Genomic DNA, 55,602 nt, shown 5'->3' with positions numbered 1-55,602 from the left:
TCCAACAAGGAAAAGGCGCAAGGGGCCAGCGGCTATCTGGTAAGCCATAGCCGCACGCCCTATCTTTTTGGACCCGATGGTCAGCCCGTGGCGCTGGTGCCGGTGGATGATCCGGGGACGGCGGATAAGCAGGAAGGCACGGCGGACGATGTGCGCGCTTTCCTGGAAAAATGGGTCAAGTAACGGTTTGAACTTCTGGGAAAAGCCTCTCGACAAGCTGGACCGCGTGGAGTGGGAAGCGCTGTGCGATGGCTGCGGCAAATGCTGCCTGCACAAGGCGGAGGATGAGGATACCGGGCGCGTCTATCCGACCAACGTCGCCTGCCGATTGCTCGACCGGCATAGCGGGCAGTGCAGCAATTACAGCGAACGGCGGCGGTTCGTGCCCGATTGCGTTCGGCTGACCCCGCAGAAGGTGAAGACGATCAGCTGGCTTCCGCGGACCTGCGCCTATCGGCTGCGGGGTGAGGGCAAGCCGTTGCCGTCCTGGCACTATCTGATCAGCGGCGATCGCGAGGCGGTGCATCGCGCGAAGGAGTCGGTGCGCGGCTGGACGATTGCCGAGGCGGACGCGGGCGATTGGGAAAATCATCTTGTCGACCGGGAACTCTGACAACAGCATCACTATCGACGGCATTGCCGTTCCGGTTCGAATCCGCCGTTCGGCGCGGGCGAAGGCCTACCGCCTGTCACTGGATCATGCGCGCGGGGAGTTGCGGCTGTCGCTGCCGATGCGGGCCAATCTCAACCGCGCGCTCGGATGGGCGCAGGGGCATGAGGGCTGGGTGCGGTCGCAGATGGCGGCGCGGCCCGCGCTGGTGCGGTTGGAGGATGGGATCTGCTTTCCGCTGGAAGGGCGGGAGGTGCGGATCTGCTGGATGGCGGATGCGTCGCGTACCGTGCGGATCGAGGGCGACCGGCTGATGCTGGGAGGCGTGCGCGAGTTGGTCGGGCCGCGTGTGCTACGCTGGCTGAAGACGCGGGCGAGGGCTGTGCTGGAAGAGGAGAGCCATGCGATGGCGGGCGATCATGATTTGATCGTGGCTTCGGTTGGCATCGGCGATCCGCGTAGCCGCTGGGCTAGCTGTGCGTCGAGCGGGGCGATCCGCTATAGCTGGCGGCTGATCCTGTGTCCGCCGCATGTCCGGCGGGCGACGGTGGCGCATGAACTCGCTCATTTGCTGCACATGGATCACAGCCCGGCATTTCATGCGGCCCATGCGCGAATATTGGGGGAGGACCCCAAGCCTGCTCGCGCCTGGTTAAGGGAGCATGGGGCGGGATTGCATCGCTATATGATTTAGGGTGCGGCGTCACCCGCCGGGCACTCATGCGCGGCATCAGGTTGATGGGCGAGACCGCAGTCGCGGCAGATGACATGATTGCCGGGGGCGAGGCCGTGGCCGACCGATACCCGCTCGTCAAAGACGTAGCAGTCGCCCTGCCAGCGGCTCTGGTCTTCCGGCATTTCCTCCAGATAACGCAGGATGCCGCCGCGCAAATGATAGACATGCTCAAAGCCGCGCGACCGTACCAGCGCGGTCGATTTTTCGCAGCGGATGCCGCCGGTGCAGAACATGGCGATGCGGGGTTCGCGCCCTTCCTCCCGCAGCTGCTCAGCGAAGCGATCGAACCAAGCGGGAAATTCGCGGAAGGATCGGGTGCCGGGATCGATCGCGCGGTCGAAACTGCCGACGGCGACTTCATAGGCATTGCGCGTGTCGATGACGATCGTGTCGGGATCGGCGATCAGCGCATTCCATTCAGACGGGTCGAGATAGCGCCCGGCTTGGGAGGCGGGGTCGAGATCGCCTGCGCCCAGGGTCACGATCTCCGCCTTCACCTTGACCTTCATGCGGGCGAAGGGCGCTTCGTCCGCCGTGGCGAATTTTACGTCCAGATCGGCGCAGCCCGGAAGGGTGCGGATATGGGAGAGGAGGGCGTCGATTGCCTGCTCGCTGCCCGCGACCGTGCCGTTGATGCCTTCGCGCGCGAGGATCAGCGTGCCGCATGTGCCAAGCTGCGCGCAGAGATCGCGCAGCTGTGCTGCCAGCGCTTCTGGATCGGCGAAGCTAGCGAAGCGGTAGAGCGCGGCGATGGTGAAAGGCGGAGCCATGGCGTGCGCCATAGCGACTTCACGGCCCTCTTGAAAGGGCGGGCGCGAGCGCGCATAGGCGGGCCATGGTTCCCTTTTCGTTCGCGGGTCACGAGTTTCTGGCTTTGCCTGAAGCGGCGCTGTTCTGGCCCGCGCGGTCGGCGTTGCTGGTGGCGGACCTGCATTTCGAGAAGGCGAGCTGGTTCAGCCGTTTCGGCCAGTTCCTGCCGCCGCATGATAGTCAGGCGACGCTGGACGTGATCGAGGCGCTGGTGGCGCGGACGGGGGCAAAGGCCGTCTGGTCGCTGGGTGACAGCTTTCACGACGCCGATGGGGCGGCGCGGTTGCCATCCAAGGCGCGTGAGCGGCTGGAGGCGCTGACGGCGCGGCTCGATTGGCTGTGGATCACCGGCAATCACGATGCAGGCATGAATGGGACGCCGGGCGGGCGGCGCCTGGTGGAGGCCGAGGTCGATGGCATCTGGCTGCGGCATGAGGCTGATCCGGTCGATCCGCGGCCTGAGATTTCGGGGCATTTTCACCCGAAGCTGCGGCTGTCGGTGCGGGGGCGAAGGGTGTCGCGGCGCTGCTTTGTGGGATCATCATCCAAGTTGATCCTGCCAGCCTTGGGCGCGCTCACCGGTGGACTGGATGCAAGCCATAGAGAAATCCGCCGCGCGGTGGGTCCCGGCGCCATGGCGATGGTGCCGGTCGCGGACAGGATGCTGCGCTTTCCGCTTGGCTAGAAACGCTACGGAAACCCCGCGTTAAGCTGTTGCTGCTAAGACACAGAAGCCGGTAATAAGGTCAAACGCCGGACGCAAAGGGTTGGAAAGGCTCGGTTGCCTTGCCTTCAGTCTGCTGTGTCCGCATAATCGCACTCCTAAAATCGACATGAGAAAATCATGCGCTGAAGGAGAGGAAAGGGTCCCATGAACAAGAAAAATCTCTGGCTGTTGTCCGCTGGCATGATAGCGCTGGCCGGGTCGGTGTCCCATGCCCAGGCGCAGGAAGCACAACCGCAGAACGGCGTGGCGGACGATGATGGCATCATCATCGTCACCGCGACGCGCCGCCCCAGCCCTCTGTCCGACGTGCCCATCGCGGTATCGGCTGTTTCCGCACAGGCAATGCAGAATAGCGGCGCGAGCGACATCCGGGCGCTCAACCAGCTGGCGCCATCGCTGCTGGTGTCATCGACCGGGTCGGAAGCCAATGCGTCCGCCCGTGTTCGCGGCATCGGCACGGTGGGTGACAATCCGGGCCTTGAAAGCTCGGTCGCGCTGTTCATCGATGGCGTCTACCGTTCCCGCACGGGTGCGGGGCTTAACGAACTTGGCGAGATCGAGCGGGTCGAAGTGCTACGCGGACCGCAAGGGACGCTGTTTGGGCGAAACGCTTCGGCGGGTATGATCAACGTCATCAGCAAGGCGCCCGAATTCAAACTGGGCGGCAAGGCCGAGGTCACTTACGGCAATTATGATTATTGGCGGCTGGCGGGGCGTATCACCGGGCCGGTTTCCGACAAGCTGGCGCTAAGCCTGGATGGCGTGTGGTCGAAGCGGGACGGCTTTTACGACCTGGTGGACACGAGCGGCAACAAGGTTGGCGAAACCAACGATCGCGATCGCTATTTCGTGCGCGGACAGGCGCTGTTCGAGCCCAATGATGCGCTGTCGATCCGATTGATCGGCGATTATACCAACCGCGATGAAAGCTGCTGCGGCGCGGCCTATATCGAAACGCGCGAGCGGCGGCCGGTCGCCGGTGGCGGCTACAGCACCGCGCCGTTCAACCGCATCGCGGCGATCCTTGCCGGACAGGGCAGCGTGTTTGCGGCCGATCCCTATGACCGCGAACTGACGATCACGCCCGGGCGCGACTATGTCAGCAAGGTCAAGGATTGGGGTCTGTCGGGTGAGGTCAATTATGATCTGGGCGGCGCAAAGCTGACCAGCATCACCGCCTATCGCGACTATAAGAGCCAGGATTATGGCGATTATGATTATAGCGGGGCGGACCTGCTGTATCGCGATCCCAACACCTACCGTCAGTTCCGCACCTTTACCCAGGAATTGCGCGCGCAGGGTTCGGCCTTTGGCGAGGTGCTCGACTGGTTGGTCGGCGGTTATTATGCGCATGAGAAGCTGACGCTGGAGGACAATATTGTCTTCGGCGACGACTATGGCCGCTTTGCTGCGTGCCGACTGATGGCGGGCGCAGGGGTCAACAGCAACCTGACGGCGCAGCAGTTGGCAGCGTGTGGCAGCGGTCTGGCGACACAGGCGCTGATCACCGGGACGCAGGCGCAGCTTAATGCTGGTTTGACGCCCGCTATCGGAGCAGGCGCTGCGGGCGCGCTTTCAACTGGCTTGGGGGACGGGCTGCGCGCCTTGGCGGCGATTCCCGGCGGCACCGGCGATGTTGCCTCGCTCTATCACCAGAAGAGCGAGAATTGGGCGCTATTCACCCACAACATCATCCACATCACCAAGCAGCTCGATCTGACCCTGGGCCTGCGCTACACGCATGAGAGCAAGCGTTTCTCGGCAGATTTCAACAATAATAATGGGACCTGCGCCGCGTTGCAGACGCGCAATCCGGGAGCGCTGAACGATCTGTTCGAGATCGCTACCACGCCTGCGCTGGGGAGCGCAGCCGCGTTGGCGCAGGGCATCCTGACGCTGGGTTGTCTGGGCAACGGTTCGACCGGGCTGAATGCGCTGAACCTCAATGACAAGACCAGCAATGGCGAGTTTTCCGGCACGGCCGTGCTGTCGTGGAAGCCTTTGGATGAGATGCTGGTTTATGGCAGCTATTCGAAGGGCTATAAGGCGGGCGGTTATAATCTTGATCGCTTCCAGCTGGGATCGACCGGGCTCAACCCGGTTCCCGCTGTCTTTTCGCCACGTAGCAATGCGGATGTGACCAGCCTGCGCTTCGCTGCGGAGAAGGTCGATGCGTTCGAAGTGGGCCTGAAATATAGCCAGCCCAAGTGGAGCGTGAACATCGCGGCGTTCCGGCAAGAGTTCAAGAATTTCCAGCTAAACACCTTCAACGGCACCAGCTTCGTGGTCCAGAATATCAATGGCTGCGACGGATCGCTTTCGGCGGGCCGCACATGCGACAGCGGCGATGTGGGGCCGGGGCTGATCAGCCAAGGCGTCGAGCTGGAATTGGCGGCGGCGCCGGTGCGCAACGTCCGCGTGTCGGGCGGGTTGACCTATGCGCGGGCGAAGTTTGCCAACCGGCTGGTGGGCAGCAGCGATGGGTCAGTGCCGCTTGATCCGGCGCTGTTCCTGCTGCCGGGATCGATTAACAGTCAGGCGCCCGAGGTGGTTACCACGGTCAGCGCTTCCTGGACGCCGGAGATCGGCTCTACCGGGCTGTCGGCGCTGTTCTACATCGACGGGCGCATGACCAGCGACTTTAACACCGGGTCGGACCTGTTCCCCGAAAAGCGGCAGGATGGCTATGCGGTGTTCAACGCGCGTGTCGGCATCCGCGGGCCGCAGCAGCGCTGGGCGGTGGAATTCTGGGGCCAGAATATCTTCAACCAGGATTATACCCAGGTGGCCTTCAGCAGCCCGTTGCAATCGAGCAGCCCGTCAACATCGACGACCGGCCAGTTTGCTCTGGGCGCGCCGATGGCAAACCAGCTGATCTCGGCCTATCTGGCCGAACCCCGCACCTACGGCATCACGCTTCGCGGGAGTTTCTGATCATACCTCTCCCGCTCGTCGGAACAGGGCGGGCGGGAGAGGGTCTTTCTCCGAACAAGGCGGTGCCCACGCGAATGTGGGTTGCGCCCAGCATGATGGCGGTTTCGAAATCGCCTGACATGCCCATGGAAAGCTGATCGAGGCCCTCATCGCGGGCGATCTTTGCCAGTAACGCGAAATAGGGCGCGGGTTCTACGTCTGCGGGCGGCACGCACATCAGGCCTGTGACCGGGACATCGGCGTCGCGTGCAGCGCGGATCAGGGACGGGGTTTCCGCGATCGGACAGCCGCCCTTCTGCTCTTCCGCGCCGATATTGACCTGAATGAAACAGGGGACGCGCTTGCCCGCTGCGTCCATCGCCTTGGCTAGGGCGGTGAGCAAGGATGGGCGATCAAGCGAATGGATGGCGTCGAAAAGGGCGACGGCGTCGGCGGCCTTGTTGGATTGAAGCTGGCCGACGAGGTGCAGGGCGATGTCCGGCGTTTGCTCGCGGAGGGCAGGCCATTTGGCTTGCGCTTCCTGAACCCGGTTCTCGCCAAAGACGCGCTGCCCGGCGGCGATCAGCGGCTGGATGGCGGCAGCATCCTGTGTCTTGGACACAGCGATGAGGGTGATGTCATCGGCGGTGCGGCCAGTGAGGCGAGCGGCGCGGCCCATGGTTTCGCGCACGGCGTTCAGGCGGTTCGCGGCTTCGATGCTGTCGGTCGTCATGGGGGCTGCTATAGGCGAGGGCGATGACAGGTCGCTACGCTAAAAATATGCCCTCCATCTGGTTGGTGACGGATGAGCGCGTTCCGTCCGCAGTGCTGCTGGCAAGTGCCGCGCGGTTGCCGAAAGGTCGGGGGGGAATCCTGTTCCGGCACTATCGCACGGGGCCGCGTGAACGGCGGGCGCTATTCGATCGGGTGACGGAGGTCGCACGGCGACGGCGGCTGATGCTGTTGCTGGCGGGATCGGCGCGGGAGGCAGCGGCCTGGGGCACTGATGGCTGGCACGGGCGAGGGGCCGGGTGGGCTGCACGGCCTTTGTTGCGCAGCTTGGCCGTTCATAATGCGCGGGAGTTGCGGGCAGCCGAGCGGGCGGGGGCGGATCTTATCTTCCTGTCGCCGCTGTTCGCCACGCGGTCGCATCCGGGGGGAAGAGTGCTGGGACGGGTGGGATTCGCGGCGTTGGCGCATAGGGCGGGGATGCCGGTGGTTGCCTTGGGGGGCGTTTGCGCGGGGCATCGGCGGATGTTGAAAGGACTGGGTGCTTTGGGGTGGGCGGCGATTGATGGTCTGACGGGGGGATCGGTGGTGGGGTGATGGCGGCTGAATGCATTCGCGAGTTGGCCTGCCCTACCGTAAACTTACCTGGTTAGCGGGCCTACGCGCTCCACCAGCGCGGCCAAGAATTTGCCGGGTTCTTCGAACATTGGAAGATGAGCAGACCGTTCGAACCACACCAATTCCTTGAGTGGGGCATCCAAGTCTGCAAGCCATTGTTCCGCGATATGGGGAGAACTCACCCGATCATGGCGTCCGAGGAATAGCAGGACGGGAACCTTAATATGCTTCACGCCCGAAAAGCTAATCACCGCTAATTGCGGCCACACGCGAGGCATCGTGAACGAAAAGCCTGCTCCGATGGCTTGACCGTCAGCAGTGCTGTGCGCTGGCGAAAGCAGGAAGGAATGTGCGTGAAAGTTCGTATCCTCTCTGTAGGCAGCAAAGCCACCAAAGCTGCGGACCCACTTCCGCTCGACTCTGGTTTTTTCGAGATCAAGGCCGTGTTCTTCCGGATATGGTGAAATTGCATTCAATTCTGATAACGCGTCGGCGTTATTGGTTCTGGCAGCTTCGGACAAAGTCCAAGCGTATCCTTCCCGCTCGTTTTTCAGGAAATCTATCACCTGTGCCACGCCGACATAAGCGTGGACGAGATCTGGTCGCTTTATTGCAACGGCAAGTCCGACGGCAGACCCCCAACTATGGCCAACGATGATGACCTTCGGCTTCTCATAGCGGGCACAGAGTAGCTCGATGAGTTCAATTGCATCGTCGCAATAACGTTCAAACGTCAATGTCGGGCCAAGCGCCTCCGGCTCATTGAGCGGAAAGGAAAGACCGGCGCCCCGCTGATCCCATTGGGCTACCGTGAAAAAATCCTCCCAGGGCCGTTGGTATGTCCAGGCAATTGGAAGCTCAGTTGATGCCGGCCCGCCATGAATGAACAGAATCACGGGATTCGCGGCGTCAGTGCCCCGGATGGCGACAAACTGGCGGGCGCCACCCAACTCGAAATCGACCTTGAGGTCGATTGCGGTGGGCATAGACAAACGTTGCATCTCACCAAGGAGAGAGCGTCCAGCAGCATAAGGATCATTATCACTCAAAGCTGTACCTCTCATCACCACGTCATTTGAGCAAGCGTGCCAGCGAAGCGGACAGGCCGCAATCAGGCACAAAGGATCATCCTGCAAATGGCGCGGGCGCTCGGCCCAGCCTCACAAGATCCCAGCGTCCGCTGGGATGATGAAGGAGCGGCAATAGCTATCTGTGGAAGCAGTTACGGTCGAGCCACCTAAATGGCCTTAACCCGGATAGCGATTTACAGAATCCGGGTATCAGTTCACCAAGATCAGAACTTGAACACGGTGCCCAGATAGACGGCCTGATTATCCTGCCGCTCGTCGGTCATCGGGGTCAGGCGTCCGATCACGCTGTTGTTGTAGCGCAGGCCAGCGGTGACGTTCAGGTTGCGCGTCAGCGAGTAGGAGCTGGCGAGGTCCAGCGAATAATCCTTGTCCGCATTTGGGTTGCGCACGGCCGTGCCCGGATCGCGGCGGCTTTCGATCATCACCTTGGTGCTGAAACGGTTCTTGGCTTCCTGATCCAGCGAGAAATTCTTTGCGCCAGCCATCTGCTCGATCGAAACCGGGTCCAGTTCCTTGCGGCCCACAGCTTCCGGCAGCGCGAATTTGCGCCAGTTATGCGCATTGTTCAGGCTGAAGGCGACGGGGGCGATGCCGACCGGGTCGATCGTGCGGCTGACCGTGACGCGATCGTTGAGATCGGCGGCACGGACCATCACCGTCACTGAACGCTGCCCGCTGAGCGAGCCGCTGGTGGGTGTGAAGCGGAAATTCTGACGTCCCGCCGACGCTGCGATCCGGGCATAGGCGGCAGCAAGGCGCGGGTCCTTGGTCGTCGGCGTGAAGGAGGAAATGCTGCCCAGAGCACCAAGCGACACCGGCACGGCGGCGCGTAGTCGAGCAAGATCGGTTGCGGCGCCAATAGCGGGAGACAGCATAAAGCCAGCGACGGCGACTGCCGCGCTTGCCAATGCCAAATATCCCCTATTCATGCGCATAACGCGAATCTCTTCCCCACCGACTTATTTTCAAAACTTATACACCCGTCGAGCCGCGATGGGTAGTACGACATGACCTTTTTGTCCGGGCTGTTGCACGGAACACACAGAGTCCAAAACGCGGCTGGCGGCCAAGCGTTGCAACTGCTGCCACGGCCCCCTTGCCCATTGCGACGGCTTCTCTATAGAAGCGGGGCGTTTTTCTTCAATATGGGACATGCCCTGATGGTCCGCCGCCTACCCGCTTCTGTTTCCGCCGGTCTGCTGCTGACCGCGCTTTTGCCGCTCGCTGCCTGCGGCGGCGGGGCCAAGGAACGTCCCAAGGCCGATCTGGCCGCGTCCAAGGTGACGACGATCGGCGTCAACAGCTATCTGTGGCGCGCGACGCTGGACACGCTGTCCTTCATGCCGATGGTGCAGACAGATTCCAACGGTGGCGTGATCGTGACGGACTGGTACGCCAATCCGAACACGCCCAATGAACGGATGAAGTTGACCGTGTCGATCCTGGACCAGGACCTGCGCGCCGACGCGCTGCGCGTCGCGGCCAGCCGTCAGGTCAATCAGGGCGGCCAGTGGGTCGATGCTCCGGTGCAGGCAGCGACGGTCCAGAAGCTGGAAGAGATCATCCTGACCAAGGCGCGCGACCTGCGCCGCATGGCGATCGCAGGCTAAGCCCTTCCTTTCATCCAATTTCTTGAACAACAAAGGGGCTGGGCTTGGAAGAGCTCAGCCCGCATGCATTTTGGGGACGTGAACAGATGCAAAGGCGCTTCAACCCGCTTGAGGCCGATGCCCGCTGGCAGGCCGTTTGGGACGAGAAGCAGACGTTCAAGGCGTCGGATACGAGCGACAAGCCGCGTTCCTATGTGCTGGAGATGTTCCCCTATCCGTCCGGGCGCATCCATATCGGCCATGTCCGCAACTATTCGATGGGCGACGTGTTGGCGCGGTTCCGGCGGATGACCGGGCATGAAGTGCTGCATCCGATGGGTTGGGACGCGTTTGGCATGCCGGCCGAAAATGCCGCGATGGAAAAGAAGGTGCATCCGGGCGACTGGACCCGCTCCAATATCGCGACGATGCGGGCGCAGCTGAAGAAGCTGGGCTTTGCGCTGGATTGGAGCCGCGAACTCGCCACCTGTGAGCCGGACTATTATGGGCAGGAGCAGGCGCTGTTCCTCGACATGCTGGAAGCGGGACTGGTTTACCGGAAGGAAAGCGCGGTCAATTGGGACCCGGTCGATATGACCGTGCTGGCCAATGAGCAGGTGATCGACGGCAAGGGCTGGCGATCCGGTGCGCTGGTCGAGAAGCGCAAGCTCAGCCAGTGGTTCCTCAAGATCACGCAATTTGCCGATGATCTGCTGAGTGGGTTGAAGACGCTGGATCAGTGGCCTGAAAAGGTGCGGCTGATGCAGGAGAACTGGATTGGCAAGTCGGTCGGTTTGCAGTTCCGCTTCAAGCTGGATGAGGCGGTGGATGGCATCGGGGAGCTGGAGGTCTTTTCGACCCGGCCCGATACGATCTTCGGCGCGAGCTTTGCGGCGATCGCGGCGGACCATCCGATCGCTTTGGCGCTGGAGGCCAAGGATGCGGGTCTGGCTGCGTTCGCTGAGGAATGCCGTCATAGCGGTACTGCCGCTGCGGAGATCGAGACGCAGGAGAAGAAGGGGTATGACACCGGGCGATCGGTGATCCATCCCTTTACTGGCCGTAAGCTGCCGTTGTTCGTCGCGAATTTCGTGCTGATGGAATATGGCACGGGCGCCGTTATGGCGGTGCCGGGGCATGACCAGCGCGACCTCGACTTCGCGCGCAAATATATGCTGCCGGTCGAGCGCGTGGTCGCGGCCGAGGGTGATGAGGACAAGGGCATTGGCGACGAGGCCTATGCCGGGCCGGGCCGCCTCGTAAATTCGGACTTCCTGAATGGTATGAGCGTCGAGGATGCGAAGGCCGAGGTTATCCGCCGCGCCGAGGGCGAGGGCTGGGGCGACGGCACCACCGTGTTCCGCCTGCGCGATTGGGGCGTGTCGCGCCAGCGCTATTGGGGGACGCCGATCCCGGTCATCCATTGCGAGGATTGCGGGGTCGTGGGCGTGCCCAAGGATCAGCTGCCGGTGGTGCTGCCGGAGGATGTCAGCTTCGACATTCCGGGCAATCCGCTCGACCGCCATCCGACCTGGAAGCATGTCGATTGCCCCAAATGCGGCAAGGCGGCGCGGCGTGAGACCGATACGTTGGATACTTTTGCGGACTCCAGCTGGTATTTCATCCGCTTCGCCAGCCAGCCCAAGGACAAGCCCTTTGATCGCGAGACGGTCGAGAAGTGGCTGCCGGTGGGACAATATATCGGCGGCGTGGAACATGCGATTTTGCATCTGCTCTACGCGCGGTTCTGGACGCGGGCGCTCCAGCATATGGGGCAGTTGGGCTTTGCCGAGCCGTTCACGGGTCTGTTCACGCAGGGCATGGTGACGCACGAGACCTACAAGTCACCTGAAGGCACATGGCTCGCCCCGCAGGACGTGGCGCGGCAGGGTGAAAAGATCGTCATGGTCGATGGCGGTGGCCCGGTCACGGTGGGCCGCGTCGAAAAGATGTCGAAGTCCAAGAAGAATGTCGTCGATCCCGATGACATCATCGCCCAATATGGCGCGGACGCGGTTCGTTGGTTCATGCTGTCCGACAGTCCGCCCGAGCGCGACCTGCCCTGGACGGAAAGCGGCATTGAAGGGTCGTGGCGCTTCATCAACCGGCTTTGGAGGCTGTTTGGAGAGGCTGACAAGAGTGTCGAGGGTGAAGACAAGGCGCTGGACCGCAAGCTGCACCAGACGATCGATGGCATCGCCACGGATATCGAGGCCCTGTCCTTCAACAAGGCGGTGGCGAAGATATACGAACTGACCAATGCAGTGGAGAAGGCCAAGCCTTCGGCGAGCCGTAGCGGGGCGATCCGGGCGCTGGCTCTGCTGGTCGCGCCGATGACGCCGCATCTGGCGGAGGAAGCCTGGGCGGACATGGGCGAGCAGGGCCTGATCGCCGACGCAGCCTGGCCGCAGGTCGATCCGGCGCTACTGGTCGAGGATGAGGTGACGATCGCCTGCCAGGTCATGGGCAAACTGCGCGACACCATCACCGTGCCCAAGGGGACGAGCAAGGATGAGCTGGAACGGCTCGCCCTTGCCGCGCCCAATGTGGCGCGGACGCTGGATGGCGCGACCCCGAAGAAGGTGATCGTGGTGCCTGACAGGCTGGTCAACCTAGTCATTTAACAACGAACCGTTCGCCCTGAGCTTGTCGAAGGGCTCTCTTTTCTTCAAAAGAAGAACAGGGCTTCGACAGGCTCCGCCCGAACGGGTAGAGAGTGTCCCATGAAGCGCATTTTGCCCCTGCTTGCTGCCATCGTCATCCTCTCCGCTTGTGGCCTGCGTCCCGTCTACAGTGGCGGCAGTCATGGCGCGGTCGCGCAGAAGCTGGGCAATGTCGAGGTTGCGCCGATCGAAGGGAAGGGCGGCTGGTTGGTGCGCAATGCGCTCAACGACCGCCTGTCCGCAATGAGCGGCGCGGGGCCGAGCTACAGGCTGGTGGTGAAGCTGGATGACCAGATCAGTGGCTTTGGCTTGCGCGCTGACCAGGCGATTACGCGCGAACGGCGGACGTTGCGGGCGCGCTATCAGTTGATCGATGCGGCCACCGGCGCGCAGGTGATCGACGATACGGCGGGATCGGACGCGGGCATCGACGTCACGTCCAGCGAATATGCGACCATCGCGGCGGAAGATACCGCGCTGGAACGGCTGTCGCAGACGATTGCGGACCAGATCGTCTCCCGGCTCGCGCTGTTCGCGGCGAGGGACCAGCAGCGTTGAAGGCCAATCGCGGCCAGATTGAAAAGGCGCTGGACGCACCCCCGGCCGATATCCGGTTCTTCCTGCTCTACGGACCCGATGAGGCGGGGAGCGCGGCGCTGGGCAAGCGGCTTGAGCGGGCGATGGGGCCGGAGGCGGAGCGCGTCGATCTGGATGGGCCGACTTTGCGGGACGATCCCGCCCGGCTGGCGGACGAGGCGGCGTCCTTTTCCATGTTTGGTGACCGGCGCTGGATACGCGTCAACGGCATGGGCGAGGAGTCGCTGCCCGCTGTGACGGCATTGTTCGAAGCGCTGGCGGCAGGCAATCCTGTGATCGCTACCGCAGGGGCGCTGAAGGGTACGTCCAAGCTGCTGAAACTGGCGCTCGACAGTCCGCTGGCCATGGCGTTCGCCTCCTATCAGCCGGATGCGCGGGAGGCAGAGCAGATTGCCGTCGCGATCGCGCGCGAAGGGGGACTGCGCCTGCCCGCCGAGTTGGCGAAGCGGATAGTGGACCTTGCCAATGGCGACCGCGCGTTGATGGGCGGTGAGATCGAGAAGCTGATCCTCTATCTCGACGCCGCGCCGGATCGGCCAGCCGAGGCGACGGCGGAAGCGCTGGACGCCCTGTCGGCCGACAATCCCGATTCGGACGCGGCGCCGCTGGTCAATGCCGTGCTGGGGGGCGACCTGCGCGCCATGCATCGGGAACTGGGGCGTCTGGCTGAGGCAGGGACCGCGATGGCGGCGGTGCTGCGTCCGCTTCTGACCCGTGCGATGCTGCTCGCCAATATTCGCTCGTCTTTCGATGACAGCGGACGGCTGGAGGGAGCCGTCGAAGCTGCGGGCAAACAGGTATTCTGGAAGGAAAAGGGCCTCGTCACCCGGCAGGTGCGGCTGTGGGACGCGCATGGCATAGCGCGGGTGATCCAGCGGCTGGCGCAAGCGGAGAGGGCGAGCCGGTCGGGCAGGGGGCTTGGCGACCTTATGGTGCGGCATGAACTGCTCGCCATTGCGCGGCAGGCGGCGCGGGAGCGCTAAGCGCTTGATCGCAGGAAAGGCCCTCGCCATATTGCGGCCATGGACAAGCTCAACCTGACCGACGCCGAATGGCGCGAGCGCCTTTCTTCCGACCAATTTCATGTATTGCGAGAGGCGGGGACGGAGCGGCCCTTTACCGGCAAATATAACAGCAACAAGGCTGACGGCGTCTATTTTTGCGCCGGTTGTGGGGCGGAACTGTTCGATGCCGAGGAAAAATATGACAGCGGCTCTGGCTGGCCCAGCTTTACCGCGCCGGTCGACATCGACGCGGTGGAGGAGATTCGCGACAGCAGCCACGGCATGATCCGCACCGAAGTGCGTTGCGCGAAGTGCGAAGGGCATTTGGGCCATGTCTTTCCCGATGGTCCGGGCGTCAACGGCCTGCGCTATTGCATGAACAGTGCGTCGCTGGACTTCAAGCCGCGCGACGAGGTTGAATAATCATTCATCGCCGGTAAAGCGTCGCTTCTCTTGAGAACCAAGATCACAAGGTTGTCAGTGCCCGTTTTGCGCTGGTGGCTTGATCCCTTAGCGCGTATCCGGGCGATGTAGATGGCACGAGCAGGCAAGAGCAAGGACACGCCCGGGGGCGCGAAGCGGTGGCTGATCCGGGGCATCAAGTTCGGACTGGTCGCGACGGTGGGCGCTTTGTTCGCGATCGTCGTGGCGGTGGTGATCGCCTACCAGTCGCTGCCTGATTATGAATCCCTGAAATCATCGCCCAACGGGCAGATGATCCGCGTCCATGCCGCCGACGGCAGCGTGATCGTGTCGCTGGGGCCGAGCTTTGGCCGCTGGCTGTCCTATGACCAGATACCGACGGTGATGGTCGATGCGATGGTTTCCACGGAGGACAGGCGCTTCTATCTGCATCCCGGTGTCGATCCGATCGGCATGGCGCGCGCGACCTGGGTGGCGCTGGAGAATCGGGGCAAGGGCCGCCGCTGGCAGGGTGCATCGACCATCACCCAGCAGGTGACGCGCAACATCTTCCTCAACAACAGCTATAGTTGGGGCCGCAAGGTACGGGAGATGATCCTGGCGCTGGCGCTGGAGCGGAAATTTTCCAAGCGGCAGATTTTGGAGCTGTACCTCAACAAGGTGTATTTCGGCGGCGGCGCCTATGGCATCGACGCCGCCAGCCGCAAATTCTTCGGTCATCCCGCCGCCGCGCTTAGCCTGCCGGAAGCGGCGATCATCGCGGGGCTGGTGAAGGCGCCGTCAAGCTATTCGCCCACTGCCGATGCCGAAGCGGCGATCGGCCGTGCGGGCGTCGTGTTGGAACTGATGCAGGAAAATGGCGCGATCAGCGCGGCGCAGCGGGCGAGTATCGACCTGAACGACGTCAAGATGGCGCCGGAGCCTCCGCAAAACAGCGTGCGTTACTTTACCGACTGGGCATTGCCGCAGCTTGATGTGCTGGTGGATGAGCCCAATGAACCGCTGGAAGTCTATACCACCATCGATCTGGGCATGCAGAAGGCAGCGACGGCGGCGATTCAGGCCAATGTTCCGGGGGGTGCGCAGGGTGCGTTGGTTTCGCTCGATCGCGATGGCGCGGTGCGGGCGATGGTCGGCGGGCTTGATTATGTGACGTCCAACTATAATCGCGCGACGACCGCCACGCGGCAGCCGGGTTCGGCTTGGAAGATATTCGTCTATATGGCGGCGCTGGAGGCGGGCTATACGCCTGATACCGGCGTTACGGACAAGCCGGTGACGATCAACGGTTGGAGCCCGCGCAACAGCAGCGGTCGCTATTCCGGCGACATCGATGTTCGCACGGCATTTGCCTATTCGATCAACACGGTTGCCGCGCAGCTGGGCGTTGAGGTGGGCTTTCCCACCGTGGCGGACATGGCGCGGCGCTTTGGCGTGACGACGCCGATCAATACGCATCCCTCGATGGTGTTGGGCACGTCCGACGTGCGCCTGATCGACATGACGCGCGCCTTCGCCTCGATCGCGCGCAAGGGCGTGGCGGTGACGCCCTATGGCATCACCAAGGTGACGACGGCCGATGGGCGGCTGCTCTATCAACATCAGGATGATACCAGCCGCGTGCTTGTCGCGCCCTGGGTAGCGGCGGGGATGACGGACCTGATGCAGACGGCGGTCAGCACGGGCACGGGCAAGGCGGCGCAGATTGGCAGGCCGGTCGCGGGCAAGACGGGCACCACCAGCAGCAACAAGGATGGATGGTTCCTGGGCTTTTCCAGCGGGATCACGACGGGCGTCTGGATGGGCAGGGACGATGCGCGACCGGTGAGTGTTTTGCAGGGTGGCCGCGCGCCCGCGCACGCCTTTGCCGACTATATGAAGGTCGCCGTGTCGCGCCGCCCCGTCGAGCAGTTCGAGACGCAGGTAACGCTGCCCGAATGGCAGCTGGAGCCCGACGACGAGGCCTATTATGGCCAGCCCGATAATGGAACGGGTGGGGGCATGATGGTCGATGAAAATGGATTGCCGATCAGTCAGGACCCGCAGCAACAGCAGCAAGATCAAGAGCCCCAGCAGGACGATCAGTCGGTCGATCAGGCGCCTCCTGCCCGGACGGCGCCGCCAAAGCTGGACCAGCAATGGATCGATCAGGTGCTCGGCCGCGACAGGCAGCGGACTGCGCCGCGCTAGGGTATTGATCCCTAAATCGGCACTCCCCCCGTTACCGTTCGCCCTGAGCCTGTCGAGCCGCAGGCTGGCGAAGCCAACGGTTCCACTTCCTTTTTAATAAGGAGAGGGCTTGGACAAGCTCAGCCCGAACGGAGTTGAGTGATGGAGATAGAGGGTACAAGGCTCTATAATGCTCTAACCGGCCTGACGGGGTGCTGCGGCAAAGCGCCGTGGATCAAAGGCGCTGGCATCCGGCATCAGGAAATCGACCTTGCCCCGGCCGAAGTCGATGGCGACGCGATCGAACATTCTGAGGGCCTGAATGCCCAGTAGCAGGGTCGGCTTATCCCGCAGCCCAAGTTCGCTGAACGGCTGGGCATCGGCGAACATGACTGGCAGGTCGGTCAAGGCGATGGGGCCCATGCGGATCCTGCCGATGCGTCCAAGCTGACCCGTCAGGGTCTCGCCGGTTACGCTCATCAGGCTGATCTCGCTCATCGCTGGGGCGCGTTTCTTGCGGATCAGTTTGTCGCGCAGGGCGAGATTGCCAACGCTTAGATGCGTGCCGGTGTCGAGGATGATGTTGACCTTCAACCCGTTGGCGTCGGAATGCAGCAGGATCAGCTGCCCCTTGCGCCGCCGTGCCTCGACGATGATGGCGTTGGGGTCCCGCCATGAGGGACGGCTGGCGCCGATTTCCATTCGGCCGGTGCGGAAATTCAGGAGGAGGCGCTTGGCATGCAGGCTGTCGAGCCCGAGCAGCCCAGCCGCGCCGAGATGGTCCCCCTCCAGCACGGGCGCTTCGATGTCATCGACCGTTTCCGCGCCATAGCCGAGCCGCGGAACGGCGACGGTGCGCGTTTCCTGGCGGCCCGCCATGCTGACGATGGTGACGTGACGTCGGGCGGGGAGGGCGAGCTGATCGGCAAGATCACGGGAGATGACGGTGCGCTGCGATCCGGTATCGACGATGAAGTTCCAAGGGCCGCGTCCATCGATGTGGATGGGGATGGAGACGCGGTCGTCACTGGTTGAGAGGGTGCGGACCACGGCGGGCGGATCGGCCGCAGGGACCGGCTGACCCGCGGCGGGCGGGCAGATCATCAGCATGGTCATTGCAGGGACGAGATAAGGCCTTCTCATGCCCTTCGCCTCTTCAGCTAGAGCATCAAGTCATAGCATGGATCGCCAAGGCCGGTCCATTGCCGCAACTGCTGCACCATTTGGCGATGAAGGCGGCGGGAGCCAGCATTTCCAGCAAGGCAGAGCCAAGCGACACCTTGACTTTGGGGGGGGCTGATCGCTAAACGCGGACGGTCTATCCCGGCCGTCCAGCGCCGGAGTCCCGTGTTTTCCATACCGGGCGACTCTCCTTTTTCGTATTTCCCATCTTCATCTCTCGTCATCGGACTCAAGTCGAATGCACCTTAAAGACCTCAAGAAGAAATCACCCGCCGACCTGGTCACCACGGCGGAAGAACTGGGCGTCGAAGGCGCATCGACCCTGCGCAAACAGGACTTGATGTTCGCGATCCTCAAGGCTGAGGCGGAAAATGGCGAGCAGATCATGGGTGAGGGCACGATCGAGGTGCTGGCCGATGGCTTCGGATTCCTCCGTTCGCCCGAAGCCAACTTCCTTGCCGGTCCCGACGACATCTATGTGTCGCCCAATCAGGTCCGCAAGTTCGGCCTGCGCACCGGTGATACGGTGGAAGGCGAAATCCGCGCGCCCAAGGATGGCGAGCGTTATTTCGCGCTGACGAAGCTTATCTCCGTCAACTTCGATGACCCGGATGTCGTCCGGCATCGCGTCAACTTCGACAACCTGACGCCGCTCTATCCGACCCAGAAGCTGGTGCTCGATACGCTCGACCCGACGGTCAAGGACAAGTCGGCCCGCGTCATCGACATCGTCTCGCCGCAGGGCAAGGGCCAGCGCGCCCTGATCGTCGCGCCGCCGCGCACCGGTAAGACCGTCCTGCTCCAGAACATCGCCAAGGCGATCACCGACAATCATCCCGAAGTCTTCTTAATCGTCCTGTTGATCGACGAGCGTCCGGAAGAAGTCACCGACATGCAGCGCAGCGTGAAGGGCGAGGTCGTGTCCTCAACCTTCGACGAACCCGCGCAGCGCCACGTGCAGGTCGCCGAAATGGTGCTCGAAAAGGCCAAGCGCCTCGTGGAACATAAGAAGGATGTGGTGATCCTGCTTGATTCGATCACCCGCCTCGGTCGTGCCTACAATACCGTCGTGCCCTCGTCGGGCAAGGTGCTGACGGGCGGCGTTGACGCCAATGCGCTCCAGCGTCCCAAGCGCTTCTTCGGTGCGGCGCGCAACATCGAAGAGGGCGGTTCGCTCTCCATCATCGCGACGGCCCTGATCGACACTGGCAGCCGCATGGACGAAGTCATCTTCGAAGAGTTCAAGGGCACCGGCAACTCGGAAATCGTGCTGGACCGCAAGGTCGCGGACAAGCGCATCTTCCCGGCGCTGGACGTCGGCAAGTCGGGCACCCGCAAGGAAGAGCTGCTGGTCGACAAGGCCAAGCTTTCCAAGATGTGGGTGCTGCGCCGTATCCTGATGCAGATGGGTACGGTCGACGCAATGGAGTTCCTGCTCGACAAGATGAAGGATTCCAAGACCAACGAAGATTTCTTCGACTCGATGAACCAATAAGCGGAGTTATATCAGGCCGTTATGATCGACCTTCTTACGACTGCCGCCGCTGCCGCGCAGGGTATGGGTTCGCCCGCCGATATTTGGGGGCACATCGTCAACGATTTCAGCAATATCGGTTCTCCGGCTGCCTTGTCGGCTTTTGGCCAGGTGCTGATGATCGACATCCTGCTGGCTGGCGACAATGCGATCGTCGTGGGCGCATTGGCGGCGGGCCTGCCGGTGCAGCAACGCCAGCGCGTCATCATGATCGGTATCATCGCCGCATTGGTGCTGCGTATCGGTTTTGCCCTGGTCGTGACGCAGCTGATGCAGATTGTCGGCCTGATCCTGGCCGGTGGCCTGCTGCTGCTGTGGGTAAGCTGGAAGATGTGGCGCGAACTGCACCCGAAGCGGGGTGCCGACACGCCGGACGATCCCAGCGACGATGACATATCGGGGCTGCGTCCCGCCAAGAGCTTCGCAGCCGCCGCTTGGGCTGTCGCCGTTGCCGACGTGTCGATGAGCCTGGACAATGTGCTGGCCGTCGCGGGCGCGGCGCGTGATCACCCTGGCATCCTGATCATCGGGCTTATCCTGTCGGTTGCCCTGATGGGTATCGCGGCGAACATCATCGCTAAATATATCGAGCGTTTCCGGTGGATCGCTTATCTGGGTCTGGCCGTCATCATCTATGTCGCCGTCAAGATGATCTATGAGGGTATTATCGACCATCAGGTCGGCATTCTGACCCTCTTTGTGTGATTGAGGCGAGCAGGGGCGGGCTTGAGCCCGTCACCTGCTCAACCCGTTTCAGACTTCTTCAGCGCGCCTATGGCACCAGGATGGTGCTACCGATGGTCTGTCGCCCTTCCAGCGCCCGATGTGCTTCCGCAGCCTCCGAAAGGGCGAAACGCTGGCCGATATGGGCGCGAACGACGCCCCTCAGCATGCGATCGAACAGGCGGTCACTGACATGCTTCAGTTCCTCCTGCTTCACGATATAGTCGAACAGGGTGGGGCGGGTCACATAGAGTGATCCGGCGCGACTGAGTTCCAGCAGGCTGACCGGCGGTACCGGGCCAGACGCATTGCCATAGCTCACCATCATGCCGCGCCGTTTGAGAGAGCCAAGCGACGCGCTCCAGCTATCCTTCCCCACGCCATCATAGACAACGTCTACACCCTGTCCGTCCGTAAGGGCGCGCACCCGGTCGGCAAGGTCCGGCAACGGGCAATGCAGGCTGTGGTCGGCTTGCACGGTTGCGGCCTTTTCTGCTGAACCGCTATGGGCGATGACCACGACGCCCTTGTCCCGAAGCCAAGGCACCAGCACGGAACCTACGCCACCCGCGGCTGCGTGGACGAGAGCGACCTGACCCCGCCGCAGCGGCAATATATCCTCCGCAAGGAAGCAGGCGGTCATGCCCTTCAGCATCATCGCGGCGGCTTCCTCCGTGCCGATTTCGTCTGGAATCCTTATGACGCGGTCGGCGGCGACCGTGCGATGGGTGGCATAGGCGCCCATACCGCCCGCCGAGCCAACCTTGTCGCCGATCGCCAGCCCGCTGACACCCGGCCCCAAGGCCGCGACATAGCCCGCGCCTTCAACGCCGAGGGTGAGGGGGAGCGATGCTTCGTAGAGGCCCGACCGATGATAGGTGTCGATGAAGTTCAAGCCGATTGCATCTTGAGCGATCAGCACCTCACCCTCGGCCGGAGGAGCGGGATCGAAATACTCCCGCTCGATCACCTCCGGACCACCGGTCGTGCGGACAATCATGCGCCAGGCTTGTGTCATGGGTGGCGCTTCGGTCAGAGATGCGTGGCGAAGAAGTCGGTCGTGCGCTGATCGGCCAGTTGCGCGGCATCCTCGACCCGGCGCGCGCCCATTTCAGCGGCGAAGCCATGGTCCAGCCCCTCATAATCGTGAAGGGTCACGTGGCGATTGTCCTTCAGGCCGTCATGCATAGTCTTCTGGACTGCCGGTGGCACGAAGCCGTCAGCGGTGGGGATGTGCAGCAGGACGGGTTTGCCGATCGCATGCTGCTCGCCCAGAAGATTGTCGATGCCCACGCCATAATAGCCGACAAAGGCGTCGCCATCCGTCCGGCAGGCCGCCATGAAAGTCAGCCGCCCGCCAAGGCAATAGCCGACCACGCCGACCTTGCCTGTGCCACTCAGTTCGGCTCGAGCGAATTTGATCGCTGATTCAATGTCATAGATGGCGAGGTCCTGATTCAGCTTTTGCATGTGGCCGATTGCCGCCTGAAATTGTTCTGGAACGTCCGCATCCAGTTCGACATGCGCGGTGTCACGCCAAAACAGGTCGGGAGAAACCGCCAGATATCCTTGGCTGGCCCAATTGTCGCATTTGCGGCGAATGCCTTCGTTCACGCCGAAGATTTCCTGAATGACGATAATCGCCCCGCGCGGGGTTCCGTCGGGTCGAGCGACATAGGTGTCGAATTGCGCATCGCCCTCAAGGGTCGAAATCGGCGTAAATGATCCCATGGCGGATGTCCTTTCGTTCGCTGCACTGTGTTTGAGGATAAGCGGCTTTTGCAGAACCGCCAACGCTGCTGTGCCCAAATTATTTGCGTTCAGGGGCCATGTTGCGGCATGACGACGGTCGCTGGCAATTGAAGGTGCGCAGGATGAAAGTAACGGTCGACGTAGATTGCACCCCAACCGAGGTGCGGGCCTTTCTGGGCCTGCCTGATGTCACGCCCATTCACGACAAATATGTGAAAACGATGCTGGACAGCTTTGATGGCATCGCCAGCGCCGAACAGATGGAAACGATGTTCAAAAGCTTCTCTCCCTTGGGGGATGCGGGGATGCGCCTGTTCCGGCAGATGATGGACATCGGCCTTTCTGGCGTTGCTGGGAAGAATGGCGACAAGTCCTGATCCGTTAATGGCAGATACGATTTTCGCCCTGTCGAGTGGTTCGCCACCGGCAGGGATTGGGGTCATTCGGATAAGTGGCCCTGCCGCTGCTGCCGCCTTGCAGGGGCTTGCGGGGCATCTTCCAGAACCTCGGCGGGCGCAGCTGGCTTTGCTGAAAGACCCGCGCAACGACGCTCCTCTCGATCGTGCGCTCATTCTCTGGTTTCCTCGCCCCGGCACTGCGACCGGGGAAGACCTGGCGGAGTTGCATTGTCATGGCGGGCGTGCCGTGGTCGCGGGGCTGGAGGATGCGCTCAGGTCCTTTGAAGGTGTGCGGCAGGCCCAGCCGGGAGAGTTTACTCGCCGGGCTTTCATGAATGGGCGCATGGATCTCAACGAGGTCGAGGGGCTGGCCGATCTTCTCGCCGCCGAAACCCAGCAGCAACGGCGCGCGGCTCTGCTCATGTCCGAGGGGCATTTTTCTCGTCGGCTGGAGCAGTGGCAGGGCTGCTTGCTCGATCTTTCGGCCATGGCCGAGGCGGCGCTCGATTTTTCCGATGAGGATGATGTGCCTGAACATGGGGCCGAGGAACGTATCGGCTCGGGCATTGCTATGCTCGTCGAGGAGGTGCGGTCTGCACTGAGTGCGCCTTCGGCCGAGCGTTTGCGGGATGGTATCCGGGTGGTGCTGGCCGGGCCGCCCAATGCGGGGAAGTCGACGCTTTTGAATGCGCTGGTGGGGCGGGAGGCGGCGATCGTGTCCGATGTCGCAGGTACGACGCGCGACCGCATAGAAGTGCCCGCAGCGCTCGGCGGCACGGCTTTTCTGTTTACCGATACCGCCGGTCTGAGAGACGGGGCATCGGACGTTATTGAGGCGATCGGCATGGACCGGGCTCGCGCGGCGCTGGACAGTGCCGACATCATTTTGTGGCTTGGCGATCCGGATGAAGCACCGCGCGCCGACGCAATGATTGTTGCTGCCCAATGTGACCGGTACGCGGTGACCAGAGGGCTACCCATATCGGCGGTCACGGGCGAGGGAATGGAAGCTCTCGTCGCATTGCTTCTGGAGCGAGCGGCGGCGTTGCTGCCCGGAGAGAGTCAATATGCCCTGCATGAAAGGCAGCGGGAGGGTGTTGCGCTGCTCGTCGGTCATTTGGAAAACGCCTTGCCGCAGTCAGACCTTCTCATTGTCGCGGAAGAGCTTCGGCATGCGCGTGCGGCGATCGATGCGCTGACGGGGCGGGCAAGCACCGAGCATATGCTCGACCGGCTCTTTGCAGGATTTTGCATCGGCAAATGACCGCTGTTCCACGTGGAACAGTTTTGACCGCGAGGCCCCAATTCTGATAAGGGCGCGGCATGCAGACAGCTTTTGACGTGATAGTGGTGGGCGGCGGCCATGCCGGGTGTGAGGCTGCGGCTGCGGCTGCTCGCAATGGTGCGCGGGTCGCGCTTCTCACCTTCGAAAAAGCAACGGTGGGGGCGATGTCGTGCAACCCGGCGATCGGGGGTTTAGGCAAAGGTCATTTGGTGCGCGAGGTTGATGCGCTGGATGGCTTGATAGCGCGTGCCGCCGATGCCGCCGCGATACATTATCGGATGTTGAACAGCAGCAAAGGCGCCGCCGTTCAGGGGCCGCGCGTGCAGGCCGATCGATCACATTACCGGGCCGCCATTCACCGCATGATCGACGCGCAGCGGGGGATCGAAATCATCGAGGGTGAGGCTGCGGCGCTGCTGCTGAAGAATGGCGAGGTCGAAGGGCTGGAGTTGGCAGACGGGCGTCGTTTGTCGGCTCCCGCGATCGTGTTGGCCACGGGCACATTTCTGGGCGGCAAATTATTCCGGGGCGAGGAGACGCTGACGGGCGGTCGAACCGGGGAGCGCGCGGCAACTGTATTGGGAGTTCAGCTTCGTGGGCTGGGCCTGCCCATCGCACGGCTGAAGACGGGGACCCCGCCGAGGCTGGATGGGCGATCGATAAATTGGGGGGTGCTGGAGGAGCAGCCGTCTGACGGTGGCGATTGGACCATGTCCGCCATCTCCGCAGGGCGGCAGCTTCCTCAGTTGAGCTGCGCGATCACGCGTACCAATGAGGGGACCCACGCGATCATCCGTGAGGGGCTGGGGCGCTCGCCATTGTTCAGCGGGGCGATCGAGGGGCGCGGTCCTCGATACTGCCCTTCGATCGAGGACAAGGTGATCCGCTTCGGTGATCGTGACGGACATCAGATCTTTCTGGAGCCGGAAGGGCTGGGAAGCCATTTGGTTTATCCCAATGGGATCAGTACCTCCCTGCCTGCCGATGTGCAGGAGCAGATGGTCAGGTCGATGGTGGGGCTGGAGTGTGCCGAGATTGTGGTGCCGGGCTATGCGGTCGAATATGATTATATCGATCCGCGCGCATTGGACCACAGTCTGGAGATGCGAGACGTGCCCGGCCTCTTCTGCGCGGGACAGATAAATGGCACCACGGGATATGAGGAAGCGGCGGCGCAAGGGCTGGTTGCCGGTGTGAATGCGGCGGCGCGTGCCAAGGGTGATGCGCCGATGATCCTCGATCGGGCGAGCAGTTATATCGGCGTCATGGTCGATGACCTGGTGCTGCAAGGCGTGACTGAGCCGTACCGCATGCTGACTGCGCGGGCGGAGTATCGATTGCGGCTTCGAGCGGACAATGCCGTGAGTAGGCTGGCAGACGTTGGTCGGGTGCATGGCATATTGGGCGAGGATCGGCTCGCTCATTATGATCGGCGGGCTTCGCAGCGCGCCAGTGTGGATGAGGCGCTGGGGCAGCAGCTGAGCGCCACTCAGCTTGCCCGCGCGGGTGCGAATGTCCGGCAGGATGGCTCGCGAAGAACGTTGTTTGAATGGGCGCGGTTTCCGGAAGTCCAGCGGGAATTGCTGTTCGCTTTGGCGCCGTCGCTCACATCAGTGGACGAGAGTGTGCGAGACGAAATCCTGGAGGACGCCCATTACGCTCCATATCTCGAACGCCAAGCGGCAGAGATTGCTGCCTTGCGTCGCGACGAGCGGGTGTCGATCCCGGCCGACTTTGACTTCGGGGCAATCGGTGGACTGTCGAGCGAGATGATCGAGAGGCTTGATAAGGCTCGCCCCGATACGCTGGCGGCTGCGGGCCGCATTCGGGGCATTACCCCAGCGGCTTTGGCGGCGTTGCTGGTACATGTTCGGCGTCGAGCCGCATGACGGAGGATGAAGCGAAGGCATGGCTGGAGCAGCATTTCCCCGTTTCACGTGAAACATGGGAGAAGCTGGACGGCTATGTGCAAATCTTGCTGTCCGAGATGGATCAGCAGAATTTGATTGCAGAGTCCACGCGTGATCATGTCTGGGCGAGGCATATTGCGGATTCGGCTCAGCTTCTCACATTGGCCGATAGCGCGGGTGAGGGTCTTTGGATCGACCTCGGATCGGGAGCGGGTTTGCCCGCAATCGTGATCGCCATCTTGAGCGACCGGCCCGTGCTGATGATAGAATCGCGGCGTAAGAGAATAGATTTCCTGAATGAGGTGATCGACAGTGTCGGCATCAAGAATGCCCAAGTTTACGGCGGACGAGTGGAAGGTGCTTCCTCAAAGGCGGCGGCGGTAATCAGTGCGCGCGCTTACGCTCCGTTGGAGCGCCTTTTCCCCTCGGCGCTCCATTTGTCCGATAATCGAACCCTTTGGGTGTTGCCAAAGGGGCGTAATGCGCAGAATGAACTGGAGGCGGCGCGATCCTCGTGGCAAGGTGTGTTTCACGTGGAACGCAGCATCACCGACCCGGAAAGCGCAATCATCATAGCGCAGTCGGTAGCGCCAAGGGGCAAGAAAGGTCGCAAATGATCCGTATCGCCATTGCGAATCAAAAGGGTGGGGTGGGGAAGACCACAACGGCGATCAACTTGGCAACCGGGCTTGCCGCTACTGGCCTGAGAGTGTTGTTGATCGACCTCGATCCCCAGGGAAATGCTTCGACAGGATTGGGGGTCCATCAATCCGATCGCACCTGGTCAAGCTACGACTTGCTCGTCGGGAATTGCGCCATTGAAGATGCGATCCTGCCGACCCGTGTGCCGAAACTCGATATCATCGCGGCTACGCAGGATTTGTCGGGGGCCGAGATCGAATTGATCGAATATGAGGAACGGACCCACCGACTGGAGCGGGTGCTCAGCGAAGCGCAGGCCGGTAGGTGGGATATCTGCCTCATCGATTGTCCGCCTTCGCTCGGCCTCCTGACCATCAATGCGATGGTGGCTGCCCAATCCCTGCTCGTTCCGCTTCAGTGTGAATTCTTCGCGCTGGAAGGCCTTTCTCAGCTATTGCAGACGGTGGAGCGCATTCGCGGCCGTTTCAATCCGGGGCTTTCGATCATGGGTGTGGCGCTGACCATGTATGATCGGCGTAATCGCCTCACAGATCAGGTCGCGGACGATGTGCGGGCCTGTCTGGGCGACTTGGTGTTCTCGACGGTTATTCCGCGGAACGTTCGGCTTTCAGAAGCGCCAAGCCATGGCGTTCCGGCGCTCATCTACGACTTCCGCTGTTCTGGTTCGGAGGCCTATATGCGCCTCGCCCGTGAACTGATTTCGCGTCTGCCCCCACAGGAGGTTGCGGCTTGAGCAACGAGAATGATGAAAAGCTGAAGGTTATCAAGCGTCCCCATGGACTGGGACGGGGCCTTTCAGCGCTGCTGGGCGACGTAACGAGAGAAGAGCCGGTCGCACCACAGGCCGTTTCCGCTTCGACCAAGGCTATTCAGAGCATCGAAGTCGCTTTGATCCAGCCGCATCCGGAGCAGCCTCGCCGTCATTTTGACGAAGGTGCCTTGGCCGAGCTGGCGGACAGCATCGGGAAGCGTGGCGTTATCCAGCCGATCATCGTGCGCCCCCATGGCGGCGGATTTCAGATCGTTGCGGGGGAACGACGTTGGCGGGCGGCGCAGCGTGCGCAATTGCACCGCATCCCGGCTATCGTCCGCGATTTTGACGAAGCCGAGACGCTGGAAATCGCGCTGGTCGAGAATATCCAGCGCGAAGACCTGAACCCGATCGAAGAGGCGGAAGCCTATCGCAAGCTGATCGCGGACTTTAATCACAGCCAGGAAGCGCTGGGACGGATCGTTGGCAAATCGCGCAGCCATATCGCCAATCTTATCCGGCTGCTCGATCTTCCTGCCTCTGTGCAGCAACAAGTCGTTGAGCAGAAACTGTCCATGGGGCACGCCCGGGCGCTGATCGGTGCGCCGGATTGTGAGACGCTCGCGAAGACAGTGGAGGCCAAGGGCCTGTCGGTGCGCGATACCGAGGACTTGGTGCGCCGCTCGAAAAAGGGGGAAGGGGCGGCGTCGCGAGGCCGGGCCTCGTCGGGACTGGTCAGCAAGGATCCCGATATCGCGGCGCTCGAACAGCATCTTGCCGATATTCTTGGCGTCAAAGTGGACATTGGACATGGGGAGGGCGCGGGCGGCACGCTGTCGTTGCGTTATTCGACGCTCGACCAGCTCGACATGCTGTGCCAGCGCCTGTCCGGCGAGCGTATCTGAACAGGCAAGCGTGGCATGATCAGCCGCGCACCACTGGCATCTGACTAGACTCTTCCCGGAGCATGACCCGATCAAAACTGCATGGGTTAATTGCGGCGCTGTCTGAGTCAGCGGGTGACGCCGCCCTGCCTCGAAAATGCTCGGTTTAACTCTCGTTTTCCGCATTTTCCGGGCCAGCGGGTGATACCACCTGCCTGGAAAATGCTTTAGATTGCCGCGATGGCTGACATACAATCTGCAAATGCTTCCGCGCCCATTGTCGTTCGACGTCAGGACTATAGGCCGCCCGACTGGCTCGTCCCCGAGATTGAGCTGGACTTCCTTTTGGACCCTGCGCGCACGACGGTAAGGGCAAGGCTGAGCGTCAGCCGCAATGGTGCACATGATCACGCGCTGAGGCTGGACGGAGATGAACTGACGCCCGTCGAAGTAAAGGTGGACGGCCGCACCCTAGGCTCGGGCGAGTGGAAGATGGATGGCGGCGCCTTGGTCATCCCGCTTTCGGGCGGGGGTCATCAGGTGGAAACGCTGGTGGAGCTTGCTCCTGAGCATAACAGCAAGCTAATGGGCCTTTATGCCAGCGGCGGGCTGCTTTGCACCCAATGTGAGGCGGAGGGATTTCGTCGGATCACCTTCTTCCCGGATCGACCGGACATCCTCTCCCGCTATTCCGTTCGAATGGAGGCGGACAAGGCGCGCTATCCGATCCTGCTTTCCAACGGTGATCCGGTCGGGCGGGGCGAACTTTCCAGCGGGCGGCATTGGGCACGATGGACCGATCCATATCCCAAGCCCTGCTATCTCTTCGCGCTCGTGGCGGGCGACCTTGCCTGCAACAGCGACAGCTTCGTGACGATGAGCGGGCGCGAGGTGAAGCTGGGCATCTGGGTCAAGGAAGCAGATTTGCCGCGCACGGGCCACGCCATGCAGGCATTGAAGAACAGCATGGCGTGGGACGAGCGCGTCTATGGTCGGGAACATGACCTGGACGTCTTCAACATCGTCGCCGTGGCGGACTTCAACTTCGGCGCGATGGAGAATAAGGGCCTTAACATATTCAATTCGCGCTACATTCTGGCCGATCCCGAGACCGCGACGGATGCTGATTATGACGGCGTCGAAGGGGTGGTGGCGCATGAATATTTCCACAACTGGTCAGGAAATCGCGTCACTTGCCGGGACTGGTTCCAGTTGTCGTTGAAGGAAGGGTTCACCGTCTTTCGCGATCAGAACTTTTCGGCGGATATGGGGAGCGAGGCGGTCAAACGCATCGAGGACGTGCGGGTGCTGCGCGCCGCTCAGTTTCAGGAAGATGCAGGCCCGCTTGCCCATCCGGTGAGGCCGGAATCCTACATGGAAATCAGCAACTTCTATACGGCGACCATTTATAACAAGGGCGCTGAACTGATCAGGATGATCGCGCTGATGCTGGGGCCAGATCGCTTCCGCACCGCGACCGACCTTTATTTCGAGCGGCACGATGGCGAGGCGGCGACTTGCGAGGATTTCGTCCGGGCCATGGAAGAGGGGGGTGGGGTGGACCTTACCCAGTTCCGCCGCTGGTATGAGCAGGCCGGAACGCCGCATGTCCGGGCGAGCCTGACGCATGATCCCGTTACCCAAACCGCTGAGCTGCTGTTGGAGCAGAACACGCCGTCGACGCCGGGCCAGCCGGAAAAGCTTCCGTTTGCCTTCCCGCTTCGGACAGCCTTGTTCGATCGCGGTAGTGGCGGAAGCGCGGGGGAGACACTGTTGATGCTGACGGAGAAGCAGCAGCGCTTCACCTTCAAGAACTGTGTTGCTGCGCCGATACTATCCATCAATCGTGGTTTCTCGGCGCCGGTGATCGTCGAAACAGACAGGAGCCAGGCCGACCTCGCTTTCCTGTCCGCGCATGATGACGATCCCTTCGCCCGCTATGAAGCGATGCAGCAGTTGATGGTCAATGCCTTGGTTGGCCATGTGGCCGGGCAGGCGTTGGACGCGGCGGCAATCATCACGGCGATCCGGGATACCGTCACCGACCCGCATCTTGATGGGGCGTTCATCGCGGAAGCCATTCGACTGCCGAGCGAGGCCTATCTGGGCGATCAGATGGCGCAGGTCGATCCGGATGCCATCCATGAGGCACGCGATGCGTTGCAGCGCCGGATCGGCCGCGAGTTGGAGCCCCTCTGGCGCGACGTGCACGCGCGAAACAGGGCGAACGGCTTTTCGCTGTCCTCGGCGGCGAAGGGCGCGCGCAAGCTGCGCAACGGCGCCCTGGTTTATCTGGTCGCTTCAGGCGCGGCGGATGGGGCGGCGCTGGCCTTCTCCCAATTTGACGAAGCCGATAACATGACGGAGCGGCAATCGGCTCTCGCGACCCTTGCCAACGGTCGCAGCGACGCGCGGGAGGCGGCGCTCGACATCTTCTATAACCGCTACAGGGATGATCCACTGACGCTGGACAAGTGGCTCCAGACGCAGGCTTTTGCTTCCCACCCCGATACCGTCGATATGGTGGAGGAATTGGGGCAGCATCCCGATTTCACCCTGGCCAATCCCAACCGGGTCCGTTCGCTTTTTGGCGCGTTCGCCGGTAACCAGTGGGCGTTCCATCACCGATCGGGCAAGGGCTATCGGCTTGTTGCCGACTGCATCATCGCGCTCGACAAGCTCAATCCGCAGACCGCCGCGCGGTTGGTGCCGCCGCTGGGGCGGTGGCGGCGCTTCGATGAGGGCAGGGCCGCCCTGATGCGCGGCGAGTTACAGAGAATATTGGGTCAACCGGGCCTGTCGAAGGACGTCACCGAGCAGGTGAGCAAGAGCCTCGACTAAGGCGGAATGCGCCATGCCGATACAGGTTCGGCATGGCCTATCGTCGCTTAGCGCCCGCTGGCCGCAAGCCATGCCGCGACGTCGGTAGCCACTTTGTTCGCGGCGCTGTTGAGTGGAGCGCCGATGGTCGTCGCATCGATCTTGCCGCCTATGGGAGCGCTCGCCGTGAACCGCTGGCGCGCGATCGCGGTGCCGCCCGGTCCCGCGAGGATGGCGTCATAGGTGACCACCGCGCTGTTGCTTGCTTCATCCAGGCCGAAATCGACCAAGTCACCCATCAGGCGCTGGCCCGCATCTGCCGAATATTGACCGGGATCTAGCACGATACGGTTGCTGCTGGCGGCGATGGTTTCGGACAGCAGCTTCTGGAACAGGTGACGCGGCGTGTCGGCCCACTGCACCTTGGTGACATAGGCGATCGATGTGGGCGACGTGCGCACCGGAACGCGTACGGTGTCGAGGAGCTTGGGCGCCTCCGGATCGGCAACCGTGATGGTTGTCCCCGCGGTCGCGCTGCGGAGCGTGCCAGGAGTGACCTTCTGCGCCGCGTCGAGTGACAGCAGCCGTTCGGGCGGCTTCCCGCCGAAGGAAACGCAGCCTGACAGCGTCGCGGCGAGCGCCAGCATGATGGGAAGGGCGGCAGGTTTCTTGTGGAACGTCATCGCGGTCCCTCTCATCGCTTGTAATCGGGCAGTTTGGGCGATCCAACGATCGACCCCGCACCTTGTTGATCCAGTTTTTCGGCAACGCCGCGGAACGATCGGGACATTTCACGCAGGTCGCGCACCAGTTGATTGACTTCCGGCATGGTCTGGTTGCTGAACGCGCGCACGCCCGGCTGCGCTTCGGCGATCGTCTTGTCGAGCGTTTCGATGCTGCGGGTGGCGGACTGCACGCTCTTGCGCAAATCGGCCATCAGCGGCTTGCCTTCGTCGGTCAGCATTGAGTCGGTGGTGGCGGCGAGCTTGCCGATCTGTTCCGCCGCTATGCCCGTGCGCTGGACCGCGATACGCGCTTCGGCAAGGGTGGCTGCAATTTCCGGGCTGCGATCGGCGAGGGCGCCCGACACGCGCTCAACATTGGCGAGGATGCCCGCGATCGATTGCTGGTTCTTGTCGTTCAGCAGTTCGGTCAGGCGCTCTGTCAGGGTCGAGAGCCGCTCCAGCAGTTGCGGCGCGTTGTTCAACAGTTCGCCAAGCGCCCCTGGCTTGGTCGGAATGACCGGGATGCCGTCAGGACAAGCGGACAGGGGATTTTCCTCGGGGCAGCCGATGGGCGGCGCGCCCTTTACCGCGCCGTCCAGCACGATCTCGCTCACACCGGTGAACCCGACGCCCGCGATGGTGGCGGTGGTGCCCTGAAGAACCGGCGTGCCTTCCTTCACCGAAATGCGCACCTTTACGAAGCTGGGGTCGCGTTTCCACAGCTCGATCTTTTCGACCTGGCCGGACGGCACGCCGGAATAATTGACGCTCGATCCCTTGGCGAGGCCATTCACCGACTGTTTGAAGAAGATGTCATATTCCATGTTGTCGCCTTCGGAGAGGCGAGAGAACCAGAAGGCGGCGACCATGATCGCCGCCAGCAGCAGCAATGTGACCGTGCCCACCAGCACATGGTTGGAGCGGGTTTCCATTATATTATCGCCTTCCGTCCGATGGCTGTGCCGCCGTCTTTTCCCTTTCGCGGGTCACGGCCGCCGTTGCGGCGCGGCCGCGAGGACCGTTGAAATATTCCTGAATCCAAGGGTGATCGGTCGCCAATAGCTCATCAATGGTGCCGACCGCGATGACCTTTCTATCTGCCAGCACCGCTACGCGGTCGCAGATGGAGTAAAGCGTGTCGAGGTCATGAGTAATGAGGAAGACGGTGAGGCCAAGCGTCTGTTGAAGCTTGCGCGTCTGATCATCGAAAGCTGCTGCGCCGATCGGATCGAGCCCGGCAGTCGGTTCGTCAAGAAACAGCAGGTCGGGGTCGAGCGCCAGCGCGCGGGCTAGGCCCGCCCGCTTCTTCATGCCGCCTGAAAGCTCGGCGGGATATTTAGGACCAGCTTCGGCGGGGAGACCCGTCAGCCGGATCTTGTAGGCGGCGATCTCGTCGCGCAGTTGCGGCCCGATATTGGGATAATATTCGCGGATCGGCACCTCGACATTTTCAGCCACCGTAAGGGTGGAGAAGAGCGCGCCGCCTTGGAACAACACGCCCCAGCGCTTGCGGATGGCCAGCGCCTCGTCATCCAGGCGGCCGATCATCGATTCGCCAAATACGTGGATTTCGCCTTCGTCAGGTGTCTGGAGGCCGATGATCGAGCGCATCAATACCGACTTGCCGGTGCCCGAGCCGCCGACGACGCCCAATATCTCGCCCTTGCGCACGTCGAGGTCGAGATTTTCATGCACGACCTGATCGCCGAAGCTGTTCTTAAGGCCCCTGACGGAGATGGCGATCTCGCTTTTTGCGACGGCATTGTCGACGCGCGCCTCTTCGGCGGCCGCTTCTTCTTCCTCGGCCATCAGTTCCACCCTAGCCAAGTGAAGAAGACAGCGAAAAACGCATCGATCACAATCACCAAAAAGATCGCCTGGACAACGGCAGCCGTGGTTCGCAGCCCGACTTCCTCAGCGTTGCCCTTCACCTGCATCCCCTGGAAGCAGCCGGAAAGCGCGATGATAATACCGAAGACGGGGGCCTTGAGCAGGCCAACCCAAAGGTCTGTGATCGGCACCACCTCTCGCAACCGCTGGATGAAGGTGATCGGCGGGATGTCCAGCGAGACGGCGCACAGGAACCCGCCGCCGATTACCGCGACGATGGAGGAATAGAAGCCGAGCAGCGGCATCATGATGACAACCGCCAGCGTCCGGGGGAGCACCAGCGCCTCGATGGGCGACACGCCGATGGTGCGCATCGCGTCCACTTCCTCGGTCAGCTTCATCGTGCCGAGCTGCGCGGCGAAGGCTGAGCCGGATCGGCCCGCGACCATGATCGCCGTCATCAGTACACCGAGTTCGCGGAAGGTCAGGCGGCCGACGAGGTTGATCGTCAGCATCTCCATGCCGAACTGGCGCAACTGCACCGATCCCTGCTGGGCGATGACGATCCCGATCAGGAAGCTCATGAGGCCGATGATGCCGAGCGCGGAGACGCCGACGACCTCGAACCTCTGCACCACGGCGTTGACGCGGAACTTGCTGGGGTGCCGGATGACGTTCCAACTCGCCACCAAGGTCGCGCCGAAAAAGCCGAGGAGGCCAAGAAGCGTGGTGAAGGAGTTGACCACCGCTTCGCCGATCTGACCGACCACGCGCTGCAACGGGGGAACATAGTCGGGCCTGATGTTGACCGGCTCGTCCAGCTTGCCCACGGCCTCGATCAGGCGCCGGGCGTCTTCGTTGCCGCCGGTAAGCTCGCAACTCAGTCTTTTCGCAGTACGGTGGACCGTCCAGGCGCCGATCGTGTCCATATGGTCGATGCCGGACAGGTCGATGGCAGCGACCGGCCCCGCCACCGCGTCGAGGCGGGAGGGCAGATCGCCCAGGCAGGCAATGGAAAAATGCCCGAGAAGCCGAATGACAGCACCGCCATCGCGCGTTTCTTCGGTAAGATCGGCGGCTTTGTTCATCAAGGCGGTTTAGTGGTCCATTATCGGTTGCACGGCAAGCCGAAACGGCCCATCCGCACGGTAGAACGATAGCAAGGCGCAAAAGTTTCGGAAACGGCATGACGCACCGTCTGGCAATATACGATATGGACCGCACAGTGACCTTTTCGGGCACCTATACGGGCTTCCTGATACATGTTTCCAAAGGCCTGGCCCCATGGCGGCTGGTGCTGCTGCCCTGCGTCACCCTGTTGATGCTCGCCTATGTGATGAGGCTCATCAGTCGGCAGCGACTGAAGGAGCTGAATCAGGCGCTGATGATCGGTTTCAATGTCGAGCGCGCCAAGTTGATGCCGCATGTTGAAAGCTATGCCGCGAAGGTTGTTGCGACCAATGTCCGCATGGGCGCCCTCGACCAGATCGCACGCGACAAGGCCGATGGATATCGGCTGGTGCTCGCCACCGCATCCTACCGCCTGTATGTGGAGCCGATCGCCCGCAGGCTGGGGTTCGACGCGGTGATCGCGACCGACCATTTGAGCCAGGACCTGCGTTATGTGCGCGCGAAAATTGCGGGCGAGAATTGCTACGACACCGGCAAATTGCGGATGATCAAGGCGTGGATGGCGGCGGAAGCGATCGACCGTGATCATGCGCAAATCCGGGCCTATTCCGACCATGTGTCCGACGCGCCGATGCTGGAATTCGCCGATATGCCTTTCGCTTCCAATCCGCATAAGCCGCTCGCCAGACTGGCTGCGAAGCGTGGGTGGACGCGGGTGGACTGGGCTTAGGTGCAGGGTCAGTGAAAACCGACCCGGTTGGGTAGAGCTTTTCCGGCAAAGAAGGCTTCCAGATTCGCCAACACCATCGCGGCCATGCGCGCGACCGCTTGCTGCGTGGCGCCGCCGATATGTGGCGTCAAGACGCAGTTGGGCACATCCTTCCAGAGGTCGGCGGGGGTAGGTTCCTGCTGGAACACATCTAGCGCTGCCCCGCCCAGCCTTCCCTGACGCAAAGCCCGCCTCAAGGCCTCTTCGTCTACCAGTTGCCCGCGCGCGACGTTGACGAACAGCCCATCCGGGCCGAGTGCATCCATGACGTCGGCACTGATCATCCCGCGATTGCTGCTGTCGGCGCGGGCGGCGACCAGCAATATGTCGCTGTCCTGGGCCAGAGTCTTCAGGCTTTCGGATCGCGGCCAGGGCAAGCCGGGCTTGTCGCGCGGACCCCACCAGCCGATCTGCATCCGCATCGCTTCCGCTCGCCGGGCGACCGCTTGCCCGATATGGCCCATGCCGACGATGCCAAGCCGGGCCTGATTCATGGAACGGGTAAGCCGGTCTGATTCTGCTGTCCAAAGGCCCGCGCGCAGTTGCCGGTCGCCTTCGACGATCGCACGCCGGTGCGCGAGCATCAGGCCGATCGCGTGATCCGCGACGTCCTCGGCATTGGCATCAGCGCCATGCGTGACGGCTATGCCGCGCCTTTCCGCTTCCTCCAGATCGATGCCGTCATAACCGACGGTGAAGCAGGCGATGAGGCCGAGCTGCGGCATGGCGTCGAGCAGAGCAGCGGAAAGCGGGAATTCGCCAGCCCAGACTATGGCCTGCGCATGGGATTGTCGCTGCGCACCTTCATCCTCCCACGAAGGCCGGGCGTCATAGAAGGGTGAAAGGATTTTCAGCAACGGCGCCAGCAGTGGCTGTCCGACCAGGACGACAGGGCGACTGCCGCTCATCCCACGGCCTTCAGCGCCTGCGCGAAGTCTGCGATCAGGTCATCGGCATCCTCACAGCCGATCGAGATGCGCACCATATTGTCGGTGATCGCCAGAGCCTTCTTGCGCTCGGCGGGCACGGACAGGTGCGTCATGGCCGCCGGGTGGCTGGCGAGCGTCTCCGTGCCGCCAAGGCTGACGGCCAGCTTGGCGATCTTCAGCGCATCAAGGAAGGCAAAAGCCTCAGCCTCACCACCCCTAAGATAAAGCGAGAAGGTCGATCCCGCACCTGTGCAGTGGCGGTGGTAGATGTCCGCCTGACGTTCCGTTTCGGGGAAGCCAAGATAGACGACCTTTTCCACCTGCGGCTGGTCTTTCAGCCAGGCGCAGACCTTTGCCGCATTTTCGCCAGCTCGGCTCATGCGCAACTCCAGCGTTTCGAGACTGCGGAGCAGCATCCAGGCGCTGTGCGGGTCGAGGATCGTGCCGATCGTATTGCGCATTAGCCGGATGGGGTTGATGAGGTCTTTTGGCCCCAGAACCCCGCCCGCCACAAGGTCGCTATGGCCGCCAGCATATTTGGTCAGGCTGTAGATGACGAGGTCCGCGCCATGGGCCAGCGGGTGATGCCAGAGCGGGCCGAGGAAGGTGTTGTCGATCGCGACCGGCGGCAAATGCGCCTCTCCGGCGAAGAGATGGTCACGGCGGGCCACGACCGCCTCCACATCCACGAGCACATTGGTGGGATTGGCCGGGCTTTCCAGATAGATAAGGGCGACGCGGCCGAGCGACTTTGCCCGTTCGATAACCGCGCTGATTTCCTCCTCCGTCGAACCGGCGGGGAAATCGAGCCATTGCACCCCGAACTTGCCGAGGATGCGGCCGATCAGCGATTCGGTCGCTGCGTAAAGCGGCGCGGAGTGGACGATGACGTCGCCGGGCTGGACGAGGGCGAGCAGCGTGGTCGCGATTGCCGACATGCCGCTGGAAAAGAGCAGGGCGTCTTCCGCTTCTTCCCACACGGCCAGCCGGTCTTCGGCGATTTCCTGATTGGGGCCGTTGAAGCGGGAGTAGACCAACCCTTCCGCGCCGCCGGGCCTGATTCCGGTGACGCCTTCAAAATGCCGCTTGCCTGCGGCGGCGCTTTCGAAAGCGAAGGTGGAGGTGAGGAAGATGGGCGGCTTCAGCGATCCTTCCGACAGCATCGGGTCGTAGCCATGGCCCATCATCAGCGTCGCGGGCTTCAGCTTGCGCCCACCGATCTCCATGATCGCTGGCTTGGCGCGTCGGCGCTTGCGCGGGGGCTCGGCACCTGAAAGGTCGGCCTCTGTCTCGCCGGTCATCGCTGTTTCTCCTGCGTTTGCGGCCTTTGCCGCCTCTTTATGATGCCAGGAGTGTAACGCCTTTCGAGGGGAAAGAGATCAGCCATTCCGGCAATTATGTTATCGCCATGACATCGCGCGGGGATCGTGACAGGGGCTGCGCGCGTTCCTACATCTATCGCTATGAACCAACGCCTTCCCGAACCGCTGGAGCAATGGTTCACCGCGCGCGGATGGTCGCCGCGTCGTCATCAGATGGACATGCTGGCAGCCGCACGTGTCGGCGATCATGCGCTGCTGGTGGCGCCTACAGGGGCGGGAAAGACATTGGCGGGGTTCCTGCCTACGCTTGCCGACCTGATCGAAGAACCGGCCGAGGGTCTCCACACCCTCTATGTGTCGCCGCTGAAGGCGTTGGCGGTCGATGTGCGCCGCAATCTCCTCACCCCGATCGAGGAGATGGACCTTCCGATCCGGGTCGAGACGCGCACCGGCGACACGCCTTCGGATCGCAAGGCGCGGCAGCGGGCGCGGCCGCCGCAGATACTGCTGACCACGCCTGAATCGCTATCGCTGCTGCTCAGCTATCCCGACAGTTTCCTGATGTTCGCGCAGTTGAAGACGGTGATCATTGATGAGGTCCACGCCTTCGCCCCCCAGAAGCGCGGCGATTTGCTCAGCCTGTCGCTCGCGCGGTTGCAGAGGATCAATCCCGGACTGCGCCGCGTCGCGCTATCCGCGACCGTGGCGGATGTCGACGCCTATCGGGCCTGGCTCGCGCCCGACGGTGACATCAACAGTGTGACGCCGGTCATGGGCGAGCAGGGCGCTGATCCCGAGGTCGCGATCCTCATTCCGGAAGGGCGCATCCCTTGGTCGGGCCATTCCGGCAAATATGCCGCAAAGCAGGTCATGGCCGAAATCGAGCGGCGGCAGACGACGCTGGTCTTTTGCAATACGCGGGGGCTTGCCGAGCTGATCTTCCAGGAATTGTGGACCGCGAATGAGGCGAACCTGCCCATCGGCATCCATCATGGCAGCCTGTCGGTAGAGGCCCGGCGCAAGGTGGAAAATGCGATGGCCGATGGCAGGCTTCGCGCGCTCGTCGCGACCGCGAGCCTCGACCTGGGCGTCGATTGGGGCAATGTCGATTGCGTGATCCAGATGGGTGCGCCCAAGGGATCGTCCCGCCTGCTCCAGCGCATCGGTCGCGCCAATCACCGGCTGGACCAGCCAAGCGAAGCCATCATCATTCCCGGCAACCGTTTTGAATATCTTGAGGCGCGGGCTGCGCTTGACGCCGTGGAGGCGGGGGAGCGGGATGCCGATGACTTTCGTACCGGCAGCCTTGACGTTCTGGCCCAGCATGTGATGGCGCTCGCCTGCGCCGCGCCATTCGCGGAACAAGAGTTGCTGGAGGAAATCCGATCAGCCACCCCCTACAGTGCTCTCACCGATGAGGGCTTTGCCAACGTCCTGCACTTCATCGAAGGGGGCGGTTATGCCTTGCGCGCTTATGACCGGTTCAAGCGACTAACCCACGATGCGGACGGGATATGGCGCGTGTCGCACCCGCGCTTCATTCAGCAGCATCGTATGAATGCCGGGATCATCGTCGACCAGCCGGTGCTGGACGTCCGGTTTGCTAACGGCCGCAAGCTCGGGACGGTGGAGGAAGGCTTCGCCGCGACGCTGAGGCCCGGCGACAGTTTCTTCTTCTCCGGCCTCGCGCTGGAGGTGGTGCGGATGGATGTCACCGACCTGGTCGTGCGCGCGACGTCGAAGCAGGCGCGGGTGCCCGCCTGGGGTGGCACGCGCATGGCAATGTCCACGCGGCTCGCCGACCGGGTGCGGCACTTCCTGGCCGAGCCGGAAGAATGGCACCGCTTTCCCGACGATGTGCGGGAGTGGCTGGAGGTGCAGAAATATCGCTCGGCCCTGCCGGAGCCGGGGCAGCTGTTGATCGAAACCTTCCCGCATGAAGGGCGGCATTATCTGATCTGCTACAGTTTTGAAGGATGGAACGCGCACCAGTCGCTGGGCATGCTGCTCACTCGCCGCATGGATGCGCAGGGGCTGATGCCGCTCGGTTTCGTATCCAACGATTATGCGCTCGCCGTCTACGGGCTGAAACCCGTGACGGACCCGCAGAGCCTGTTTTCCGCCGACATTCTGGATCATGAATTTGTCGAGTGGGTCGAACAATCGAGCCTGTTGAAGCGCGCCTTCCGGGACGTTGCCGTCATAGCTGGCCTGATCGAGCGTCAGCATCCCGGCAAGCGAAAGACCGGGCGACAGGTCACTTTCTCGACCGACCTCATCTATGACGTGCTGCGTAAATATCAGCCGGATCATTTGCTGTTGAAGGCGGCCTGGGCCGACGCCCGCGCGCGCATGACGGATGTCGGGCGGCTGGGCGACCTGATCGATCGCGCTTCGGCAACGATGCTGCATATTGATTTGGACCGGGTAAGCCCGCTGGCGGTGCCGGTGCTGATCCTGATCGGCCGCGAACAAGTGGCGCAGGCGGCGGCCGAAGATGCCCTGCTGATGGAGGCCGAGGCGCTGGTGGCAGAGGCGATGCGGACGGATTAGAAGTCTTCGCGCACTCCGCCGCAGCCCTTCAAAGTTCCTTCGCCAAAAGACAGCGCGACGCGATCGGCCCAATGCGCATCGCTCATGCCGTCGTTGCATGGTCCGTCCGTCACGGTCATCGAAAATCCGTCCGCCAGATACCGCACGGCGCGGCCGTCATCCGTCCGGTTGACGGAGACATGAACGGGCGCCTTGTCCGGGCGCTCCAGCGTGGCAACCGAGCCTTTGACCGTTACCGCCCAAAAGGGTTCGGTTCCCAGAGCGCGATAGCGCGTTTCGTTGCTGAGCGGTGCGGTGTTCACTCTTTCCGGGGGAGGTTGCGGGGTTGGCGCGTCAGCGACATTTGCTGGTTCGTCATGATCCGCCTGCTGGTTCAAAATGGGCGTTTCCGCGACTGGCGTATCTTTCGCACGATGTTCACCCATGTCTTCCTTCCGGCCGCAACCCGCGAGCAGAAGAGCGCCTGCAACGAACAGCCATGCCTTCATATTTCCCTCGCCTCTTTACTGTTAATTAATATACCCTCGGATATATACCGAAGCATAAACAGCATCTTAGCAGATGATTAACCATGTTGTTTAGGCAAATGAACAGCATGTGTTGAGTAGAAAATCCCCGAGCGAAGGGGATTTTCAATGCGTCCTTCTATATTTGGCCGATTGTTGGGCAGTGAGGCGAGCGCTGGTTCGCCGCGTTGCCCCACGTCTGCCGCCGATCGGGCGTCCGTCCGGGCGTTGTTGACCGCTTTCCGGGCCGACACATCAGGCATCGCCCTTGTAGAAACGGCGCTGGTCGCGCCGTTCCTGGCCATCATCCTCATGGGCACGGTCGATGCGGCCCGTTACGGCGCGGCCAAGATGAAAATCCAACAAGCCGTCAATCGCGGTCTGGAGATGTCATGGATGGGCGGCACGGACGTTGTCGCAACCGACATTCAGGCGCAGGCGGCAGCGCAGGCGAATGTGCCGACCAGTGCCGTGACAGTCACCCAGACACTTGAGTGCGGGGGCACGGCGACAACCTGGACCACCAATGCCAACCCCTGCGCCTCCGGCGAAACCGCTCGCTACACGCAGATTCAGATTTCAACGACCTTCACGCCATCCTTTGCGCTCGGTTCGCTGGCGAAGATGCTGGCCAACTCGAATGGCGTCGTGCCGATTTCCGCGACCGGAGTCCTGAGAATCCAATGACACGGTTTTTTCGCCTTCTTCATCAGCTTGCGTGCGATTGCCGTGGCGCCGGTGTGCTGGAATTCGCGCTGGTAGCGCCAGTCCTGCTGGGCATGCTGATCGGGATACCGGCGCTGGGGATACTCTTCTATGCGCAGGCTGGGCTCAGGAGCACCGTCGAGGATGCCGCGCGTTATGCAACGACGTGGCCAAAGCCGAGTGAGGCCGACATACAGGCAAGAATAGCGTCAAAGCAGTTCGGGATGAACTCGGCCAACATCGTTGCGCCGACCGTCACGTTCACGACCAGTTCGAAGCCCAACTATGTCACCATAACGATGGGCTACAATGTCACCATCAACTTCCTGCTCGGCAGCAAGACGATCGCGCTGTCCGAAACGCGCAGAGCCTATGTCACGAGCTAAAGCCGAGGAGCTGACGATGCCATTGCTCAATTGCTTGTCCCGTCTTCGCACGCTTTGGTCTGACGCCCGGGGCAATGCGCTCATGCTGACGGCGCTGGCGCTTCCCGTCATGATCGGAGCGGCGGGGCTTGGCGTCCACACCATGCAGCTTTCGCATGTGAAGCGGGAATTGCAGCGGGAGGCTGACTCGGCGGCGATGGCAGGCGCCTATTCGCTTTACCAGAGCCAAGGCAATAGCGCTGCGACCGCTCAGGCGAACAAGGCGCTGACACAGAATGCTCTTGTCCCCGGAGCCACGTCTACGATCACGCCGGGGGCTTATACTACCAGTGGTGGCACCACTTACACCTCGGCAATGTATGTCCGTTTGGCCAGCACTCAGCCCACGGCCTTGATGGCCCTGTTTGGCATGTCTACGTCCACCGTGGCCGCTGAGGCCCGGGCGGCGGTCGTTTCCGATGGCAAGGTATGTTTCCTTGCCAAGGAGAGTGGCAACAACACCGGGATCACCTTTGCGGGCAACTCGACACTCGATCTGGGATGCGGCGCGGGCACCAATTCGATCAGCAGCAATGCGGTGAACGTGAACGGCCAGCCGACCGTGAAGGTTTCGCCGATCGTCGCGATGGGCGGCATCCCGTCATCCACCGCCTATGCAGCAGGCACCATGCTCATGCCCAATCATGCAGCGCTGACCGATCCCTTTGCCGATATGAGCTTGGATCCCGGCACCAACGACGTTTCCAATGGGAAGTGCAAGAACGGCAGCAATTGGAATGTCATTAATGTCTCTTCAGGGACGACGGTCGATAGCAGCAGCGGAAGTCCTTATGCACCGGGTTGCTACGGAACGATCAACGTTCAAGGCACCCTGACGCTGAAGCCGGGCGTCTACTACCTGGCCAACGGGGCGAATAATGCGGGCCTGCAAGTTGGCGCTCAGGGGCATCTTACCTGCATGGGCTGCACTTTCGTGTTGACCAGCACCACGCCCAATAACGCAAACAGTTTCGCGACGATGGACATCAACGGTGGGGCAGAGGTCGATCTTTCTCAATCCACTAGCGGCACCTATAGCGGCATCACAATCTATCGGGACAGCAGGGCTGCGGCGAGCAATCAGTGCTGCCAAGTCAACGGCAATTCCAATTCGACCCTCAGTGGCGCCTTCTATTTCCCGAACGACACACTGACGTTCAACGGCACATCGGGCATGTCGCTCACCTGCTTTCAGATGGTCGCGCTGCGCCTGTCCTTCAGCGGAAACGCAACGATCACGAACACATGCGATCCCCCGGGTGGAGCGTCCAAATGGTCGTTGACTGCTGTCAGGCTGATAAGTTGAAGCGGCTGTAAGAGCCGCTTCACTCTACCAGGATCAGACGTCCAGATTGGCGACGTTCAGCGCATTGTCCTGAATGAACTCGCGCCGGGGTTCGACGACATCGCCCATCAGACGGGTGAAGATCTCGTCGGCGACATCCGCCTGCTCGACCTCGACGCGCAGCATCGAGCGGTTGTCGGGGTCCAGCGTCGTTTCCCACAGCTGCTCGGCATTCATCTCGCCAAGACCCTTGTAACGCTGAATGGCGAGGCCCTTGCGACCTGCCGTCAGCACCGCTTCCAGCAATTCGCTGGGCCGGGTGACGACGACCGCGCCCTTGGATAGCACGGGCAGATCGTCTTCCCCCGCCTCTTCCGCAGCGGCCGCAGCCTTTGCAGTGACCAGGCGGCTGGTGGTGCGAAAGCTGTCGGCTTCCTCGGCAGCGATGGAGTGCAGCTTGCGCGCTTCGGCGGAACCGATGAAGCCATGTTCGATCATGTGGTGATCGGTCACGCCGCGCCAGAGCCGCTCGAAATGGAAACCGCCCTCTTCGGCGATGCGGCCACTCCAGCGGCCCTCGTCATCCTGCGCGTCCATCCACTTGACGGTCGCCGTCAGCCGTTCTGCCTGCGCGTCATGGCCGAGTTCAGGATCAAGCGCGCCGTTGATGGCCAGCGCCTCGATAATGGCAGGATTGTAGCGGCGCGGCACATAGCGCATCACTGCGCGCATCCGGCGGCCATGCTCGATCAGCGAACGCAGGTCTTCGCCCGAACGCATGCCGCCGGTCGTTTCCAGCGCCATGGAATCAACGCCATTGTCGACCAGATACTGCTCCAGCGCCGCTTCATTCTTCAGGTAAACTTCTGAACGGCCCCGGGTCGCTTTGTAGAGCGGCGGCTGGGCGATGTAGAGGTGCCCGGCATCGATGATCTGCGGCATCTGGCGGTAGAAGAAGGTCAGCAGCAGCGTGCGGATATGCGCGCCATCGACGTCGGCGTCGGTCATGATGACGATCTTGTGGTAGCGCAGCTTTTCCAGGTTGAAATCGTCGCGGATGCCGGTGCCCATCGCCTGAATGAGCGTGCCGACTTCCTTGGACGACAGCATCCGGTCGAAGCGCGCGCGCTCGACGTTCAGGATCTTGCCCTTCAAAGGCAGGATCGCCTGATTATGCCGGTTGCGCCCCTGCTTGGCCGAACCGCCTGCCGAATCGCCCTCGACCAGGAAGAGTTCGGACTTAGCGGGGTCGCGTTCCTGACAGTCGGCCAGCTTGCCCGGCAGGGAGGCGATGTCCATTACCCCCTTGCGCCGGGTCAGTTCGCGCGCCTTCTTCGCAGCTTCACGGGCGGCGGCGGCGTCGATCACCTTCTGGATGATCATCTTGCCGTGGCCCGGATTCTCTTCCAGCCATTCCGCCATCTTGTCGGCCATCAGGCTTTCGAGCGGCTGACGGACTTCGGAGGAGACCAGCTTGTCCTTGGTCTGGGACGAGAATTTGGGATCGGGCAGCTTCACCGACACGATCGCGGTCAGGCCTTCGCGCATGTCCTCGCCGGTCAGGGACACCTTCTCCTTCTTCAACATGCCTGACTTGTCGGCATAATTGTTGAGGGTCCGGGTCAGCGCCGCGCGGAAGGCCGCAAGGTGCGTGCCGCCGTCACGCTGCGGGATGTTGTTCGTGAAGCAGAGCACGTTCTCATAATAAGAATCGTTCCACTCCAGCGCGACGTCGATGGTCACGTCGTCGCGGCTGCCCGAAATCGCGATCGGATCGGGCATCAGCGGCGTCTTGTTGCGATCAAGATATTTCACGAAGGCCGCGATGCCGCCCTCATAAAATAGTTCGACTTCCTTCTTCTCCTCATGCCGGGCATCGACCAGGAACAGCCGCACGCCGGAGTTCAGGAAGGCCAGCTCGCGGTAGCGATGCTCCAGCTTTTCAAAGTCGAACTCGGTATGGTTCTTGAAGGTGCCGCCGTCGCCGGGGGCCTTTTCGGTCGAGGGAAGGAAGGTGACCTTCGTGCCCTTCTTGCCTTCGGGAGCGTCCCCAATGACCTTGAGCGGTGCGACGGCATCGCCATAGGCAAAGCGCATATAATGCTCCTTGCCGTCCCGCCAGATGTTGAGGTCCAGATATTCGCTGAGCGCGTTCACGACCGACACGCCAACGCCGTGCAGGCCGCCCGACACCTTGTAGGCATTGTCGTCGGACGTGTTCTCGAACTTACCGCCCGCGTGCAGCTGGGTCATGATGACCTCGGCCGCCGACACGCCCTCTTCCTTGTGGATGTCGGTAGGGATACCGCGGCCATTGTCTTCGACACTGACCGACCCATCGGGATTGAGCGTGATTAGGATGCGGTCGCAATGTCCGGCCAGCGCCTCGTCGATCGCGTTGTCGCTGACCTCGAACACCATATGGTGCAAGCCCGAGCCATCATCGGTATCGCCGATATACATGCCGGGCCGTTTGCGCACGGCGTCCAGGCCTTTCAGGACCTTGATGCTGTCGGCGCCATAGGCGTTGGTGTTGGGGCTGTTTTGACTTTCCTCGCTCATGCCTGAGCATATAGGGAAAGCCCCAAAGAAACTAAAGCGAAACATGTCGACTTCCGCTTGAGGATGGGCCGGTCTATCAGGGGCGCATGCGCGCTATCATCCCCCTGTTTCTGATGCTTGGCGCCTGTTCCGATAGCAGTGATGTGCTGGAGCAGTTGCCCAACAGCTCCATCGCCGGGGCACCGCGCGATGACATGCCCGAAACCCGGCTGGAAGCGAAGATCACACGCCCTGTCATCATTGGCGAGGATGGCCCGCGACTGGATGCCTGTGCCGCCATGGGGCAGGCGGTGCGCGTCGGCGCTCAGGGCCTGGCGATCCGTGCTGCGCCTTTTGCCGAGGCGCAGGAGGTCGGACGTCTGGCGGAAGGGGCGAGAGCCCTCGTATGCACCCGCAGTCTGGACCAAAAGTGGCTTGGGGTGGTCGTCGTGCCGCAGGCGCCGACCGATTGCGGCCTGTCCGAGCCGGTTGACCGGAAGCAAGCCTATGCCGGGCCGTGCCTTAGCGGCTGGGTGTCGAGCGCGTCGATCCGGTTGGTGGCCGGTTGATGCGCTGAAGATATATTGGCCTTTTACAAAATAGCCTGTGGTTTCTAAGTGGACTTCTGTTTCTGATCGGAAAGAGTCGCGTCCATGTCCAATTCTGCTCTTCGTCCGCCCTCGCTGCTTCGATTGCTGGGCGTTTGGCGGGTCGCGGAGAGCGCCGAACCTGCCTATCGCCAATTGGCCGACGCGCTGCGCATGCTGGTGCTGGATGGGCGGGTAGGGCTGAACGTGCGGCTGCCGGGCGAACGGGAACTGGCCGCCGCGCTGGGCCTCAGCCGGACAACGATCGCGGCTGCGTTCGACCGGTTGCGCGATGAGGGCTATCTGGAAAGCCGTCAGGGTTCGGGCAGCGTCACGCGCCTGCCGCCCGGCCGGATACATCCCGAACCGCCTGAATTGGACCTGCCCATTGGCGGGAACATCCTCAACTGGACTCATGCCGCACTGCCCGCCGCGCCGGGCGTAGGGCGCGCCTGCCAGGCGGCGGTTGAAGCCTTGCCGGCCTTTCTGGGCGACCTCGGCTATGATCCGCTCGGCTTGCCGCCCCTGCGCCGCGCGATCGCCGCGCAGTTCGAACGGCGCGGCTGCCCCACCAGTCCAGACCAGATCATCGTCACCAACGGCGCACAGCAGGGCTTTGCCTTGTTGCTGCAATGGCTGACGGGGCCGGGCGACCGGGCCGTGATAGACCACCCCACCTATCATAATGTCATTCAGGCGTTGCAGCGCGCGCATGTCGTTCCGGTGCCCGTTGGCCTTCCCGCGCAAGGTTGGGACATTGACGCCATGGAGGCGGCGTTCCGCCAGACAAGCCCGCGCTTTGCCTATGTCATCGCGGATTTTCACAACCCGACCGGGCGCAGCATGGACCCGGCGACCCGGCGCGCCTTGGTCGCAGCGGCCACGCGTACGCACACGCCATTGATTATCGATGAAACCATGGTGGCGATGGGGCTCGATTTTCCCGCCCCGCCGCCGGTGGCGATTCATGATCCGTCAGGGCGTCAGGTCATTACAATGGGCTCGGCAAGCAAGATCTTCTGGGGCGGACTGCGCGTCGGCTGGATTCGCGCCGATCCGCAGACGATCGCGGCGCTTGGACGGTTGCGCACGACGATGGACATGGCCAGTCCGGTGGTGGAGCAGCTTGCCGTCGCGCAGTTGATCGACAGTGATGAGGGGTTGGGGCCGCGCGCAGATCTGCTGCGGTCCCGCCGGGATCATCTGATCGGCCAGATCGACAGGCATCTGCCGCACTGGCGTGTCGAATCGCCTGCGGGAGGTTTGTCGCTCTGGGCCGAGCTACCGCGCGCCGAAGCGACTGCCTTGGCCGCGATTGCCGAAAGTCATGGTGTGCGGGTTGCGCCGGGTCCGCGTTTTGGCGTGAGCGGCGCGTTCGAGCGCTTCCTGCGCTTGCCCTTCACGCTGCCTGAGGAGCAGCTGACTCTTGGAGTGGAGCGGCTGGCGGAAGCGGATGCGCGGCTCCACGCCCGTCTGCCGCGCGGGCGCGATTCGCTCGCGGCGGCGCTGGAGGCGGATCGGCTGATTTGATGGGAGAGAGGCGCAGACTCCCTCTGCCCAAAACGTCATCCCAGCGCAGGCTGGGATCTCGGGCCTGCTCGCGCGCGCCCTCCTGAGATGCCAGCTTTCGCTGGCATGACGGAATCAACCAAACAAAAAAAGCCGCGCAGGACATCTCCCGCGCGGCCCCTTATTTCTCTCGACGGCGCTTACGCGGCCTTCTTGTCAGCCTGATAGCGCTCGATCGCTTCCAGTGTGATGCGGCGCGCGTCTTCCGCGCCGCCCCATGTGCCGATGCGCACCCACTTCTGCTTTTCCAGATCCTTATAGTGCGTGAAGAAATGTTCGATCTGCTCCATCACGATGCCGGGCAGGTCGTCCTTTTCGTCGACGTCGCTATAATATGGGAAGGTCTTGTTGTCGGGAACGCAGACCAGCTTTTCGTCGCCACCCGCTTCATCTTCCAGATTGAGCACGGCGATCGGACGAGCGCGCACGACCGATCCGGGCACGAAGGGTGAACGGGCGATAACCAGCGCGTCGAGCGGATCGCCATCGGGCGACAGGGTGTGCGGCACGAAGCCATAATTGGCCGGATAGCGCATCGGGGTATGCAGGATGCGATCGACGAACAGCGCGCCCGATGCCTTGTCGAATTCATATTTCACAGGTTCGCCGCCAATCGGCACTTCGATGATGACGTTCAGGCTGTTGGGCGGATCGTCCCCAACCGGGATCAGTTCGATATTCATGGACTTCAAGCCTTTTGATGCAAATTGGCGTTGCGGGTGATTATGTCCTTGGTTTGAGCAGCCGGTCGAGGCTGCCTTCACCCTCTCCTGATTTTTCGAGGCGCGGATAGCGCAGGCCGCCGGAATAAGCGAGCGTCAAAGTGCGGTAATATCTGTCCTGCTTGACGATGATCTGCATCGGCTTGGCGGCCTTCAGCGCTGCCTTGAACACCTCGCCCGAATATTCGTCTCCGTTGATCGCGACGATCTTCGTGCCGACCGCCAGCCCCGCCTTGAACGCGGCGCTGTCCCAGACGACGTTGGAGACTTCGCCGTCCCCCTTCACGATCAGGCCAACGCCGAAGCTCTGGTCGATATTCTTGCCCTCGGCGGCCTTGGTGAAGGCGTTGGGCGTGTCGCCATAGACCAGCTTGTAGCCGCCCATGGCAAAGCCGCCCTTGGGCGTCTCGCGCGTCGTGCTATCGACATATCGCGCGAAGAATCCGGCCCAGTCATAGGGCGCAACCCCGTTCAGCGTCTTGATGACATCGTCGCGATTATAGACGACCTGACCCCAATCGCCGGGGTTTATGCCAAAGAAAGCCTTGGCGAAATCGTCGAGGCCCTTTGCCCCGCGCGTCTGCCTGCGGATGATCGCGTCCGCTTCCAGCCAGATCATCAGCCCTTCATTATAATAGTCCTCCGACCGCTGCCAGCTCGTCCACCCCTTGGGACGGCGAGCGGAAATGATCGGGTCGTGGGTGGTATCCTCCATCGGCCGCCACTCGCGCCCGTGCGTCGTGTCGAGCTTGGCCGCGATATGAGCATAGGCGTCCAGCGTCTCCTGTTTGGAAAACAGGCCCGACCGCGCGCCCAGCACATAGCCCCAAAATTGCGTCTGCCCTTCATAGACCCACAGCAGATTGTCCTGCATCGGCACGTTGAAGTCGGGCGTCCACAGCAGGTCCGGGCGGCGGAATTTGCCGTCCCAGCTATGGGTGAACTCATGGGGCAAAAGGTTGCGGTCGAGTAGCGCCTCGCCATCCCCCCACTTCTTGAAATAGCCCGGCTCGACCTGATTCTCCGATGATCGATGATGTTCAAGCCCGATGCCGCCCATCTCGTCGGTGATGGCGAACAGGAAGTCATAATGATCGAAATGATAGGTGCCGAAGAGCGCGCCTGCTTCATCGACCAGCTTCTTGTGCCTGGCGATCTGGTCTGGCTTGGCCTCCAGCTCGTCGGCATCATCGGCGACGATATTCAGCGTAACATTATGGCCCAGGTCCACCGGCTTGAAATAACGCCCGGCGAATACCGGCGAATCCTGCAATGCTTCATAGTCGATCGTTTCATAAGCGACGGTCGATCCGGTCTTCCGCCCGCGCAGCGCGGTGGCCGCCTGCCAGCCATCGGGATAGGTCACCGTGGCCTGAACCGGAATCTGCCTAGTATAATAGCCTGCGGGATAGAGCGAGACCGACTCCCACTGGATATTCAGCATCTTGGGCGTGACGACGACGCGTCCCTGACTGGATTGCGTGGCCGACAGGAACTGGAAGGAAGCGGTGATTTCCCGCGTGCCCTGCGGAACGTCGATGACGAATCCGTAGACGTTGAGCGGATCGCGCTTCCAGCCGATCGGCTTTCCATCGGCGGTAAAGGTCAGGCCACTGATCTTCTCGATCTGGCCACGCGGCGCATGATTGCCCGGCAGCCACTCGGGCACCAGCAGCGTCATTGGCCCGCTCGACGCGACGGGGATATGCTCCTTCACCCGGAGGATTCGTTGAGTCGTGTCGGTCGCGTCCACCTCCAGCCGGATGGTGCCGCCGGGGTAGGGGGTGTCGCGCGGCGCGGGGCTGGCGTCATTCACCGGCAGGGCAGCGGGCCTTGACCTTACGGCATCCTGAGCGGCGAGCGGGGTGATGATGGCTGTGGAAAGCAGGAAAGCGGCAGCAAGGCTGCGGATCATGGCTGTCTCCGAGAAAGACCTGGCAGGAATTGCCTCATGAACTCAGCATGACGAACCAAAATCTATGCGTCCACCGCGAAGAACAGCTATGAAATTATCTGACAAAAAAAGCGCGTTTCCTTGAGCCTTCTTTGCCGTTAAAGGCGCATCCCCATGGCGAAAATTGAAACCCCGCGCCCGGTGCGCGGCACGCAAGACATGCTGGGGGGCACGGCGGAAGCGTTCCAGGAACGTTTCGCCCATGTGGTCGCGACCTTTGACCGGGTCCGCAGGCTCTATGGCTTTCATCGCGTTGAAGTGCCGGTCTTCGAAGCAACGGCGGTGTTCGCCCGGTCGCTTGGCGAAAGCACCGACGTCGTTTCCAAGGAAATGTACACGTTCGACGATCGTGGCGGCGACAGTATAACCCTGCGTCCCGAGTTTACCGCTGGGATCGCGCGCGCCTATATTACCGAAGGCTGGCAACAATATTCGCCGCTCAAAGTGGCCACCCACGGACCGCTCTTCCGCTATGAGCGCCCCCAAAAGGGCCGTTTCCGCCAGTTTCACCAATTGGATGCCGAGATCATCGGCGCGGGCGAGCCGGGCGCGGATGTCGAATTGCTGGTCTTTGCCGACCAGTTGCTGCGCGAGCTTGGCGTATCCGATGGCGTCACTCTGAACCTCAATACGCTGGGGGACGCGGCCAGCCGTGACGCGTGGCGCGCCGCGCTGGTCGCCCATTTCGAGGCGCATCGCGATCAGCTGTCGGAGGACAGTCTCGACCGTCTGCATCGCAATCCGCTACGCATCCTCGACAGCAAGGACCCGCGCGACCGCCCCGTGGCGGACAGCGCGCCGGATATCGACGCTTATCTGACCGATGAAGCGCGCGACTTCTTCGGCAAGGTGACGGCGGGCCTTGATGCGGCGGGTGTGGCGTGGGAACGCGATGCGCGTCTGGTACGCGGCCTCGATTATTACCGTCACACCGCTTTTGAATTCATCACCGATCGGCTGGGCGCGCAGGGCACCGTGCTGGGCGGAGGCCGCTATGACGGGCTGATCGAAAATCTCGGTGGTCCCTCGACCCCGGCCGTCGGCTGGGCTGCGGGGATAGAGAGGCTTGCGATGCTGATCGATGCGCCTGCTGCGGACCAGATCATCGTTACCGTGGTGCCTCTCAGTAGTGCGACTGAAGATCGATCGGTGAGCTATCTCGCAGAGCTTCGTCGCGCGGGAATCGCGAGCGAAATGGCTTTTCGGGGCAATACCAAGAAGCGGATGCAGCGCGCGCAGAACAGCCGCTTCGTTCTGTTCCCCGTCGAGCTCGGTGAGCGCGACGAAGAAGCGCAAGTGGGCAATTTGAGCGCGCTTCATGGTGAAGTGCAGTTGAAAGACATGGTTTCGGGAGAACAGGCGGCGATGCCTTTCTCGGTGGCCATTGAGCGCATCCGGGAAGCTGTCAAAATCTAATGCAGATTTCCGCCGAACGCATCGCGCAGATCGAAGCGCGCCGGGACGAGGTGCAGGCGTCGATGACGCGCGCCGACCTCGCGCCCGAGGAGTTCGTGCGGCTTTCCAAGGAATATGCGGAGATTGAGCCAGTGGCCCGCGCCGCGCATGAGGTGCGGCGGCTTCGGCAGGAGTTGCAGGCCCTCGAATATATGGCGGGCGGCGATGGTGCCGAGGCGGATGCCGCGATGCGCGAGATGGCGCAGGAGGAAATGCAGCTGATCAAGAGTCAGCTGCCGGATGCCGAACGCGCCCTGGCACTTCAACTGCTTCCCCGCGACGCCGCCGACGCGCGCCCGGCCATGCTGGAAATCCGCGCTGGAACGGGTGGCGATGAGGCCGCGCTCTTCGCCGGTGACCTTTTCCGCATGTATCAGCGCTATGCTGATGCACAGGGCTGGAAGATGGAGATGATCTCCGCCAATGCCGCTGAAGTCGGCGGCTTCAAGGAAGTCGTGGCCAGCATCAACGGCATCGGCGTTTTTGCCAAGCTCAAGTTCGAAAGCGGCGTCCATCGCGTGCAGCGCGTGCCCGTCACCGAAAGCGGTGGGCGTATCCACACCTCTGCCGCGACCGTCGCGGTGCTGCCTGAACCAGAGGAGGTCGATGTGCAGATCGCCGACGGCGACCTCAAGATCGACATCTACCGGGCATCGGGCGCAGGCGGGCAGCATGTGAACACGACCGACAGCGCCGTGCGCATCACGCACTTGCCGAGCGGCATCGTGGTGACGCAGCAGGACGAACGATCGCAGCACAAGAACAAGGCCAAGGCCATGCAGGTTCTCCGCGCCCGGCTTTACGAAGCGGAGCGGGAACGCACGCAAAGCGAGCAGGCGGGCGCGCGCAAGGCGATGGTCGGGTCGGGCGACAGGTCCGAACGCATTCGCACCTATAATTTCCCGCAGGGCCGCGTGACGGATCACCGCATCAACCTGACCTTGCACCGGTTGCCGGAAATATTGGAAGGGCCGGGGCTCGCTGAAGTCATCGATGCGTTGATCGCCGAGGATGAGGCCGCGCGCCTCGCTCAGCTGGACGGCATCGGGTGAGCATCGCCCAGGCGCTTCGCGATGCGGCTGCCCGGCTCCAAAATGTCAGTGATACAGGGCGTCTCGACGCGGAACTGCTCCTCGCCCATGCGCTGGGCATCAGTCGCAATGAATTGCTACTTCGCCAGCAAGACCTCACGGTGCCTTCCGGCTTTGGCGCGCTGATTGATCGACGGATTGAAGGCGAACCCATCGCCTACATCACCGGAGTGCGCGATTTCTGGACGATCAGCCTGCGGGTGACGCCCGATGTCCTAATCCCGCGCCCAGACACCGAAACGCTGATCGAGGCCGCGATTGACCATTTCCAAGGCCGCGCACCGGCACGCGTCCTGGACCTTGGCACCGGATCGGGCGCGCTGCTGCTCGCGGCCTTGGATCATTGGCCGCAGGCGACGGGCGTCGGTGTGGACAGCTCCGCCGCGGCGCTCGCCGTTGCCCGAGCCAATGCCGAACATCTCGGGCTTGCGCGGCGCGCGGCCTTTCAGATGGGCGACTGGGCTGAGGGGATAGCTGATCGGTTCGACCTCATTCTGGCCAACCCGCCCTATATTGAAAGCGACGCCGACCTTGCGGGCGATGTGTTGCATGAACCCGCAAGCGCCCTCTTCGCCGGTGTCGACGGCCTTGACGACTATCGACGTATCGCGCCCATGATCGCCCGGCTGCTGGCCGAAGGCGGCGTGGCGGCGATCGAGATCGGTCATGACCAGAGAGAAAGCGTGTCCGCCCTGCTTCATGAACAGGGACTTGGCGTGGCCGTGCGTAAGGATATGGCGGGACATGACCGTTGCCTGATCGTTACTCCTTCTCCACAGCTTTGAGCGCTCCTGATCCTCGTGCTGATCAGCCTGCGAACCGCACGCGCCGGAATTGCTCGGGGGCAAGTGAAATTTGCTTGGTTTATCCCGCCAAAGACACTACATGAGGAGCAGGGACGGCATTATCCTGAGGATCTGCTCTGTGGGGCTTAGCCGAGAAAAGGCCGTTTTCCCGCTCCTTCAAAGTCACGACGGCGCTGCTGCGCAGGCGCCTCTGGCAGCGTAAGGGCAAGGGCTATCGCGCAGCCCCTGTCCGGCGGAGCCCTACCCGGCCTGATAAGCAGGCCGTGCTTTAGGATAGCGACTGACCAATGTTTTCAGTGAATGATGGCAAAGTGAACGCAAGGACCAGCTCTTGATCAACAACAGGCAGGCCGGTCGCCGGAATCGCGGCCGGAACAACAATAACGGACGTCCCAGCGGCGGTAACCGGGGCGGTGGCGATAGCGGCAACCGGATTGACAACCGCGCACGCGGCAACGCGGTCCAGCTTCTGGAAAAATACAAGAATATGGCTCGTGACGCCCAGATGGCGGGCGACCGGGTTAATGCGGAATATTATCTGCAGTTTGCCGATCATTATTTCCGCGTGCTGGCCGACAATCGCGCCCGGCAGGAGGAGCAGCAGCAGCGCTACCGCCGACCGGAAGACAATGGCGATTATGAAGGCGATGATTTCGACGCTCCGGAATATGCGGGCGATGATAATCGTGGTGAGCCGCAGCAGCAGCATTTCGAGCGTGGCTATGAAGGCGATCGTCGCCGAGATCAGCCGCGTGATCAGCAGGATAATCGCGACCGGAATCGTCGGGATCGGCCGCGCCGGGACCGCCCTGCCTATGAAGCAGCCGAACGACAGGAAATGGAAGCGCCGGAAGCTCCCGCGCCTGTGGTGGAGCGTTCGCCCGCGCCTCAGCCCGAAGCGGAAGCTGCGGCAGCGCCTGAAGCGCCCCGCGCCCGCCGGGGCCGTCCCCGCAAGGCCGATACAGCGAAGTCGGAGGGCAGCGAGGGTCTGGATCTCTCCGTCCTGCCGCCATCGATCGCGCGTGCCGACAATGACAGCGAGCCAGCCGCAGAGGAAGCACCGCGCAAGCGCACTCGCCGCGCGCGCCCGGCTGCCGAAGCGGCGGAATGATCTAGCGTTCTGCCTCGGACAAGCGGCGGGATAGAAATAAAGGGAGTGGCGTTCGCGCCGCTCCCTTTTTCATATTCAACCAGTAGCAATTCAGCGCGTGGGCAAAACCCGGGGCCGATGCTGGTCGTCCAGAGCGACGAAGGTGAAGAGGCCGCTGGTAAGGTCGATCTGCTGCTGATCCGCCCCGCGCGTTGCCACCACATCGACACGAATGCCCATCGAGGTCCGCCCGCGGCGCTCCTCATGCGCATAGACCGTCACGATATCGCCCAGCAGCATGGGAGATATGAATTTCATCCCATCGATCGCGACGGTCGCCACCGCGCCTTCGGCCAGTCGGCCCGCTACGATGCCGCCCGCAATATCCATCTGGCTTAATATCCACCCGCCAAAAATATGGCCGTTGGTATTGATCTGGGTGATGCCGGGAACCACCCGCAGAACCAGTTCGCCCCTTTTTTCAGTCATCGATCGATACCTCGTCCTTCAGCGGGTCCATGACCTGATCGTCGTGTCCTGTCCCGCTCGACAGGAACACGAGCGCCATCAATCCGGTCCCCAGCATGAAGGTCAACCAGACCCCGATGATGGTGGCCAGAACCATGTGCAACGGCATCGGTCCAGCCCATATCCGCAAGCAGACAAGCGCCACGCCGACGCACAGCGCGCCACCGATTGCCATCCAAAACATGATGCGGCGGAACCGTCCCCATGCGGTTGCGGCAATCAGAGGATCATCGAGGCCCTGTTTGTTTCTCATCTCTTTTCTTTGGGGAACGAAAGTGGGATCATCAAGGGACTGAGACATAATGTCTGAACGGCAAGGAGACGGGGCATGACGATCACCGCGATTCTGCAGGGCAAAGGACGCGAAGTCACTCAGGTCCGGCCCGACGACAGCGTTCTTTCCGTGGTTCAATTATTGTCCGAACGGCGGATCGGCTGTGTGCCTGTCGTCGGTGACGGGCAGGTGGTGGGCATCTTTTCCGAACGGGACCTCGTCCA

At 62.2% G+C, this 55,602-nt stretch carries 52 protein-coding genes (2 of these 52 cut by a window edge); 33 read left to right on the top strand and 19 right to left on the bottom strand.

All coding sequences use genetic code 11. From position 1 onward, the window contains the following. The 3 genes in view from ACZ5ZH_RS11215 to ACZ5ZH_RS11205 are tightly spaced (at most 4 nt apart) and all read left to right on the top strand, a layout consistent with a single transcriptional unit that may run on beyond the window. Positions 1-183, top strand: the 3' portion of a protein-coding gene (locus ACZ5ZH_RS11215) for an SCO family protein (protein ID WP_464771562.1). It extends 474 nt beyond the left edge of the window; the window shows 183 of its 657 coding nt (coding positions 475-657); the start codon falls outside the window, past its left edge; the stop codon is at positions 181-183. 4 nt (positions 184-187) lie between these two features. Continuing rightward, on the top strand, positions 188-613 hold the full coding sequence (locus ACZ5ZH_RS11210; RefSeq protein ID WP_449474524.1) for a YcgN family cysteine cluster protein: 426 nt from the start codon (positions 188-190) through the stop codon (positions 611-613). Continuing rightward, a complete protein-coding gene (locus ACZ5ZH_RS11205) occupies positions 594-1,304 on the top strand; it encodes a M48 family metallopeptidase (RefSeq protein ID WP_464771561.1) in 711 nt (236 codons plus the stop codon). Before ACZ5ZH_RS11210 ends, ACZ5ZH_RS11205 begins: the two co-directional genes overlap by 20 nt. Here ACZ5ZH_RS11205 and trhO read toward each other — a convergent pair. Beyond that, entirely contained in the window at positions 1,301-2,116 is an 816-nt protein-coding gene (gene trhO, locus ACZ5ZH_RS11200; protein WP_464771560.1) for an oxygen-dependent tRNA uridine(34) hydroxylase TrhO, read from the bottom strand. The genes ACZ5ZH_RS11205 and trhO overlap by 4 nt on opposite strands. A 65-nt stretch (positions 2,117-2,181) precedes the next feature. On the opposite strand from trhO, the gene pdeM reads away from it, so the two are divergent. Continuing rightward, positions 2,182-2,841, top strand: a complete 660-nt coding sequence (pdeM, locus tag ACZ5ZH_RS11195; protein WP_460987055.1) for a ligase-associated DNA damage response endonuclease PdeM — start codon at positions 2,182-2,184, stop codon at positions 2,839-2,841. 186 nt (positions 2,842-3,027) lie between these two features. Next, entirely contained in the window at positions 3,028-5,817 is a 2,790-nt protein-coding gene (locus tag ACZ5ZH_RS11190; RefSeq protein WP_464771559.1) for a TonB-dependent receptor, read from the top strand. Here the strand turns inward: ACZ5ZH_RS11190 and ACZ5ZH_RS11185 are convergent. Continuing rightward, positions 5,795-6,529, bottom strand: a complete 735-nt coding sequence (locus ACZ5ZH_RS11185; protein ID WP_464771558.1) for a YggS family pyridoxal phosphate-dependent enzyme — start codon at positions 6,527-6,529, stop codon at positions 5,795-5,797. The genes ACZ5ZH_RS11190 and ACZ5ZH_RS11185 overlap by 23 nt on opposite strands. Before the next feature lie 23 nt (positions 6,530-6,552). Between ACZ5ZH_RS11185 and ACZ5ZH_RS11180 the strand changes: the two genes are divergently transcribed. Then, positions 6,553-7,122 carry a thiamine phosphate synthase gene (locus tag ACZ5ZH_RS11180; RefSeq protein WP_464771557.1) on the top strand — a complete coding sequence of 190 codons (570 nt, stop codon included), beginning with the start codon at positions 6,553-6,555 and terminating at the stop codon, positions 7,120-7,122. A gap of 44 nt (positions 7,123-7,166) precedes the next feature. Here ACZ5ZH_RS11180 and ACZ5ZH_RS11175 read toward each other — a convergent pair whose 3' ends face one another. After that, a complete protein-coding gene (locus ACZ5ZH_RS11175) occupies positions 7,167-8,192 on the bottom strand; it encodes an alpha/beta fold hydrolase (protein ID WP_464775182.1) in 1,026 nt (341 codons plus the stop codon). Between the two features lie 245 nt (positions 8,193-8,437). Further along, the gene (locus ACZ5ZH_RS11170) at positions 8,438-9,169 is read right to left on the bottom strand and encodes a hypothetical protein (RefSeq protein ID WP_464771555.1); all 732 of its coding nucleotides are present in this window, start codon (positions 9,167-9,169) and stop codon (positions 8,438-8,440) included. A 225-nt stretch (positions 9,170-9,394) separates the two neighbouring features. Here ACZ5ZH_RS11170 and ACZ5ZH_RS11165 point away from each other — a divergent pair, with 225 nt between their 5' ends. The 6 genes from ACZ5ZH_RS11165 (at position 9,395) to ACZ5ZH_RS11140 (ending at position 16,700) form a co-directional block, all read left to right on the top strand. Further along, positions 9,395-9,844: a DUF3576 domain-containing protein gene (locus ACZ5ZH_RS11165; RefSeq protein ID WP_464771554.1), complete on the top strand. Its 450-nt coding sequence runs from the start codon at positions 9,395-9,397 to the stop codon at positions 9,842-9,844. Positions 9,845-9,930: 86 nt separating this feature from the next. Then, positions 9,931-12,447: a leucine--tRNA ligase gene (gene leuS, locus ACZ5ZH_RS11160; RefSeq protein WP_464771553.1), complete on the top strand. Its 2,517-nt coding sequence runs from the start codon at positions 9,931-9,933 to the stop codon at positions 12,445-12,447. 99 nt (positions 12,448-12,546) lie between these two features. Next, on the top strand, positions 12,547-13,044 hold the full coding sequence (gene lptE / locus ACZ5ZH_RS11155) for an LPS assembly lipoprotein LptE (RefSeq protein WP_464771552.1): 498 nt from the start codon (positions 12,547-12,549) through the stop codon (positions 13,042-13,044). Then, entirely contained in the window at positions 13,041-14,066 is a 1,026-nt protein-coding gene (holA, locus tag ACZ5ZH_RS11150) for a DNA polymerase III subunit delta (protein ID WP_464771551.1), read from the top strand. Before lptE ends, holA begins: the two co-directional genes overlap by 4 nt. A gap of 39 nt (positions 14,067-14,105) precedes the next feature. Further along, the gene (gene msrB / locus ACZ5ZH_RS11145; RefSeq protein WP_464771550.1) at positions 14,106-14,510 is read left to right on the top strand and encodes a peptide-methionine (R)-S-oxide reductase MsrB; all 405 of its coding nucleotides are present in this window, start codon (positions 14,106-14,108) and stop codon (positions 14,508-14,510) included. A 111-nt stretch (positions 14,511-14,621) separates the two neighbouring features. After that, entirely contained in the window at positions 14,622-16,700 is a 2,079-nt protein-coding gene (locus tag ACZ5ZH_RS11140; RefSeq protein ID WP_464771549.1) for a transglycosylase domain-containing protein, read from the top strand. A 174-nt stretch (positions 16,701-16,874) separates the two neighbouring features. Here ACZ5ZH_RS11140 and ACZ5ZH_RS11135 read toward each other — a convergent pair whose 3' ends face one another. After that, positions 16,875-17,795, bottom strand: coding sequence for a retroviral-like aspartic protease family protein (locus ACZ5ZH_RS11135; protein ID WP_464772642.1), 921 nt, complete (start codon positions 17,793-17,795; stop codon positions 16,875-16,877). 304 nt (positions 17,796-18,099) lie between these two features. Here ACZ5ZH_RS11135 and rho point away from each other — a divergent pair, with 304 nt between their 5' ends. Both rho and ACZ5ZH_RS11125 read left to right on the top strand, forming a co-directional pair. After that, positions 18,100-19,356 carry a transcription termination factor Rho gene (gene rho, locus ACZ5ZH_RS11130; protein WP_449474510.1) on the top strand — a complete coding sequence of 419 codons (1,257 nt, stop codon included), beginning with the start codon at positions 18,100-18,102 and terminating at the stop codon, positions 19,354-19,356. Between the two features lie 21 nt (positions 19,357-19,377). Further along, a complete protein-coding gene (locus ACZ5ZH_RS11125) occupies positions 19,378-20,100 on the top strand; it encodes a YjbE family putative metal transport protein (RefSeq protein ID WP_449474509.1) in 723 nt (240 codons plus the stop codon). Between the two features lie 67 nt (positions 20,101-20,167). On the opposite strand, the gene ACZ5ZH_RS11120 is transcribed toward ACZ5ZH_RS11125, so the two are convergent. Continuing rightward, positions 20,168-21,136: a quinone oxidoreductase family protein gene (locus tag ACZ5ZH_RS11120; RefSeq protein ID WP_464771548.1), complete on the bottom strand. Its 969-nt coding sequence runs from the start codon at positions 21,134-21,136 to the stop codon at positions 20,168-20,170. A gap of 14 nt (positions 21,137-21,150) precedes the next feature. Continuing rightward, a complete protein-coding gene (locus tag ACZ5ZH_RS11115; RefSeq protein WP_464771547.1) occupies positions 21,151-21,849 on the bottom strand; it encodes a dienelactone hydrolase family protein in 699 nt (232 codons plus the stop codon). A 143-nt stretch (positions 21,850-21,992) separates the two neighbouring features. Between ACZ5ZH_RS11115 and ACZ5ZH_RS11110 the strand changes: the two genes are divergently transcribed. The 7 genes from ACZ5ZH_RS11110 (at position 21,993) to pepN (ending at position 30,602) form a co-directional block, all read left to right on the top strand. Further along, a complete protein-coding gene (locus ACZ5ZH_RS11110) occupies positions 21,993-22,247 on the top strand; it encodes a DUF6489 family protein (protein ID WP_464772641.1) in 255 nt (84 codons plus the stop codon). A 7-nt stretch (positions 22,248-22,254) separates the two neighbouring features. Beyond that, complete coding sequence (mnmE, locus tag ACZ5ZH_RS11105) at positions 22,255-23,532, top strand: tRNA uridine-5-carboxymethylaminomethyl(34) synthesis GTPase MnmE (protein WP_464771546.1); 1,278 nt, start codon at positions 22,255-22,257, stop codon at positions 23,530-23,532. Positions 23,533-23,591: 59 nt separating this feature from the next. Beyond that, entirely contained in the window at positions 23,592-25,442 is a 1,851-nt protein-coding gene (gene mnmG, locus ACZ5ZH_RS11100) for a tRNA uridine-5-carboxymethylaminomethyl(34) synthesis enzyme MnmG (RefSeq protein WP_464771545.1), read from the top strand. Further along, positions 25,439-26,080: a 16S rRNA (guanine(527)-N(7))-methyltransferase RsmG gene (gene rsmG / locus ACZ5ZH_RS11095; RefSeq protein WP_460987040.1), complete on the top strand. Its 642-nt coding sequence runs from the start codon at positions 25,439-25,441 to the stop codon at positions 26,078-26,080. The genes mnmG and rsmG overlap by 4 nt, the downstream gene beginning before the upstream one ends. Next, positions 26,077-26,859 carry a ParA family protein gene (locus tag ACZ5ZH_RS11090; RefSeq protein WP_449474503.1) on the top strand — a complete coding sequence of 261 codons (783 nt, stop codon included), beginning with the start codon at positions 26,077-26,079 and terminating at the stop codon, positions 26,857-26,859. The genes rsmG and ACZ5ZH_RS11090 overlap by 4 nt, the downstream gene beginning before the upstream one ends. Further along, positions 26,856-27,782, top strand: coding sequence for a ParB/RepB/Spo0J family partition protein (locus ACZ5ZH_RS11085; protein ID WP_464771544.1), 927 nt, complete (start codon positions 26,856-26,858; stop codon positions 27,780-27,782). Before ACZ5ZH_RS11090 ends, ACZ5ZH_RS11085 begins: the two co-directional genes overlap by 4 nt. A gap of 219 nt (positions 27,783-28,001) precedes the next feature. Further along, the gene (gene pepN / locus ACZ5ZH_RS11080) at positions 28,002-30,602 is read left to right on the top strand and encodes an aminopeptidase N (RefSeq protein ID WP_464771543.1); all 2,601 of its coding nucleotides are present in this window, start codon (positions 28,002-28,004) and stop codon (positions 30,600-30,602) included. Positions 30,603-30,649: 47 nt separating this feature from the next. Here pepN and ACZ5ZH_RS11075 read toward each other — a convergent pair whose 3' ends face one another. The 4 genes from ACZ5ZH_RS11075 to ACZ5ZH_RS11060 are packed head-to-tail and all read right to left on the bottom strand — an operon-like array spanning position 30,650 to position 34,224. After that, positions 30,650-31,264, bottom strand: a complete 615-nt coding sequence (locus ACZ5ZH_RS11075; protein WP_464771542.1) for an ABC-type transport auxiliary lipoprotein family protein — start codon at positions 31,262-31,264, stop codon at positions 30,650-30,652. Between the two features lie 11 nt (positions 31,265-31,275). Next, positions 31,276-32,238 (bottom strand): MlaD family protein, encoded by a 963-nt coding sequence (locus tag ACZ5ZH_RS11070; protein WP_464771541.1) that lies wholly within the window; start codon positions 32,236-32,238, stop codon positions 31,276-31,278. A gap of 4 nt (positions 32,239-32,242) precedes the next feature. Next, entirely contained in the window at positions 32,243-33,115 is an 873-nt protein-coding gene (locus tag ACZ5ZH_RS11065; protein WP_460987035.1) for an ABC transporter ATP-binding protein, read from the bottom strand. After that, positions 33,115-34,224: an MlaE family lipid ABC transporter permease subunit gene (locus tag ACZ5ZH_RS11060; RefSeq protein WP_464772640.1), complete on the bottom strand. Its 1,110-nt coding sequence runs from the start codon at positions 34,222-34,224 to the stop codon at positions 33,115-33,117. Before ACZ5ZH_RS11060 ends, ACZ5ZH_RS11065 begins: the two co-directional genes overlap by 1 nt. A 98-nt stretch (positions 34,225-34,322) precedes the next feature. On the opposite strand from ACZ5ZH_RS11060, the gene ACZ5ZH_RS11055 reads away from it, so the two are divergent. After that, the gene (locus ACZ5ZH_RS11055; protein WP_464771540.1) at positions 34,323-34,997 is read left to right on the top strand and encodes an HAD family hydrolase; all 675 of its coding nucleotides are present in this window, start codon (positions 34,323-34,325) and stop codon (positions 34,995-34,997) included. A gap of 8 nt (positions 34,998-35,005) precedes the next feature. On the opposite strand, the gene ACZ5ZH_RS11050 is transcribed toward ACZ5ZH_RS11055, so the two are convergent. Both ACZ5ZH_RS11050 and ACZ5ZH_RS11045 read right to left on the bottom strand, forming a co-directional pair. Then, positions 35,006-35,944 carry a 2-hydroxyacid dehydrogenase gene (locus ACZ5ZH_RS11050; protein ID WP_464771539.1) on the bottom strand — a complete coding sequence of 313 codons (939 nt, stop codon included), beginning with the start codon at positions 35,942-35,944 and terminating at the stop codon, positions 35,006-35,008. After that, positions 35,941-37,266 (bottom strand): cystathionine gamma-synthase family protein, encoded by a 1,326-nt coding sequence (locus tag ACZ5ZH_RS11045; protein ID WP_464771538.1) that lies wholly within the window; start codon positions 37,264-37,266, stop codon positions 35,941-35,943. Before ACZ5ZH_RS11045 ends, ACZ5ZH_RS11050 begins: the two co-directional genes overlap by 4 nt. Positions 37,267-37,428: 162 nt before the next feature. Here ACZ5ZH_RS11045 and ACZ5ZH_RS11040 point away from each other — a divergent pair, with 162 nt between their 5' ends. Next, on the top strand, positions 37,429-39,840 hold the full coding sequence (locus tag ACZ5ZH_RS11040; RefSeq protein ID WP_464771537.1) for a ligase-associated DNA damage response DEXH box helicase: 2,412 nt from the start codon (positions 37,429-37,431) through the stop codon (positions 39,838-39,840). Here the strand turns inward: ACZ5ZH_RS11040 and ACZ5ZH_RS11035 are convergent. Beyond that, positions 39,837-40,328, bottom strand: a complete 492-nt coding sequence (locus tag ACZ5ZH_RS11035; RefSeq protein WP_449474493.1) for a membrane-like protein — start codon at positions 40,326-40,328, stop codon at positions 39,837-39,839. The genes ACZ5ZH_RS11040 and ACZ5ZH_RS11035 overlap by 4 nt on opposite strands. A gap of 147 nt (positions 40,329-40,475) precedes the next feature. Between ACZ5ZH_RS11035 and ACZ5ZH_RS11030 the strand changes: the two genes are divergently transcribed. Genes ACZ5ZH_RS11030 through ACZ5ZH_RS11020 form a run of 3 tightly spaced genes read left to right on the top strand, consistent with a single transcriptional unit; the run spans position 40,476 to position 42,782 of the window. After that, positions 40,476-41,033, top strand: a complete 558-nt coding sequence (locus ACZ5ZH_RS11030; protein ID WP_460987031.1) for a TadE/TadG family type IV pilus assembly protein — start codon at positions 40,476-40,478, stop codon at positions 41,031-41,033. After that, positions 41,030-41,437 (top strand): TadE/TadG family type IV pilus assembly protein, encoded by a 408-nt coding sequence (locus ACZ5ZH_RS11025; RefSeq protein WP_464771536.1) that lies wholly within the window; start codon positions 41,030-41,032, stop codon positions 41,435-41,437. Before ACZ5ZH_RS11030 ends, ACZ5ZH_RS11025 begins: the two co-directional genes overlap by 4 nt. Before the next feature lie 16 nt (positions 41,438-41,453). Further along, positions 41,454-42,782: a pilus assembly protein TadG-related protein gene (locus ACZ5ZH_RS11020; protein WP_464771535.1), complete on the top strand. Its 1,329-nt coding sequence runs from the start codon at positions 41,454-41,456 to the stop codon at positions 42,780-42,782. 33 nt (positions 42,783-42,815) lie between these two features. Here ACZ5ZH_RS11020 and gyrB read toward each other — a convergent pair whose 3' ends face one another. Next, positions 42,816-45,323: a DNA topoisomerase (ATP-hydrolyzing) subunit B gene (gene gyrB, locus ACZ5ZH_RS11015; protein ID WP_464771534.1), complete on the bottom strand. Its 2,508-nt coding sequence runs from the start codon at positions 45,321-45,323 to the stop codon at positions 42,816-42,818. Between the two features lie 86 nt (positions 45,324-45,409). Between gyrB and ACZ5ZH_RS11010 the strand changes: the two genes are divergently transcribed. Both ACZ5ZH_RS11010 and yczR read left to right on the top strand, forming a co-directional pair. Further along, positions 45,410-45,871: a hypothetical protein gene (locus ACZ5ZH_RS11010; RefSeq protein WP_460987027.1), complete on the top strand. Its 462-nt coding sequence runs from the start codon at positions 45,410-45,412 to the stop codon at positions 45,869-45,871. Positions 45,872-45,955: 84 nt separating this feature from the next. After that, the gene (gene yczR / locus ACZ5ZH_RS11005) at positions 45,956-47,419 is read left to right on the top strand and encodes a MocR-like transcription factor YczR (RefSeq protein WP_464771533.1); all 1,464 of its coding nucleotides are present in this window, start codon (positions 45,956-45,958) and stop codon (positions 47,417-47,419) included. 179 nt (positions 47,420-47,598) lie between these two features. On the opposite strand, the gene ppa is transcribed toward yczR, so the two are convergent. Together ppa and ACZ5ZH_RS10995 are read right to left on the bottom strand one after the other, a co-directional pair. Continuing rightward, positions 47,599-48,141: an inorganic diphosphatase gene (ppa, locus tag ACZ5ZH_RS11000; RefSeq protein ID WP_449474486.1), complete on the bottom strand. Its 543-nt coding sequence runs from the start codon at positions 48,139-48,141 to the stop codon at positions 47,599-47,601. Between the two features lie 40 nt (positions 48,142-48,181). Further along, a complete protein-coding gene (locus ACZ5ZH_RS10995; protein ID WP_464771532.1) occupies positions 48,182-50,095 on the bottom strand; it encodes a M61 family metallopeptidase in 1,914 nt (637 codons plus the stop codon). Positions 50,096-50,248: 153 nt separating this feature from the next. Between ACZ5ZH_RS10995 and hisS the strand changes: the two genes are divergently transcribed. The 4 genes from hisS to ACZ5ZH_RS10975 all read left to right on the top strand — a co-directional run bounded on the left by hisS (position 50,249) and on the right by ACZ5ZH_RS10975 (position 54,597). Further along, entirely contained in the window at positions 50,249-51,550 is a 1,302-nt protein-coding gene (gene hisS / locus ACZ5ZH_RS10990; RefSeq protein WP_464771531.1) for a histidine--tRNA ligase, read from the top strand. Continuing rightward, positions 51,550-52,641 carry a peptide chain release factor 1 gene (gene prfA / locus ACZ5ZH_RS10985; RefSeq protein WP_464771530.1) on the top strand — a complete coding sequence of 364 codons (1,092 nt, stop codon included), beginning with the start codon at positions 51,550-51,552 and terminating at the stop codon, positions 52,639-52,641. The genes hisS and prfA overlap by 1 nt, the downstream gene beginning before the upstream one ends. After that, on the top strand, positions 52,638-53,465 hold the full coding sequence (gene prmC, locus ACZ5ZH_RS10980; RefSeq protein WP_464771529.1) for a peptide chain release factor N(5)-glutamine methyltransferase: 828 nt from the start codon (positions 52,638-52,640) through the stop codon (positions 53,463-53,465). Before prfA ends, prmC begins: the two co-directional genes overlap by 4 nt. A 352-nt stretch (positions 53,466-53,817) precedes the next feature. After that, positions 53,818-54,597, top strand: coding sequence for a DUF4167 domain-containing protein (locus ACZ5ZH_RS10975; RefSeq protein WP_464771528.1), 780 nt, complete (start codon positions 53,818-53,820; stop codon positions 54,595-54,597). Positions 54,598-54,687: 90 nt separating this feature from the next. Here the strand turns inward: ACZ5ZH_RS10975 and ACZ5ZH_RS10970 are convergent, their stop codons facing one another. Continuing rightward, complete coding sequence (locus ACZ5ZH_RS10970) at positions 54,688-55,065, bottom strand: acyl-CoA thioesterase (RefSeq protein ID WP_449474480.1); 378 nt, start codon at positions 55,063-55,065, stop codon at positions 54,688-54,690. Beyond that, positions 55,058-55,357, bottom strand: a complete 300-nt coding sequence (locus tag ACZ5ZH_RS10965; protein WP_449474479.1) for a hypothetical protein — start codon at positions 55,355-55,357, stop codon at positions 55,058-55,060. The genes ACZ5ZH_RS10970 and ACZ5ZH_RS10965 overlap by 8 nt, the downstream gene beginning before the upstream one ends. Before the next feature lie 75 nt (positions 55,358-55,432). On the opposite strand from ACZ5ZH_RS10965, the gene ACZ5ZH_RS10960 reads away from it, so the two are divergent. Further along, a protein-coding gene (locus ACZ5ZH_RS10960) for a CBS domain-containing protein (RefSeq protein WP_449474478.1) crosses the window boundary here: on the top strand, positions 55,433-55,602 show its start. Its footprint extends 259 nt past the window's final position; the window shows 170 of its 429 coding nt (coding positions 1-170); the start codon lies at positions 55,433-55,435; its stop codon lies beyond the right edge, outside the window.

The organism is Sphingobium sp. TomMM7A (genome assembly GCF_055397305.1).
The sequence above is the reverse complement of the archived record's forward strand: the minus strand, read 5'-3'. Positions and strand labels throughout refer to the sequence as shown.

Bases quoted from the DNA above. Each gene is read 5' to 3' on its own strand.
- ACZ5ZH_RS11065 (WP_460987035.1), bottom strand. From the start codon at position 33,115: ATGGCCGAGGAAGAAGAAGCGGCCGCCGAAGAGGCGCGCGTCGACAAT.
- ACZ5ZH_RS11135 (WP_464772642.1), bottom strand. From the start codon at position 17,795: ATGACCATGCTGATGATCTGCCCGCCCGCCGCGGGTCAGCCGGTCCCT.
- hisS (WP_464771531.1), top strand. From the start codon at position 50,249: ATGGCGAAAATTGAAACCCCGCGCCCGGTGCGCGGCACGCAAGACATG.
- ACZ5ZH_RS10995 (WP_464771532.1), bottom strand. From the start codon at position 50,095: ATGATCCGCAGCCTTGCTGCCGCTTTCCTGCTTTCCACAGCCATCATC.
- rho (WP_449474510.1), top strand. From the start codon at position 18,100: ATGCACCTTAAAGACCTCAAGAAGAAATCACCCGCCGACCTGGTCACC.
- ACZ5ZH_RS11060 (WP_464772640.1), bottom strand. From the start codon at position 34,224: ATGAACAAAGCCGCCGATCTTACCGAAGAAACGCGCGATGGCGGTGCT.
- ACZ5ZH_RS11035 (WP_449474493.1), bottom strand. From the start codon at position 40,328: ATGAAGGCATGGCTGTTCGTTGCAGGCGCTCTTCTGCTCGCGGGTTGC.
- ACZ5ZH_RS11040 (WP_464771537.1), top strand. From the start codon at position 37,429: ATGAACCAACGCCTTCCCGAACCGCTGGAGCAATGGTTCACCGCGCGC.
- ACZ5ZH_RS11075 (WP_464771542.1), bottom strand. From the start codon at position 31,264: ATGACGTTCCACAAGAAACCTGCCGCCCTTCCCATCATGCTGGCGCTC.
- ACZ5ZH_RS11180 (WP_464771557.1), top strand. From the start codon at position 6,553: ATGACAGGTCGCTACGCTAAAAATATGCCCTCCATCTGGTTGGTGACG.
- ACZ5ZH_RS11070 (WP_464771541.1), bottom strand. From the start codon at position 32,238: ATGGAAACCCGCTCCAACCATGTGCTGGTGGGCACGGTCACATTGCTG.
- ACZ5ZH_RS11125 (WP_449474509.1), top strand. From the start codon at position 19,378: ATGATCGACCTTCTTACGACTGCCGCCGCTGCCGCGCAGGGTATGGGT.
- pepN (WP_464771543.1), top strand. From the start codon at position 28,002: ATGGCTGACATACAATCTGCAAATGCTTCCGCGCCCATTGTCGTTCGA.
- ACZ5ZH_RS11170 (WP_464771555.1), bottom strand. From the start codon at position 9,169: ATGCGCATGAATAGGGGATATTTGGCATTGGCAAGCGCGGCAGTCGCC.
- ACZ5ZH_RS11030 (WP_460987031.1), top strand. From the start codon at position 40,476: ATGCGTCCTTCTATATTTGGCCGATTGTTGGGCAGTGAGGCGAGCGCT.
- yczR (WP_464771533.1), top strand. From the start codon at position 45,956: ATGTCCAATTCTGCTCTTCGTCCGCCCTCGCTGCTTCGATTGCTGGGC.
- ACZ5ZH_RS11165 (WP_464771554.1), top strand. From the start codon at position 9,395: ATGGTCCGCCGCCTACCCGCTTCTGTTTCCGCCGGTCTGCTGCTGACC.
- ACZ5ZH_RS10970 (WP_449474480.1), bottom strand. From the start codon at position 55,065: ATGACTGAAAAAAGGGGCGAACTGGTTCTGCGGGTGGTTCCCGGCATC.
- ACZ5ZH_RS10965 (WP_449474479.1), bottom strand. From the start codon at position 55,357: ATGAGAAACAAACAGGGCCTCGATGATCCTCTGATTGCCGCAACCGCA.
- ACZ5ZH_RS11110 (WP_464772641.1), top strand. From the start codon at position 21,993: ATGAAAGTAACGGTCGACGTAGATTGCACCCCAACCGAGGTGCGGGCC.
- ACZ5ZH_RS11090 (WP_449474503.1), top strand. From the start codon at position 26,077: ATGATCCGTATCGCCATTGCGAATCAAAAGGGTGGGGTGGGGAAGACC.
- ACZ5ZH_RS11050 (WP_464771539.1), bottom strand. From the start codon at position 35,944: ATGAGCGGCAGTCGCCCTGTCGTCCTGGTCGGACAGCCACTGCTGGCG.
- prfA (WP_464771530.1), top strand. From the start codon at position 51,550: ATGCAGATTTCCGCCGAACGCATCGCGCAGATCGAAGCGCGCCGGGAC.
- ACZ5ZH_RS11185 (WP_464771558.1), bottom strand. From the start codon at position 6,529: ATGACGACCGACAGCATCGAAGCCGCGAACCGCCTGAACGCCGTGCGC.
- ACZ5ZH_RS11120 (WP_464771548.1), bottom strand. From the start codon at position 21,136: ATGACACAAGCCTGGCGCATGATTGTCCGCACGACCGGTGGTCCGGAG.
- ACZ5ZH_RS11025 (WP_464771536.1), top strand. From the start codon at position 41,030: ATGACACGGTTTTTTCGCCTTCTTCATCAGCTTGCGTGCGATTGCCGT.
- leuS (WP_464771553.1), top strand. From the start codon at position 9,931: ATGCAAAGGCGCTTCAACCCGCTTGAGGCCGATGCCCGCTGGCAGGCC.
- mnmG (WP_464771545.1), top strand. From the start codon at position 23,592: ATGCAGACAGCTTTTGACGTGATAGTGGTGGGCGGCGGCCATGCCGGG.
- gyrB (WP_464771534.1), bottom strand. From the start codon at position 45,323: ATGAGCGAGGAAAGTCAAAACAGCCCCAACACCAACGCCTATGGCGCC.
- ACZ5ZH_RS11055 (WP_464771540.1), top strand. From the start codon at position 34,323: ATGACGCACCGTCTGGCAATATACGATATGGACCGCACAGTGACCTTT.
- ACZ5ZH_RS11190 (WP_464771559.1), top strand. From the start codon at position 3,028: ATGAACAAGAAAAATCTCTGGCTGTTGTCCGCTGGCATGATAGCGCTG.
- ACZ5ZH_RS11020 (WP_464771535.1), top strand. From the start codon at position 41,454: ATGCCATTGCTCAATTGCTTGTCCCGTCTTCGCACGCTTTGGTCTGAC.
- trhO (WP_464771560.1), bottom strand. From the start codon at position 2,116: ATGGCTCCGCCTTTCACCATCGCCGCGCTCTACCGCTTCGCTAGCTTC.
- ACZ5ZH_RS11140 (WP_464771549.1), top strand. From the start codon at position 14,622: ATGGCACGAGCAGGCAAGAGCAAGGACACGCCCGGGGGCGCGAAGCGG.
- ACZ5ZH_RS11045 (WP_464771538.1), bottom strand. From the start codon at position 37,266: ATGACCGGCGAGACAGAGGCCGACCTTTCAGGTGCCGAGCCCCCGCGC.
- ACZ5ZH_RS11010 (WP_460987027.1), top strand. From the start codon at position 45,410: ATGCGCGCTATCATCCCCCTGTTTCTGATGCTTGGCGCCTGTTCCGAT.
- ppa (WP_449474486.1), bottom strand. From the start codon at position 48,141: ATGAATATCGAACTGATCCCGGTTGGGGACGATCCGCCCAACAGCCTG.
- lptE (WP_464771552.1), top strand. From the start codon at position 12,547: ATGAAGCGCATTTTGCCCCTGCTTGCTGCCATCGTCATCCTCTCCGCT.
- ACZ5ZH_RS11115 (WP_464771547.1), bottom strand. From the start codon at position 21,849: ATGGGATCATTTACGCCGATTTCGACCCTTGAGGGCGATGCGCAATTC.
- msrB (WP_464771550.1), top strand. From the start codon at position 14,106: ATGGACAAGCTCAACCTGACCGACGCCGAATGGCGCGAGCGCCTTTCT.
- rsmG (WP_460987040.1), top strand. From the start codon at position 25,439: ATGACGGAGGATGAAGCGAAGGCATGGCTGGAGCAGCATTTCCCCGTT.
- pdeM (WP_460987055.1), top strand. From the start codon at position 2,182: ATGGTTCCCTTTTCGTTCGCGGGTCACGAGTTTCTGGCTTTGCCTGAA.
- mnmE (WP_464771546.1), top strand. From the start codon at position 22,255: ATGGCAGATACGATTTTCGCCCTGTCGAGTGGTTCGCCACCGGCAGGG.